Below are 56,200 nucleotides of genomic sequence, written 5' to 3'. Positions count from 1 at the left end.
GCCCACCCGCCGCAGCAGCAGGAAGGCGCAGAACGGGGCGAGGGTGTTGCCCGCGACGATGCCGGTGACGGCGAGCGGCGACGGGCCGATGGGGGCGTTGACCGCGAGCGCGCCCAGCGCGATCCCCGGCCAGACGGCGGGGCCGAGCAGCAGCAGACAGGCCAGCGCGATCCCGGTCGGTGGCCACAGCGGGGTGACCTGGTCGCGCACCAGCTCCTGCAACAGCCCGATCCTGGCGCCCGCGTAGTAGAGGGCGGCCACGGCCACGATCCGCAGAACCATGGCACCGTATCGCCGGATCCCCTCGTCGCGCGCCACAGCCGCCATCTGACTACGCCCGCGTCCGCGCGGTACGGCTGACACGCAGACGGGCCCGGGGACCCCGCCCGTACGGGGGAACGGCGCCGGGGAGCCTGGCGCGGGACGGGTGCCCGGGGTGGGGGCCGGGTGTCCGTCAAGGCTGTATTGACACCGTAATCCGGGGGTTCTAGCGTCCTGTCCACGGCGGTCCGGACCAATCAACTCATGTGTCATAACGGCCAGTTGGACCGAGTGCGGTCCAGTGTGGGCGCCGGCTGCCGGACCGCGCACCGCGGTGCGATCGGTCGGTTCGTCAAAATCAAGCAAGAATGTGGCGAACCTCGTGAACCACCCCTAAGCTCCCCCGGCACGGAGCACACACCACGTCCACGATGTGGACTCCCACCACATCAACGGGACGGCCAGGGGCCGCGTGCCCGCATTCGACTGGGACCGGAGGTGCCATGGGGCCCATCGTTCCACCCCTCGTTCCACCGTATGAGACCGTCGGGGACGGTCCGCACCATGTCATGGCGGTACACGGCTGGTTCTCGGACCGCTCCGCGTACGCCGCGATGCTGCCGCACGTCGACCGGCGGGCCTTCACCTACGTCCTGCCCGATCTGCGCGGCTACGGGGAGGCGCGCGACATCCCCGGCGCGTTCACCACCGAGGAGGCGGGGCGGGATCTGCTCGCCCTCGCCCACCACCTCGGCTGGGACCGCTTCTCGCTCATCGGACACTCGATGGGCGGTGCCGTCGTCCAGCGAGTGGTGGCGGCCGCTCCGCACCGCGTCCGCCGGCTGGTCGGGGTGGCGCCGGTGCCCGCGAGCGGGGTGCCGATGGAGGGCGAGCAGTGGGAGCTGTTCGCGGCGGCCGCCGAGCGTCCGGAGAACCGGCGGGCGATCATCGACATGACCACCGGCAACCGTCATCCGGCCGCCTGGCTGGACCTGATGGTGCGGCATTCGCTGCGGCGCAGCGACGCCAAGGCGTTCCGCGCCTGGCTGGACTCCTGGGCCCTGGAGGACTTCCACGAGGAGATCAGCGGCACCGTGGTGCCGGTCCGGGTGGTGGTCGGGGCGCACGACCCGGCGCTCACGGCCGAGGTGATGCGGCAGACCTGGCTGCGCTGGTACGCCGACGCCGAGTTGGTCGAGCTGCCCTGCGCCGGGCACTACCCGGCCGATGAGACCCCGCTGGAACTGGTCCGGGCCGTGGAGGACTTCATCGCCGCCGACGGCTAGCGGTCGGCACGGTGGCGCCGGGGGCGGTCGACGGCAGGGCCGTGGCCGCGTCCGGCGCGGGTGACAGTACGGTGGACGCCGCCGTGACGCCGGACGACGGGGCGGAGCGGGTCGAGGCCGAGGAAGAGGAGGGGGCCGAGGAAGCAGAGGGGGAAGAGGAAGCGGGGGCGCCGTGCTTCTTCGAGCCGTGCTTCGCCTCGTTCTCCTGGTACTTCTTCTCGGCCTGCCGGTACTTGGGCAGCAGATCGTTCACGATCTTGTCCACATAGCCGCGTGTCTCATCCATCTTCGGCATGCCCCCGGCCCTGAGCACCGCGTTCGGCCCCGCGTTGTACGCGGCCAGCGCGAGCCGGGTGGACCCCCGCCGGGTCGAGCCGCCGGGGACCTCCTTGACCACGGTGTAGAGATGGCACATGTAGCGCGCCTGTGAGGGGATGGCGTCCCGGGGCTCCCAGACGTCGGCCCTGCCGTCCCCGTCGCCGTCCCGGCCCCATTCCTTCCAGGTCTGCGGGGCGAACTGCGAAATGCCCTGGGCCTGTCCGGAGTCGGCGTCCACGCGCCAGCCGCTCTCCGCGTCGATCTGCGCCGCCAGCAGCGGAACACTCAGGGGTGAGCAGACCCGCGCCGCGACCTCCAGCACCGGACGCCGCGACTCGGGGATCACCGGCAGCTCGGGCTTCGAGGGCTCGGTGAGCTGTCGTACGACGAGGACCGCGGCGACGACCAGGGCGAGCCCGGCCACGAACGCCGCGACGAGCCGGGTGGTACGGCTCAGCATGCCGGACCCGGCAGGGAAGGGGTGCGCATAGGGGGACGGTAGCCGGAATCCGGTGCCGAGCCGTAATCGCCGGGTGACACTCGGCCGATGCGCAGATGGACCGCCGGTGGCCGCCGGCCGTGGCTCCGGCCCGGACCGGCCCGGGCCTCAGCCGCGCGGGTCCGGCCGCCGCCTCACCGCTGCCGGACCGGCTGACCCGCCGTGGCCGCCACCGGCACCCGGCCCGGCTCGTCCCCATCGGGGCGCCTCATCACATAGGCCGCGCCCGCACCCGCCCCGAAGAGGGCGAGCACCGAGACCGCGGTCCCGGCCCAGGTGGCGCCGAGCCACTGGCCGCCGATGTATCCGAGGGTCACGCTGTACGCGGCCCACGCCAGCCCGGCCACCGCCGACCAGGGCAGGAACTCCTTCACCCTGCGGTGGGCGGCGCCGGCGCCGAGGCTGACGACTGAGCGTCCGGCGGGCGCGAAGCGGGCTATCACGACCAGCGGACCGCCGCCCCGGATCAGAGCGGTGTCCAACTTCTCCTGCGCGTTGGTGAGTCGGCGCGAACGAGCAATGGCTCGATCCAGTCTGTCGCTGCCACGCCAGGCCAGCCGATAGGCGACCATATCGCCGAGGACGGAGGCGGTCGCGGCGCAGAGCACCAGGGCCAGCATCGCGGGGAAGTCGGCGGCGTCCGCCCGGCGCACCACACCGAACGCGTCGACGGTGGTCCCGGCGGCGGCGGTGGCCGCGGTGATGACGAGCACCCCGCTGGGCAGAACGGGCAGGAAGACGTCGAGCAGTACCGACAGCGCGATCACCGCGTAGATCCATGGGGTGTTGGTCAGCGACCCCAATTGTTCCAGCACCGTTCTTCTCCCGATCCCGTTCCCCCCGCTGCGTATGTCGCCGGGAAGCGGCAGACGCGGCCTGTACAGCCATACAGCGTACGCCTAGGACGGGTGAGGATAGCGGTACGGGGTGATGATGTTGTTCGAATCACGCCATGCGGGGCACATGACCCCGCATGACGTGATGCGGGACGAGTTCTGAACTGCTGTTCCGTTACACCGCGGTGGGCTGGCGCCGCGGCTCGGTCCGGTCGGACGTCGCGCGCGAGGAGCCGAAGAGGCGCTCCAGCGCCAGCGGGCCGGGGCCGGTGAAGACGAGGAGCAGCAGCGCCCAGCAGAACATCGCGGACGACTCGCCGCCGTTCTGGATGGGCCACAGCTTCTCGGGCTGGTGCTCCACGAAGTAGGCGTAGGCCATCGAGCCGGAGGCTATGAACGCCGCGCTGCGGGTGCCCAGTCCGAGCATCACCAGTCCGCCGCCGACGAGCTGGATCACCGCGGCGTACCAGCCGGGCCAGGTGCCCGCGTCGACGGTCTTGCCGGTGCCCATCATCCCGCCGAACCAGCCCAGCAGGGAGGCGGCGCCGTGGCAGAAGAAGAGCAGTCCGACGACGATGCGGAAAAGGGACAGAACGTACGGTCTGGCGCTGTCGAGCAGTTCGCCGAGAGAGCGCGGCGCGGTCGAGGGAGACATGGGGGACGGGCTCCTTGTTCCGGGGACGGGAGACAACGCGCCAGGTTAGGTTACCCTCACCATTTGTTGCAAGTTCAAGTTCCTGCCAATGCGGAGCCCTCGATCACTGGTTCATGGAGCCGTGACCTCGTGTCTCAGGAACGGATACGCGGGATTCAGGAACGGATACGCGAGACGGGGACAACTTCCTGCCAGGGGTCGCCCGATACGGTCACGCTCAGCACCGCACGCGCTATCGCGTCCGTATCGCACAGCGTGACCGAGTTCACCCCGGGGCGCGCCCCGGCGGCCGTCACCCAGTGGACGCCCTCGGTCGGCACACCGACCGCGAAACGACGCGGATGCGGCCGACCCTGTGCGTCTACGAGCCGGTACGGCGACGGGGTGATATCAATACCGGCTGTTTCATAGCCGTCCACCTCATGCGGACGGCACTGCCCGGTGTGCAGCAGCCACAGCAGCAACTCATCCGCCGTACGGCGCAGATCGGGCGCCGGCAGCCGGGCCTCGATCAGTGTCGTGGCCCTCACCGGCTCACCGGGCACCTCGGCGGACCGCCCCAGGAAACCTGCGCCATCGCTCCCGGCCGCGGGGGAGACCTCGAGACCCGGGCCCAGGACCTCCAGGACGCCCGCCTCGATCAGCGCGGCCATCTCCTCGATCCGGCGGCGCGGCGGGCCGATCGAGAGGAAGGCGTTCAGCGGGGTGTACCAGCCGTCGAGATGGGCGTCGCGCGAGGCACCGCTCAGCCCGCCGTGGTCGACGATCTGCCGCAGCTCGTTGCGGAGGTCGCGCAGGACGTCCAGGGCCGCCTTCACCGGCCCGGCCACATTGCCCTGCCGCGCCTGCGCCACGTCCTCGCGCAGATACGCCAGCAACCAGCGCCGGAAGTCGTCGCGCCCGGTGAAAACGCGCCCCCGGTGCGGCCGGGACACCGTCTCCCAGCACCAGCGCCGCCCGGCCGGGACACCGAATTCCGTGAGCACCGCCGCCTCTTCGGGACCGCCGTGCCCGGTGGCCAGGAACGCCTGCCGGAAGCGGGAGGCGGGGGCGGCCGGGGCCGGAGCCGGGTCCCGGGCCAGCAGCGCCTCGTAGTAGACGGTCTCGGCCTCCTTGGCCACCAGCGGCCATATCTCGCCCAGGAAGTCCGGCGGATCGCCCGCCTCCGCCCGCTTGCGGAACTGGGCGAGTACATCGGGGGTCAGCAGCAGCGGATCGTGACGGCCGTACGGGCCCTTCGCGTTGTCCCCGCGCGCCTGGTACGGGATACCGCGCCGGGACCCCGCGTACAGCCGGGGCTCCCGCCCCGAGGGCCGGTAGACCAGCCTGGGGCCGTCCGGACCGGGTGCCGGGACGAACCGGCCGCCACGGCCCTGCGTCAGCAGCGCCACATGGTCGAAGAAGTTCAGGCCGAGACCGCGCAGCAGCACCGGTTCGCCGGGGGCGACGGGCGACAGGTCGACGTCGGCCGGGTTGGCGGGCGGGTAGTAGCGCAGTCCGAACCGCCCGGCGTGGGCCGCGAACCGGGCCTCCGTCGCGTCGGCCGCCGTCGCCAGATGTCCCTGGGCCAGCACCACCGCGCGCAGCCCGGCCAGCCGGGTGCCGTCGTCGAGGGTGAGCAGCTGCCCGCCGTCCGCGCGGTCCTCCAGCCGTACGGCGCGGGCGGTGTGCACCCGGACCGTCACCGGCTCCGGTGCGCCCCGCACCACCTCCGCGAACACCCACTCCAGATAACGGCCGTACAGCGCGCGGCTGGGGTAGTCGTCCGGGCCGAGTCCGGGTGCGACGCCGCGCGCGGTGGCCCATTCGTACAGACTCGGCCCGGTCCGTACCGGTCCGTCGCACACCACGCTCGCGTCGGTGAACAGGGTCACCTGCGAGGCCACCGTGTTCATCAGCAGTTCGCCCGGCTGCGCGGTGCGCCACACCCGTCCGGGGCCGGGCGGGTACGGATCCACCACATGCACCGTCAGCCGGGCGCCGGGGGCCAGTTCCGGGGCCGAGGCGCACAGTCGCTCCAGCACGCTGGTGCCGCGCGGACCGGCTCCGACGACGGCTATGGCGTGGGGGTCTCCGGCCAAGGTGGTGTCTCCCGGGGCAGATGGACGCAGGGGGCGCGCGCCCATCATGCCGGTCGCCCCCGGAGAAACGAGCCGCTGGCCGGAACTGATCCCTCCGGTGTGGGGCGGATCACGCGCGTCACGGTGTGAGTCATCCCACCCGCCCGTTATGCGAGGTCAGCGCGCGGAGGACGGCCCTCCGGTCAGGGGCCGGTCCACTCCGTCTCCAACGCCGAGGTCAGCCGGGCCGGGCCGCCCGACGGCCCGCCGCGCGCCTGGTCCATCCGCAGCTCCGCGGTACGTCCGCGCAGGGTCAGGGTCATCAACTGGTTGCCGAACCATGGACCGCCGGTTTTGCGCCAGCTCAGCCGGGAGCGCGGCACCCGGCCGTGGCGGGCGAAGAGACGGCCGACCGCCCGCCCCGCACCGCTCCAGCCGAAGCGGAACCCGGCCCGGATCGAGGCGTGGATGCTGTTGTGCACCGGGGAGCAGGTCAGCTGGCGCACCTGGCTGCGCGGCCGTTCCGGCCAGCGCGACCAGTCCGGTTCGGCGATATAGGCGTGGTGGACATCGCCCGACAGCACACTGATCGTGGCCGGGGCCGACGGCGCGGCGCCCACCTGCGCGATGAGACCGGTCAGAGCGTCGAAGGACTCCGGGAACGCGCCCCAGTGCTCCAAGTCGCCCCGCTGCCGCAGGTCCTCGCCGATCCGGGCCCAGCGCGCACCGCGGCGGCCCGCGCACACCGAGGCGTTCCAGCTCTCGACGTCATGCACGAAATGGGGGAGCAGCCAGGGCAGCGAGCTGCCGATCAGCAGATGGTCACAGCCGGGCCCGGCGGCGGACCCCGCCCCGGTGCCCTCCAGCGCCTGTTCCCGGACCCAGGCGAGCTCCTCGTCGTGGAGCATCGCCCGCTCGTGCTCGCTCAGCACCCGGGCGCCCCGGGTGTCCACCATCAGCAGCCGCACCGGTCCGAAGTCCCGGCGGTAGCTCCAGCGCGTGTACACCGGGTCGGCGTCGGCGTGGGAGGCGAACTCCCGCAGCGCCTCCGTTCCGTCGGCCGCCCCGCTCACCGTCGCGTACAGCGGATCGGCGGCCAGTTCGGCGGGGGAGAGGTTGCCCAGGTGCTGATACACCCAGTACGACATCAGACCGCTGACGATCCGCTCCTGCCACCACGGGGTGGCGCGCATCCGTCTCAGCCACGCCTCGCTGGTGTTCCAGTCGTCTATGACGTCGTGGTCGTCGAAGATCATGCAGCTGGGGACGGTGGAGAGCAGCCAGCGCACCTCCGGGTCCAGCCACGATTCGTAGTAGAGCCAGGTGTACTCCTCGTAGTCCGCGACCTGCTCGCCCGGTGGCTCGGACAGCTCGCGGCGGGTGGCGATGCGGCCGCGGATCCCCTCGGAGGTCTCGTCCGCGTACACCTGGTCGCCCAGCAGCACCAGTACGTCGGGGCGCGGTGCGCCGGGGGTGCGCGCCAGAGTGGCGGCCAGCGTGTCCAGGGCGTCGGGCCCGATCGGGTCGTGTGAGGCGTCGGAGGGCGGTGCCGCCCAGCGGCAGGAGCCGAACGCGACGCGTACGGGCGCCTGGTCGCTCCCGGCGGTGGCGGGCGCGGGGGTGCGGATCGTGCTGTCCGGGAAGTCCGAACCGGGCAGCGGCCAGACCTGCTCGCCGTCCAGCAGCACTCGGTAGGCCGTCTCACCGCCCGGCCGCAGTCCGGTGACCTGGACCATGGCGTAGTGGTGCCCGGCGACCTGCCAGGTGGCGGCGGTGCCGCCGGCCCCGTCGGCACAGCGCACCTCGGCCTCACAGGGCCGGTCGGTCTCGACCCAGACCGTCGCGCTCGTACCGGTCTCCCAGTCGACCTGCCGCAGCAGTGGTCCCAGGCGCAGCCCGGCCATCCGGCCCTCCTCCGTCGTCGCCGTATGCGTACGGTACGGAACGACGGAGGAGGGTGTGGAGGTTCCGGCGTGTGTTTCGTGTCGCCGTCGCCGCGGTGGACGGGTCAGCAGCCGCCGAGGATCTCGTCGAGCTTGGACTTCTCGGCGTCGTCGACCGACAGCTTGTACTCGTGCTTCACCGAGACCCACATCCGGGCGTACACGCAGTGGTAGGACGCCTTCGGCGGGAGCCACTCGGCCGGGTCCTGGTCGCTCTTGGACTGGTTCACATTGTCCGTGACGGCCACGAGCTGTGAGTGGGTCAGGTCGTTGGCGAAGCCCTGGCGCTGGTCGTTGGTCCAGGAGTCCGCGCCGGAGGTCCATGCCTCGGCCAGCGGGACGACGTGGTCGATGTCCACGTCGGCCGGGTCGGTCCAGCTGCCGTCGTCGTAGGGGGACTTCCAGGTGCCGCTGGTGGCGGCGCAGCTGGAGTCGGTCTGGACATCGGTGCCGTCGCGCTTGAGGACTTCCTCGCGGGTGTTGCAGTTGCCGCTCTGGGTGATCCAGTGCGGGAACTTCTCGCGGCTGTAACCGTCCATCGACCCCTCCGTCTTCACCGTCAGCTCGCCCAGGTAGCCACGGGCGGTCTCGGCGCTCGGCGGTGCGGGGGGCTCGGCCTGGGCATTCGGCCCGTTCAGGACGAGAGTGCCCAACAGAGCCGCGAATCCACCGAAGACGGATATTCGACGCGCGTAGACGCTGCGCCGGGTGGAGTGGATGCGCATTGAGGACATGCGTACTCCCTTGATGTGGGGGGTCGTTGGCCGGTGCCCGGCCATCGTGTCGGCGCCGCATTGCCGTGGGGTTGGCGCCAGGTAACAGGGTGGCGACGCGACCATGTCAACGCAAGGGGCTTCTGGAATCGGGTGTGCCGCCCGTGCGTACCACCCGCGTGGTGAGCGGCCGTTCTCCGCCCGGTCACCCGGCCGCCGGAGATCGCCGGGGGGTCCCGTATCCTGGGGGCAGCAGAAGGGGAGTAGCTCCTCGCCGGACCGTCGACATACTGCCCGCCCCTCGAGGTGCGGGCCGGCGCCCGGAGCGTACGAGAGTGAGACCGCCGTCACATCGCACGGTGCGCTCGTCCGTACGCCAGCGAGACCTTCGGCCGCAGTGTCCGACACTGCCGTGCCGAAGCGATCCTTCCCCGGGGCCCCTCGGCGCGGCCCGACCCGATGAGGTAACCAGCCTGTGTTCAGCTTCACCGTCGCCGCCGTCGTCTTCGGCGTCGTCTTCCTCGCCGAGCTGCCCGACAAGACCGCCCTGGCCGGGCTGATGCTCGGCGCCCGCTACCGCGCGTCCTACGTCTTCGCCGGTGTCGCCGCCGCCTTCGCCCTCCACGTCGGCCTCGCCCTCGCGGCGGGCAGTGTGCTCACCCTGCTCCCGCAGCGGCTGCTCTCGGCCATCGTGGGGGTCCTCTTCCTCGGTGGCGCGGCGATGCTGCTCCTCAAGAAGGACGAGGACGAGGAGGAGATCCGCAAGCCGGTCGACCAGAGCTTCTGGAAGGTCTCCGGGGCGGGCTTCATGCTGATCCTGGTCGCGGAGTTCGGCGATCTGACGCAGATCATGACCGCCAACCTCGCCGCCCGCTACGACGATCCGCTCTCGGTCGGCGTCGGTGCCGTACTGGCGCTGTGGACGGTGGCGGGCCTGGGCATCCTGGGCGGCCGCACGCTGATGAAGTACGTACCGCTCCGGCTGATCACGAAGGTCGCGGCACTGGTGATGCTGGCGCTGGGCGGCTTCAGTGTCTACGAGGCGGTGTCGGGCTGACCCTGCGGGGCCGGGGGCCGGGGGCCGGGCGACGGGCTGGGGGGCCTTCTGCCCCGTCCCGTTACGCCCGGCCGGGTCCGGCGGGGGCTTCGGCTCCCGCCCCGGCCCGGTCGGGCTCGGTGGGGTGCGGCTCGCCCCGGTCCCGCGCTGGTCCGGCGCCGGTCCCAGGTCCCGTTCTCAGCGGTCAAGTCCGGGCCGGATCGGGGTCGCGATGGTTCGGTCGTCGGGTCAGGCCGGGAGGTGGAGCCGGAGGGTGCCGTCGGGGCGGGGCTCGACGCGGACCCGCTCCAGGTCCGGGACATGGGCGTCCGGGGCGTGGGCCGCGGCGCGCGGGCCGACACCGACCACTCGCATCCCGGCGGCCCGTCCGGCCGCGATGCCCACCTCGGAGTCCTCGAAGACCACGCAGTCCCCGGGTGCGAAGCCCAGTTCGGCGGCGCCCTTGAGGAAGCCCTCGGGGTCCGGCTTGCTCACGCCGACCCGCTCCGCGGTCACCCGCACCCCGGGTATCGGCAGTCCGGCCGCGTCCATCCGCGCCCGGGCGAGGCGTTCGTCGGCGGAGGTCACCAGGGCGTGCGGAAGACCGGACAGCGCGGCCATGAAGGCGGGGGCGCCGGGTATCGGTACGACACCGTCGAGATCGGTGCTCTCCCGCTCCAGCATCCACTGGTTGTCGGCCAGGTTCTGCGCTGCGGGCCGGTCCGGCAGCAGCACCGCCATGGTGGCGTGCGCCTGCCGTCCGTGGACGACCTTGAGCACGCTCTCCTCGTCGAGTCCCTGGTCGGCGGCCCACAGCCGCCAGTAGCGCTCGACGACGGCGTCCGAGTTCACCAGGGTGCCGTCCATGTCGAGGAGCAGGGCGCGGGCGGTGAGCGTGGCGGTGGCCATCATCGGCGGACTCCTCAGAAAGGGTGGACTCCCCTGGGGAAGGCGGACTCCCCGGAAAAGCGGACTCCCCGGAAAAGAAGACAAGTGGCTCCGCCCGCCGGTCAGGGAGTGCGGGCGGAACCACTTTGTTCCTCCACCATACAAATAGCTCCGCCCCGACGCCAGTCCCCCTGGTGATCCCCGTGCCGCCCGCCTGTCCCGGCGGGCGGCACGATCACGGCTCGTCGGTCCTGGACTCCAGGTCACGGCGGGTCCGCTCGCCGTAGGTCCCGTCCGGATCGCCCGCCACGTCATAGCGATCCTGGTAGCCGGAGACCGCGTCCTTGACCCCCTCGTCGTACTCGCCGTCGGCGGCGCCGAGGTACATCAGCAACTGCGTGAGTCTCTTCTGGAGCTCGCGGACCTCGTCCCCGCTGTCGCCCTCGCCCAGTACGGGCGGACCGGTCGGCTCCGGGGTCGTGGGCGGGGTGGAGTCCGCATCGCCCGGACCGGTCGGCTCCGGTTCCGCCCCGGTGGGCGTCGCGGAGGCGGAGGCGCGCGGCGGTGCGGGTGCGTCGTCGCCGCGCGGGCCGGAGCCGGAGCCGGAGTCCGGGTGCGGTGCGCCGGAGCCGTCCGCGGCGGAGGGTCCGGCGCGGTCGGGGGTGGCGGGCGCGGCGGGTCCGCCGGAGGCGTCGCCGCTTCCGGCTCCCCGGCCGTCACCGGGGTCGGCCGGGGTGCTCGGGCGGCTGGTCGCGAGCGCGTGCCGGCCCTTTCCGCCGCCGTCGTCCTCGCCGTCGCCGCCCAGCAGGCCGGTGCCGAGGACGAGCGCTCCGGCGACGGCCACGGCGGCGGCGCCCGCGAGCGCGATCACGACCGGCTTGCGGCGGCGGCCGGACGCGGCGGCGTCCCCGGGCGCGGTGTGCCCGGGTGTGGTGTCCGCGTCCGCCGCGGTCGCCTGTGTCCGGTCGGCGCCGGCGCCCGGCTCCGGCTCCGGTCCCGGCTTCGGCTCCGTCTCCGACGGGCCGGAACCGGAATCGGGCCGCGTCCGCCTCGTGATGTCGCCGGTGTCGCCGGTGTGGCCCGCCGCCGAGGTGGCGGCGGCCGCGCGCGCCGCGCAGGCGCACCCGGGGCGGCCGTTGGCACGCGACGGGGCCAAGCAGTGCGGGCAGGATTCTGCCGTCACGGGTCTTTCCCTCCCTGGATTGGCAGCGATTATGCGCATCCGACCGGCTTCCGTGCAGGTGTTCGTTCGATGGGTGGACAACTGCGTGGACCCGCTCGGCGGGCCGTATCGGGGCATAAAGGTGAGGATGGGGGCACGATGGGAACCCCAGCAGCCGAGGAGTCGCCATGGCGCAGGACGCCGGCCACCCGACTCCGGCGCCGGGCGCGCCGGGTCCCGTGGCACCCGCCCCCTGGGAGGGACGTCCACCGCGTACCGTCCTGGTGGCCATCGGCGCGCTGCTGCTGGGACTGCTGCTCGCGGCGCTCGACAGCACGATCGTCTCCACCGCGCTGCCGACGATCGTCGGCGACCTCGGCGGTCTGGAGCACCTGTCCTGGGTGGTCACCGCGTATCTGCTCGCCTCCACGGCCGCCACCCCGCTGTGGGGAAAGCTGGGTGACCAGTACGGACGGAAGCGGCTCTACCAGGGCGCCATCATCCTCTTCCTGATCGGCTCGGCGCTGTGCGGCCTCTCCCAGAACATGGGTGAGTTGATCGCCTTCCGCGCGCTCCAGGGACTGGGCGGCGGCGGGCTGATCGTGCTGTCGATGGCCATCGTCGGCGATATCGTCCCGCCCCGTGAACGCGGCCGGTACCAGGGCCTCTTCGGCGGGGTCTTCGGCACCACGAGTGTTCTCGGCCCGCTGCTCGGCGGACTGTTCGTCGACCAGCTCAGCTGGCGCTGGGTGTTCTACATCAACCTCCCGGTGGGCATCGTGGCCCTGCTCGTCATCGCCGCCGCGCTGCACATCCCGGCCCGCCGCACCCGGCACACCATCGACTATCTGGGCACCGCCCTGATCGCCGCGATGGCCGCCGCCCTGGTGCTGATGGCCTCGCTCGGCGGGGTCACCTTCGGCTGGGGCTCCTGGCAGATCGTCGGACTCGCGGTGGTCGGCGGGCTGCTGCTCGTCGTCTTCGTCCGGGCGGAGGCGCGGGCCGCGGAACCGGTGCTGCCGCTGAAGCTGTTCCGCAGCCGCACCTTCACCCTGTGCGCGGTCATCGGCTTCGTCGTGGGCTTCGCGATGTTCGGCAGCATGACCTATCTGCCGACCTTCCTCCAGGTCGTCCAGGGCGTCTCACCGACCGTCTCCGGTCTCCATATGCTCCCGATGGTCGTCGGCATGCTGATCGCCTCGACCCTCTCCGGACACCTGGTCAGCGTCACCGGCCGCTACAAGGTCTTCCCGATCCTGGGCACCGCCGTCACCGCCATCGGGCTGCTGCTCCTGCACCAGCTGCGGGAGACCAGCGGGGTGGTGGAGACCAGCGCGTACTTCTTCGTCTTCGGCACCGGTCTCGGCCTGGTCATGCAGGTGCTGGTGCTGATCGTGCAGAACTCGGTGGGTTACGAGGACCTGGGCGTGGCCACCTCCGGCAACACCTTCTTCCGCTCGATCGGCGCCTCCTTCGGCGTCTCCGTCTTCGGCACGATCTTCGCCAACAACCTCGGTCCGCACATCACCGAGGCGCTCGCCGGGCAGCGGCTTCCCGCGGGGATCGACATCGGCACCCTGACCGCGGATCCCCGGGCCATCGGACGGCTGCCGGACGAGCAGCGCTCGGCGGTGCTGCACGCGTACTCCGTCTCCATCACCGATGTCTTCCTCTACGCGGTGCCGGTCGTGCTGATCGCGTTCGTCCTCGCCTGGTACCTGCGCGAGGAGCCGCTGCGGGGGAGCGTCACCGCGCCGGACGTGAGCGAGGTCCTGGCCAGCAACCCGGTCGAGCGCTCCTCGCGCGACGAGTGCGCACGGGCGCTGTCGCTGCTGGGCAGCCGGGAGGGCCGCCGGCAGATCTACACCGACATCACCGAACGGGCCGGGCTCGACCTCAAACCGGCCGCGAGCTGGATGCTGCTGCGCATCAGCCACCAGGGGTCGGTCGAGCCCGCGATGCTGGCCGAGCGCGGCCCGATCCCGCTGCGGGTCATCACCGAGGCGTCGCGGCAGATCGAGGAGCGCGGGCTGGGGCGGCGGTATGGACTGGACCTGTCGCTGACGCCACGGGGGCGGGAGGTGGCGGACCGGCTGTACCGGGCCCGGGAGGCGTCGCTGGCCGAGCTGCTGGGCGACTGGTGGTCACCGACGCGGCCCACGGACCTGATGGAGCTGGTGGACGAGCTGTCGCGGGAGATGTGCGGTTCGGACGCGGAACGGCCGCGCAACGGCGGCGCGCGGGGTGGCCGGGGCGGCGGTGGCCAGTGGCAGGGGCCGGAGCCGCCGTGGGCGCGGTGAGTGCCGGATGAGGCGGCCCGCTCCGGACCCGCTCCCTCATTCCAGCTCCTTGGCCATCCACACCTCGGCATACGTGCCGTCGCCGAACGGCGCGACCTCCCGGTAGCCGTGCCGGGCGTACAGCGCCCGTGCCTCCACCAGGTCCAGCCGGGTGTCCAGCACGATCCGCCGGGCACCCAGTCCGCTCGCCGCCGCCTCCACGGCGGCGAGCAGCGCACCGCCCCCGCCGAGGCCCCGGCTGCCGGGGTCGATGTACACCCGTTTGAGCTCGACGGTGTGCGCGTCCCGCCGCCGCAGCCCGGCGCATCCGGCCGGTCCGCCCGCACCGTCGCGCCGGGCCACCAGGAACACCCCGTCCGGCGGGGCGAGGTCATCGCTGTCCATCTCCGACAGCGCGCGTTCGATCTCGGCGGCGGTGGCGTCCCGGCCCTCGTGCAACCGGTAGTAGCGATCGGCCACATCGACCAGGTACGCGCGCAACAGGCCGACCGCCACGGGGTCGTCGACGGGCAGCGCGGACACCGTCCAGGAGGCGGCCGGGCGGGGTGTGCGGAGCGGGGTGCCGGACATGCCGCGCATCCTCGCAGCGGCGGTCCCCGTGACGCGACTCAGTTTGAGGCCCGGCGCTCGGGCTACCCGCATAGGTAGGGCGCTCCCGGATCCGTCGGGGGCGACTGGCGGGAAGGCAGAAGCAGACCATGTCAACTGGCGCCATCATCACCGTGGTTGTCGTTGCGGTCGTCGTCGCGGCCGCGCTCGCCGTCCGGTTCGCGCGGGGCGGTGCGGGGCGCAGAGAGCGCGTACTGCGACGCCACTTCGGACCGGAATACGAACTCAGCGTGGCCGAGCACGCGGGCGACACCGCGGCCGCCCACCGGGACCTGGACGAACGGCTCGCACGCTACCGGGACCTGCGGACCGAACCGCTCTCCGGTGAGCTGCGCGAGCGGTACGTGGCCGAGTGGTCCGGTGCGCAGGAGCAGTTCATCGACTCGCCCGAGCGCACGGTGGCCATCGCCGACGAGCTCCTGGCGCGCCTCGCCCGGGACCGTGGCTACCCGTCCGACAGCTACGCGGAGCAGATCGCCGCGCTGTCCGTGCACCACGCGCACTGTGTGCAGGGCTACCGGCAGATCCACAACGCCGCGGCGCGGACACGTGAAGGACTGACGGACACCGAGGAGCTGCGGGAGGCCGTGGTGCACGCCCGGCCGTTCTTCGAGGACCTGGTGAAGCCGCCGCACCACGGCGACACGCACCAGGCCGCCACCCCCGCTCCGGCACCGACCGCACACCGCTCCGGCCGGGGCGGCCGGTGGGCGCTCGGCCTCGGTCAGACGAAGAAGGGCGGAGCCTGGTGACGGACCCGAGGACGGAACACCCGGTCGCGATGGAAGACCCGATCGCCCCGCACACCCCGGGGCACGACACCCAGCGCCTCAGGCGCGTCAACCGGATGAGCGGCGATCGCCACGAGACGCGGCGGCTGCGGACGGTGGGAAAGCAGGAGACCGCGCCCCGCGCGGAAGGCACGACGCCGAGCACCCCGGGCGGCCCCAGCTTCCCGGTGCTGCCGGTCAGTGAGCACGATGCGCTGGAGGAACGGCTGCGGCACGCGGTGAGCGGTTTCGTGGACTCCCCGCGCGGCGCGGTCGAGGAGGCGGACGCCCTCCTCGACGAACTGGCGGCCCGTATCACCGCCCTGCTCGCCGACCGCCGCGACACCCTCCGCTCCGCCTGGCACGCCGACGGCACGGACGCCACACAGACGGAGGAACTGCGGCTGGCCATGCGCGGCTACCGCAACGTCCTGGAGCGCCTGCTCACCGTCTGAACCCGCGATACCGCAGACCGCCCCGGCCTCCCCGGCCCGGGGCGGTCTGCATCGTCGACCGTGCGGATCAGCGGAACGAGCTGATGTTCTCGCTCACCCAGTCGTCGTAGGTCCGCAGCGGGCGGCCGATGATGTCCCGCACGGACGGCCGCTGGTCGGCTGTCCACCGGACGAGTTCGCCGAATCGGGCGCCGTACTCCTCGAGTGCGTACAGCGTCACGTCGATCGCACCCTCGGGCCAGCCACGGCGTCGCCAGACCGCCCGGCTCTCATCCGCCGTCAGGTCGACCGTGTCGATGTCGCGGCCGAGGGCGGTGGCGATGCTCCGTATCCGTGAACGGGTGCTCAGCGGGAGGCCCACGGCCTCGACGACCGTCCCGGTGTGGTCATCGCCGACCAGGGCAGCGGCCACGACGGCGGCGAGGTCCTCCTCGTGGATGAACGGGTAGTGGCCCTGGTCGAGGAAGGCCTCCCGGACCACCCCGTCGGCGCGCACGGTGTCCGGCCAGTCCGACCCCGTCGCCGGGTAGGTGCCCTCGATGACGGCACCCATCACAGCCGACGGCCGGATGTGCGTCCAGGCCATGCCCGAGCGCTCCACCGCCTTCTCGATCGCCAGCCAGAACCAGGTCTCCGGCGGATGGGCCGCTTCGTACTCGGGCCCGTGAGACGACAGCAGAACGACTTTGCCGACGCGGGCGTTCCGCGCCAGGGCGAGGGCGTCCCCCACCGTCGCCGGATGGGCACCGGCGAGGAAGACGGCCCCGACGCCGTCGAAGGCTCGGGCACACTCCAGCGGCCGGGTGACAGACCCTTCCACCACCTCGACCGTCTCGGGCCAGCCATCGCACTGGTCCGGCTCGGCCAGCACCCGCACACACCGCCCCATGGCGAGCAGTTGCCGGGCCAGACACCGGCCGACGATCCCGGTCGGGCTGTTGCCTTCATCCCTGCGCGGGCTGACGACCGTCAGCAGGCAGATGTCTTCGGCCGCCGACGTCTTCGCACTCCGCTCGAACCTGTCCACAACAAGACCTTTCAACCCGTGGGCGTAGATCTTGCACCGGGTTCGGTCAGAGGGTGAAGGGATCCTCGTCGAGCCTTTCCGACAAATGCTCCAGAGTGTCCTTGAGGCTTGTGGGTGCACCGCTCAGCCTTTCGCGCTGCTCGGCGATATGACCGATGAGGCGGAGAGTCCGCCCCGAGGAGATTCCGGGTGCGGCGGTGAACAAGGACCGGGCCACGTCTTCCGCGTCGCGCCAGGCATTGACGTCGAGCAGGCATTGCGCGAGTCGTGCAACGCGTTCGCTTGAGTAGCCAGTCGTGACATCGCGTCCGGGCTCTACGGACCGTAGGAGTCGCTCGATCGCCTTCTCCGCATCGCCTGCGATTTGAAGCGCGTGGCCCCACTGGCGATCGATCTCTCCATGAGTCACCCACCACGCCCATTCCGGCTCACCGACGGTGTCACCGTCCTCGATGAGCGAGCGGGCGCGTTCGAGCGATTCGTTCGCATCCGACGTACGTCCCGTATGGACCAGCGCCTTGGCCTCACGGATGCGGAACATGGCCTCGACGCGAGGGGACAGCCGTCCGCGGTGGAGAACCGACCGGGCGATGGACAGCGCCTCCTGGTTCCGTCCGCACCATTCACTCTGCATGGCCATGTTCTGCATGGTCAGCAGTGCGATGGAGCGGTCTCCCGAGAGATTCGCGAGGAACAGTGCCTCATGGTTGAAGCGCCGGGCGGCGTCTTCCCTTTCCGCGTCCCACAGTGCCCAGCCCGCGACTTCGGCGAGTTCCGCGGCGGCCGACTGGATGTCGCGCTCATACCGGGATTCGTAGTCTCCGTTCCCCAATCGATGATGTACGACCTTGAACGCGCGGGCCGCGGGTTCGGCGATGGACACTCCGTTGAGTTCATTGTCCAGGACGATCAGCCGACGGGACGTCTCCCGGATGGCCTCCGCGAAGTCGGCGCCACGCGCCTCGTTGAGTCTGAGGATCCGATCGGGGGAGGCTGTGGTTTCCGTCGAAGCCAGGGGCGCGGCCATGCGCGTCGCGATATCGACGAGTTCGCCATCTGTGCTGAGCAACTGGTCCAACCCCGCGACGAGTTGGACCGACGGCTGCTGTTTTCCGGAGAGCACGCGAGACAGATAGGCGTGGTCGTAGTTCAGCTTGCGGGCGACCGCCCGGACGCTCATGCCCCGATCGCGAAGCAGGTCACGGACTCTCTGGCTGAACTCCCCGCCGCTCATGGTGACCAGAGTACGGGCTGTCACCGCGCCGTCACCAGCCAGTCACCAACCGGGACGCCACCAGCGCGGTTGTCTGGACGTAGATCAGCCGACGCCGCACAGGAGCGCCAACGTGGAAGAGAACAAGTCCCCCGGCTTACGGGCGACATGGCCCGGCCAGAGCCTGACCGGCCTGACGGGTCCGAGGAACGTCCACACGGGCACTCCGTCGGAGTGCCCCGTCTGCCGGCTCGTTCTTCCGGCCGGGCAATCACCCGTGCGGTGTGATGTGTGCCGCGCTCTTCTGCGGCAGCAGGCGCATTGGAACGCCGTCGGGGAGCATTCCAAGGCGGTGGATTGCCTGGTGGCACTCCAGCGGCACCATGAGGGGCCGCTGCACAAGGACACGGACCGGTGAGGCGCCGCCCCGTGATGACGCTGCGCGTGTCCCGGGACGGCGGGAAGACCTACGGGCCGGTGCGTGTGGTCAGGTCCACCGAACCGCTGAATCCGGTGGAGACATCGGCGTGGCCGCCGTGCCGGTGCGCACGATGTGCGTCGGCGCGGCGGCCACGCTGATGGCCGATGTGCGCGGGCCCCGGGTCAGCCCTGCTTGGGGGCCGCCTGCTGGACGACGTCGAAGGACCAGAGGGTGGAGCCGGAGGCGGCGGGCTTCTGCTGGGGGGCGTCGTCGCCACCGCGCTGGTGGGCCGCCTTCATGGGGCCCTCCATCCACGCCTGGAAGGACTCCTCGTCGCGCCAGCGCGTGTAGACGAGGTACTGGTCGGTGCCCTCGACCGGGCGCAGGAGCTCGAACCACTCGAAGCCGTCGGAGTTCTCCACGGATCCGGCGCGCGAGGCGAAGCGCTTCTCCAGCACCTCGCGCTGTTCCTCGGGCACGGACAGCACATTGATCTTGACTACGCTCATGGCGCCATCCTGCCACTCAGCCGTGCAGCCGAAGTCCCTTGGTCACCTTGTCCACCGCGTTGCGCGGTCCGTACACCGCGAGGCCCACCAGGCGAAGGTCGTCGGCCTCCACCGCCCGTACCGCCGCGCGGTTGTCGTCCTCGTTGCCGGTGCTGAACAGCTCCTCGGTGTACACCGCGGTGGCCAGTCCGCGGGAGAGGGCGCGGGTACGGGTGCGGGTGAGGGCGGGGGAGTCGGCGGCGTAGACCAGGACCGGCTCACGGAACATCGGGAGGTAGGTGTTGCCCGAGGCGTCCTCGTACGCCTTGCCGACCATCTCGTCGGTGGCGTGGGCGAGCCCGCTGGAGAGGAAGGCGGTCACATTGAGCTTCTGCCAGTCGGCCAGGTCGTCCCGGACGACGACCGCGATCTTGGTGTCGTAACGCATGGGACGACCCTCCCCCGCGTCCCGGTATGTGGTCTTGAACGCTGGTGCGCGCCGGCAGGCTGCACAATGGACAGGTGAACCCAGGTGGCGAGCGGAACGGCGGCTCCGGCGACTGGGCCCGCTACTGGCGCGACCCGGACCGGCCGGTCGAAGCCATGCACGCGCACTTCTTCAGCCACCGGTTCCACCCCCACAGCCATGACGCGTACTCCTTCGCCGTCACCGAGGCCGGTGCCCAGCGCTTCCGCTGCCGGGGTGCGACGCGCACCAGCGGCGCGGGGATGGTGATGGCCTTCAACCCCGACGATCCGCACGACGGGGAGGCCGCCGCCGAGCTCGGCTACAAGTACCGGATCATGCACATCGGTCCGGACGTGGTGCGGGACGTGCTCTCCGACGTGGGAACGGTCGACGAGGACCGGGTTGCCCTGCCGCTCTTCGACGAACCCGTCCTGTCCGACCCGGTCCTGCGCCGCGCCCTGCTGGGGCTGCACACCGCTCTTGTCGGGGGCGCGGGCCCGCTGGTGCGTGATGAGTGGCTGACCGCCACCGTCAGCGCGATGGTGCGGCGCACCGCCACCCGGCCGGTGCGCGCCCGGACCCTTCCGGCGGGCGGGGCGCGGGCGGGGGCCGCCCGGCGTGCGCGGGCGCTGCTGGAGGAGGAGTACGCGCTGGAGATCCCGGCCGACCGGCTCGCGGCGGCGGCCGGATGCAGCCGGTTCGCGCTCTACCGGGCGTTCCGCGCCGAGTACGGCATGGCGCCCAGCGACTTCCAGCGGCAGCTGCGGCTGCGCCGCGCCCGAGGGCTGCTGGTCACCGGGTGCAGCGCGGCAGAGGCCGCCGCCGAGGCGGGGTTCGCCGACCAGAGCCACTTCCACCGCTGGTTCGTGCGTTGCTTCGGGGTGACCCCGGGGGCCTTCCAGCGGGCCGCGGGCCCGGCCCTCCGGCCCGCTTCCTGAGCTCCCCCGCCCGCTTTCCTGACAGGTGTTCGGACGGCGTCGAGCCGTGGTCGAACGCCGGTCGAACGACAGTCGGGCGAAGGAGGAGTGTTCCGCATCCACCGCAGTCGGCTCAGTAGGGTCTGTTCACGCCGGATCGATACACAAAGCGACTGGGGGACAGCGGAGCGTGGCGAATGCGGAGCGGAGTGGACCGGTCACCACCCCGGGGACCGGGCCTGGGCCCGGCGCCACGGGGGCGCGGACGGCCCGGACCGGCATGGCGCTGGGTGCCCTGTGGCTGCTGGCCGGACTGCTTGCCGTCCGCCAGGCCGCGGCGGTGCTGCGGCGGCCACCGGACCAGCGGCTGACCGACCTGGAGACCTGGATCGGCGACCGCGGCGTCCTTCATTTGAGTGGTTCGCTCTACGCGGGCGACGCGTTCACCGGCACCCCGTTCGCCGGGCTGGTGCTCAAACCGCTGACCCGCGCCGCCGAGCAGAGCCTCGGGGTCGCCTGGACCTTCGGCACCCTGCTGCTCGTCGTCGTCCTCGGCCTCGTCGCCGCCCGCGCCCTGCCCGGTCCGGTCTCCCGGCGCACCTCGCTGCTGGCCGCGCCGTGCGGCATCTGCCTGCTGGTGCTCTCGCTCCCGGTGCGCAACACCTTCACCCTCGGCCAGACCAGCATCATCCCGGTGCTGCTGGTCGTACTCACCGTGCTGCCCAGCACCTCGGGACGGCAGGCGGGGGTGCTCATCGGCGTGGCCGCGGCGCTCCAGCCCGCGCTGCTGCTGTTCGCCGTCCTGGCCTGGCTGGTCGGACGGCACCGGCCGGCCGTGCTCGCCGGGACGACGTTCGCCGTCTGCACCGCGCTGGCCGCGGCGGTGATGCCGCACGACTCCTGGACGTACTGGGCGCACCACATCGGCGGTGCCGGACTCGGTGCGTCCGCCGACAGCGTGGGCAATCAGTCCTTGCACGGACTGCTGCTGCGCGCCGGTGTGGCGGGCCCGGCCGAACTGGCGCTGCTCGCGCCCTTGGCCGTGACGGTCGCGGTGGTCGGTCTGCGGCGCGCGGTGCGCTACGCGCGGGACGGGCAGTTGCTGCTGGCCACCGCGATCACTGGCTGTGTGGCGCTGGCGGTCTCGCCAGCCTCCTGGCAGCACCAGCAACTGTGGATCCTGCTCGCCGTGGTCGGCCGGGTCGGCAGGCGCGCCGCGGACCGGCTGGTCTGGCCGGTGCTGGTGGTGCTGGCGATGTCGCTCAGCCGTACCGCGCTGCTGCCGGACATCGAGCTCCTCGGCCATATCGGTGACAACGCACCGCTGTTGGCCGCGCTCGCCGCCGCCTGCGGGGTGCCGTTCCTCTTCCGCTCCTCGCCGCTGTGGCACGATCCGGTCCCGACTCCGGCGGCGCGGCCGGCCAAGGGCCGGTACTCCTGGGTGCCGCTGCTGAGCCTGCCGCGGCGGCCGCTGTGCCGCCCCAACCTGGTGCTCGAACTGGTGCTGATCCGCATCGGCTACTTCGTGTACTCGTGGATCCGCGGCCACGCCCCCGATGAACGCGGCCCGGCCGAGGGGCACGGACACCAGGTGCTCGTGGTCGAGCGCCTGCTGCACCTCGACTTCGAGTACGGGTTCAACGCGTTGGTGGCCGACACCGCGTGGCTGCGGCACGGAATAAACTGGTACTACACCACCTTCCACTTCCTCGTCCCGCTGTCGCTCCTGGGCTGGCTGTATCTGTGCCGCCCGGCCGCCTACCGGTGGGCCCGCACCCCGCTGGCGTTCGCCACCGTGCTGGCACTGGCGGGCTTCTGGCTCTACCCGCTGGCCCCGCCACGGCTGATGGGGCTGGGCTACGTGGACACCGCACACGGTCCACAGGACTTGGCGCACCCGGACTTCGGTGCCCTGACCAAACTGTCCAACCAGTACGCCGCGATGCCCTCGCTGCACGTGGGGTGGTCGCTGTGGTGCGGTGTGGTGATCGCGATCGTGGCGCCCCGCCTCTGGGCGAAGGCGCTCGGCGCGCTGTATCCGCTGCTGACCACGGCCGTGATCGTCGGCACCGCGAACCACTACGTCCTGGACGCGGTCGGTGGCGCCGCCGTGGTGTCGGCCGGGTTCGGCCTCCAGTACCTGCTGCTCGGGGTGGGCAAGCACCCGCATGAGGAGGCGCCACCGCTGTCGGCGACGATGGGCGCCGCGGTCACCCGGGCCCGTGGGCTGGTACCGGGTCTGGTGAGACAGCGCAGCGGACGGCACGACGATGCCAGGAGCGTCGAGGAGCCCCAGTCCGCCGCGGACGAACCCCCAAAGGGGGGTAGTCCTCGCGTTGAGCGGCATGACCAGCGGGTCTAGCGTGGTGAAAAGGGGCGGAAAGGCGCGCAAGCAGGTGGGAGGGGGACCTGGGAATCGAAACGGGAATCGGGGATCCCGACCGAGGAGGGATCAAGGATGTTGCTGGTGAAGGCTGTGACCGCGGCGGTCGCCATAGGCGCCTCCATAACCATCGCCACACCCGCGGTCGCCGCGCCACCACACCCCTTTGTCTTCGTCCACGACAAGTTCCAGCCCGCCGCACAGGCGAAGAACGCCGGTGCGGTGACCTACGACAAGTCGGCGGTGCCGACGTCCGCGAGCGTGTTCATCGCGGAGGCGCGGGTGGGCGGCGAGGGCATGAAGTACCACGAGGGTGCGGACGGCCACCAGAACGGTCACCGCATGATGCACCACGGCACGTTCGTGTTCATCAGTCTGCGCGGTCTCGCGCCCGACCACCACTTCGGGATCCATGTCCATACGAAGCCGTGTGGCACCAAGCCCGACTCCTCGGGGCCGCACTACCAGAACAAGCAGGACCCGAAGCAGCCCTCGACCAACCCCACGTACGCCAACCCGCGCAACGAGGTGTGGCTGGACCTCACCACCAACAGGGCCGGCAAGGGCTGGTCCAAGTCGTGGGTGAAGTGGCACTTCAGGTCAGGTGAGGCGCGTTCCGTGGTGATCCACGAGCATGCCACCAGCACCCACCAGGGGAAGGCGGGGATGGCCGGGGACCGGCTGGCCTGTGTGAACGTCCCCTTCAAATGAGTCGCCGCTGAACGCTGTTGACGACGGCCTCGCACCAGGCGAGGCCGTCGTCGCCCGCTGGGTGACTCTTCGCCGAACGGGCGCCGATGCCGCAACCCCACAGTCTCTTCTCGACAGGTACCCGGGCAGGTAGTTCCACTCTTAGCGAGGGGCGCTGCCATGGCTCACAGTCCTGACGTGTCAGCAGAGATGCGGAGAGGGGGAGACAGTGCGGCCTGGAGAGAACGAGGCCACGGCCCCCTGCTGACACCTGATCTCCTCCCTCAGCAAGGAGAAGGCTGTGAACGCAACACCACAGAGACCTGTGCGCACGATCCTCATGGTTCTGGCATTTCTTGCGTCCGTTGCCGGGTTGGCCCTGGCCCCGGGGATGACGCAGAAGGCGCACGCCGCCGACTGTACAAAGCCCGAGGCATGCCTGCACCTGGTGAGCAACAGGACCGACGACGGCATGGTGCTCGATGTCGACAACAGTCAGACGGGCGAATGGACCAATCTATGGGCATGGAAGAGGAGTAGCGGCGCCAACCAGCTTTTCAACCTTCGTAGGTTCGACGACGGTTCCTTTCAGATCAGGACCAACCTGAACAACGGGATGTGCCTCGGAAGCGGGGACGGAGGCCCTCAGGCCGTACCGGTCGGTCTCGACCACCTCATCATGCTGAGGACGTGTGAAGATGTCGACTCGCAGAAGTTCTACTTTCAGCCGACTTCTCAAGGCCGCTTCCTGATCCGGAATCTGGCGGACGACGGAGCCAGCTGCCTGACGTCCCACGCCAGTCAGTGGAGCAACCCGATCATCGGTCTCACGCGGTGCAACGGGGACACGGACCGCCAGTGGTCCGTCCTGGACAATTCCTACTTCGCGGGCGGCGTGGAATCGCAGTACAACGATTCCCGCTACAAGCAGCTCGCCGCGGTGTACGGCTTCTCCAGATGCGCAACCGACAAGACGTACTGCTCTTGGAAGGCCGCACCCGGCGGCGGAACCATAAGCCAGGAATCTCCGATCTGCAAGACGCTCGACCTTTACAAGGATTCGGGTTCGCTTGCGAAATACGTGGAATCAGAACTGGCCCAGAATTCGAAGACGGTGGGGCACTCCGTGCGGAAGGAGGAGTCGCTCAGCGCCAAGCTCAGCGTCGGTGCCGGCCCGTTCTCGGCTGAGATCGAGAGCAAGTTCGGCCAGAGCTGGGACGAAAGCTTCTCTGAAACTTCAGGACACACATTCACGTTCTCCAAAGAAGGGGATGTGACGACCAGGGGGCCGTATCAGTACGTGTGGCTGGTGGAACGCCCGACCAAGGAGGAGTTGAAGGGCACGTATCGGTTCGCCCCGGGCACCTTCGCGGAATGGTCTTTCGACGGCACCATCACGACGACAGTGGGGGCAGCGCGCGACGGCGTGGCGGCTTCGAACTGGTCGGGTGGCTCGAGCTGGGTTCCGCCCGCCGCCTGTGGCGGCTTCCCGAAGGGGCAGATCCCTCTCGCGGGCAAGGCGAAATGCGTCGATGTGACGGGCGGGAACACGGCCAACGGCACCGAACTGCAGATCTATGGGTGCGGCGCGAATCAGCCGAACCAGGTGTGGACCAAGCAGAGCAACGGACTTGTGGTCGCCTACGGCAAGTGCATGGGCCTCAAGGGAGAGAGCACTGCCAACGGAACGCCCGTCGTCCTCACCGCATGCAACGGAAAAGCCGCGCAGAGGTGGCAGCCGTACAACGGGGGGATTCGCAACAGCGCATCCGAAAAGTGCCTCAGTACTCGCAACGCGGCACTGACGGACGGCACCAAGCTGACGATCTCCCCGTGCAACGGACAGGCCGGCCAGAAGTTCGCCCTCCCGAAGTGACCCGCAGGCTCAGGATTCCCTGAAGTCCCGAGCCCTGGCCCCATCGCCCTCCGGGCGGTGGGGCCAGGCCCTGTCCTGCCGGTCTTCGTGGGCCCGCGACGCCTGGCACCGCGCCTCGCCGCGTTGTCGGGATCATCCGAGTACGCCCAGTACGAGGACGACCCTCCGCCTTGCGATGCCCGGCACCAGACGCCGCGGCCTGATCCACGAAGACCGACAGGACAGGGCCTAGGCGTACGCGACCCGCAGCTCCTTGATGCCGTTGAGCCAGGCCGAACGCAGCCGCCGGGGGGCGCCGGTGAGCCGGATGTCCGGGACGGCGTCCGCGATGGCGTTGAAGATCAGCCGGATCTCCAGCTCCGCGAGGCTCTTGCCGAGGCAGAAGTGCGGTCCGCCGCCGCCGAAGCCGAGATGGGGGTTGGGGTCACGGGTGATGTCGAAGACCTCGGGTCGGTCGAAGACCTCCGGGTCGTTGTTGGCGGAGGAGTAGAACACCCCGACCCGCTGGCCCGCGCGGATCCGCTGACCGCCCAGTTCGGTGTCCCGGGTGGCGGTGCGCTGGAAGGACATCACGGGGGTGGCCCAGCGGACGATCTCGTCCGCGGCGCTGGCCGGGCGTTCGCGTTTGAAGAGTTCCCACTGGTCGGGGTGGGTGAGGAAGGCGTGCATCCCGTGGCTGATGGCGTTGCGGGTCGTCTCGTTCCCGGCCACGGCCAGCAGCAGTACGAAGAAGCCGAACTCATCGGACTGGAGGTTGCCCTCGTCCTCGGCGGCCACCAGCCTGCTGACGATGTCCTGGGCCGGACACTCCTTGCGGTCCACGGCCAGGTTCATCGCGTAGGAGATCAGCTCCATGGCCGACTCGGCGCCGATCTCCTCGGTGATGGCGAGTTCCGGATCGTCGTACGCCACCATCTTGTTGGACCAGTCGAAGATCTTGGAGCGGTCCCGCTGGGGGACGCCGATCAGTTCGGCGATGGCCTGGAGCGGCAGTTCGCAGGCGATGTCGGTGACGAAGTCCCCGGTGCCGCGGGTCCTCGCCTCCGCCACGATACGGACGGCGCGGTCGTGCAGGGCCCCCTCCAGCGCACGGATGGCGCGGGGGGTGAAACCGCGCTGCACGATCTGGCGGACCCGGGTGTGCTCGGGCGGATCCATATTGAGCATGATCAGCTTCTGGACGTCGATCTGCTCGCGCTGGATGCTCTCGTTGAAACGGATGATGGCGGTGTTCCGGTGCGAGGAGAAGATCTCGGGCCGGGTGGACACCTCCTTCACATCCACGTGCCGGGTGACCGCCCAGTACCCGTCGTCCTGGAAACCGGCGATACCGTGCGGCTGGGCGACCCACCAGACCGGGGCGGTGCGGCGCAGCAGGGCGAGCTCCGGGAGCGGTACCCGGTGCTGGTGGAGGTCGGGGTCGGTGAGATCGAAGCCCTCGGGGAGCGCGGGACACGACATCGGCCACTCCAGGTTCCAGACCCGATCACGGATCTGACGGCTCATCAGAAGTGTCCGCAACGTAGTAACGGGTTCTACAAGTGGCAAGAGATATGGCGGCCATTGTTGCCCTGAACGGCCCGACTCGGGCTCTGCACAACCCTTGCGCCGCCGGGGCGGGCGTCAGCAGACTGAGGGCACAACTAGAACACGTACTAGTTGCGGCGTGGATGAGGAGAGGACGAGACATGGCCGCGGAACCCGTCATCGTCGAAGCCGTACGCACGCCCATCGGCAAGCGCGGTGGCGCGCTCGCCAATCTCCACCCCGCCTATCTGCTCGGCGAGACCTACCGCGAACTCCTCGCCCGCACCGGCATCCAGCCCGACTGCGTCGAGCAGATCGTCGGCGGCACGGTGACGCACGCGGGGGAGCAGTCGATGAACCCCGCCCGCACCGCCTGGCTGGCGATGGGCCTGCCGTACGAGACCGCGGCGACCACGGTGGACTGTCAGTGCGGCTCCTCCCAGCAAGCGAACCACATGGTGGCCAACATGGTCGCCACCGGGGTCATCGACATCGGCATCGGCTGCGGTGTCGAGGCCATGTCCCGGGTGCCGCTGGGCAGCGGCTCCAAGCACGGTCCGGGCAAACCGTTCCCGGACGAGTGGAACGTGGACCTGCCCAACCAGTTCGAGGCGGCGGAGCGGATCGCCCGCCACCGCGGGCTGACCCGGGAGCGGGTGGACGCGCTCGGACTGCTCTCCCAGGAGCGGGCGGGGCAGGCGTGGGCCGAGGAGCGCTTCAAACACGAGACCTTCGCCGTCCAGGTGCCCACCACCGAGGAGGAGCAGGCGGCCGGACAGGGCATGTGGCGGCTGGTCGACCGGGACGAGGGGCTGCGCGACACCAGCATGGAGGCGCTGTCCCGGCTGAAGCCCATCATGCCGACCGCCGTGCACACCGCGGGCAACTCCTCGCAGATCTCCGACGGCGCGTGTGCGGTGATGTGGGCCTCCAAGCGGATGGCCCGCGCCCTCAAGCTGAGGCCGCGCGCCCGGATCGTGGCCCAGGCGCTGGTCGGCGCCGATCCGCACTTCCACCTCGACGGTCCGATCGACGCCACCCGTGCGGTGCTGGGCAAGGCGGGGATGTCGCTCAAGGACATCGACGTGGTGGAGATCAACGAGGCGTTCGCCTCCGTGGTGCTGTCCTGGGCGCAGGTCTTCGAACAGGACCTGGAGAAGGTGAACGTCAACGGTGGCGCGATCGCGCTGGGTCATCCGGTGGGTGCCACCGGAGCCCGTCTGATCACCACCGCGCTGCACGAGCTGGAGCGCGCCGACCGGGAGTTCGCGCTCATCACGATGTGCGCGGGCGGCGGACTCGCGACGGGGACCATCATCCAGCGGCTGTGAAACGGGCCCGGCCGCCGTCAGCGTTCCTCGAACACCGCCGTCGCGTCGAAGGCCGCCCGGCGGGTGGCGCGGCGCAGGGGCTTGAGGACGGTGCCGCCGAGGGCGAGGGTCAGCAGCACCGTCACCACCGCGCGCGGCAGGTCCCAGCCCAGTGAGGTGGCCAGGCAGTAGGCCACGAACCGGGCCAGGTTCTCGCCGACCGGGTCGCCCGGCACATAGCTGATCCCGGTGGCCATGCCCTGCATCAGCGTCCAGCCCTGGAGGTTCATCACCGTGCCGTAGAGCACCGACGCCACCGCCCCGTACACCGCGAGCAGCGCCAGTTCGGCGCGGCCGCGCAGCCGGGAGGGGCCGGGGAGAAGTCCCGCACCCATCGAGACCCAGCCCATCGCCAGCATCTGGAACGGCATCCACGGCCCCACCCCGCCGGTGAGCAGCGCGGACGCGAACATCGACACCGAGCCCAGCACAAAGCCGAACCCGGGCCCCAGGACCCGTCCGGACAGCACCATCAGGAAGAACATCGGCTCGATGCCGGCCGTGCCCGCGCCCAGCGGGCGCAGGGCCGCACCGGCCGCCGCCAGCACTCCGATCATCGCGATGGCCTTCGCGTCCAGACCGGTGTCGGCGATGGTCGCCACCACCACGGCGATCAGCAGTGGCAGCAGCGCGGCGAAGAGCCAGGGCGCGTCCGCGGCATGGGTGGTGACCCCGGAGTCGCCCGGTGCGAACAGCGGCCAGCCGAAGGCCGCCACGCCGACCGCGGAGACCAGTGCCAGCGCGGCCACCGAGCGTGGCCCCAGCCGGACCGGCCGCACCCGCCGGTCCACCGCCGCCGTCCCCGTGTCCGTCCCCGTTCCGGCGGTGCCGGGCGCGCTCACGGCGCCGTCTCCAGCGCCTCGCGCACCTGTGGCACGGTCAGCCACGGCAGCGGTGCCAGGACCTTCGCCACCTGCGGTGCGAACGCGGGGGAGGAGACGACGACCTCGGCCATCGGCCCGTCCGCCACCACCTCGCCCTCGGCCAGGATCACCACGCGGTGGGCGAGTTCGGCCGCGAGTTCCACGTCGTGCGTGGCCAGCACGGTGGCATGGCCGTCCGCGGTCAGCTCCCGCACCACCTCCACCAGCCGCGCCTTGGCCGCGTAGTCCAGGCCGCGGGTCGGCTCGTCGAGCAGGAGCAGCGGGGGCCGCGCGGTCAGGACGACCGACAGGGCGAGCGCCAGCCGCTGGCCCTCCGACAGATCGCGGGGATGGGTGGTGTCCGCCACGTCCGGCAGCAGCCGGGCGACCAGCGCGCGGCAGGTGCCCGGGGCCGCGTCCGCGTCCCGGTCGGCCGCCGCGCATTCGGCGGCGACCGTGTCGGCGTAGAGCAGATCGCGGGGTTCCTGCGGTACGAGGCCGACGTGGCGCAGGAGTTCGGCGGGCCGGGTGCGGTGCGGGACCACCCCGTCGTCCCCCGTGGCGCCGCCCACCCGGACGGATCCGGAGGCGGGCTGGTGCATCCCGACCAGACTCGCCAGCAGGGTGGACTTGCCCGCGCCGTTGCGGCCCATCAGCGCCACCGTCTCACCGGGCCGCACCACCAGACCGGCGCCGCGCAGCGCCTCGACCCGTCCGTGGCGCACCACCAGCCGGGACACCTCGGCCACCGGCGCGCCCGGCGCGGGCCGGGCCACCGCGCGCGGCGCGGCGTCCGCCAGCCGCTCCCGCAGCGGCCCGGCCTTGCGGCGCGCGTCGCGCACCGACAGTGGCACCGGTGACCATCCGGCGAGCCCGCCGAGGGCCACCACCGGCGGCTGGACGGGGGAGACCGGCATGATCTCGGCCGGTTCGCCGACCAGCGGGGCGGTACCGGCGGAGGGCAGCAGGATCACCTGGTCCGCGTACTGCACCACCCGCTCCAGGCGGTGTTCCGCCATCAGCACGGTGGTGCCGAGGTCGTGCACCAACCGTTGCAGTACGGCCAGCACCTCCTCGGCGGCGGCCGGGTCCAGCGCCGAGGTGGGCTCGTCCAGGACCAGCACCCGGGGGTGGGTGGTGAGCACCGAACCAATGGCCACGCGCTGCCGCTGGCCGCCGGAGAGGGAGGCGATGGGACGGTCGCGCAGCTCGGCGAGGCCCAGCAGGTCGAGCGTCTCCTCGACCCGGCGCCGCATGGTGTCCGGCGGGACGCCCAGCGACTCCATGCCGTAGGCGAGTTCGTCCTCGACGGTGTCGGTCACGAAGTGGGCCATCGGATCCTGTCCCACCGTGCCCACCACATCGGCCAGTTCGCGCGGCTTGTGGGTACGGGTGTCCCGGCCCGCGACGGTCACCCGGCCGCGCAGGGTGCCACCGGTGAAGTGCGGCACCAGACCGGAGACGGCGCCCAGCAGTGTGGACTTGCCCGATCCGGAGGGGCCGACCAGCAGACACAGCTCCCCCTCGGGAACGGTCAGGTCCACCCCGCTCAGGGCGGGCCGGGCCGCGCCCTCGTAAGCGACGGACACCTGCTCGAAGCGGATCACTGGGTGGCCTCCTCGCAGTCTGTGCCGGATCGTCCGCCGGGGCGCTGCCCGGGTACCGCACCCCGCGGTCCCCCTGCCCGCGCCACCTGGTCACCGGGGGCCGGTCGCGGTGCGGGGCGCGGGGGTGCCGGGGCGGCGAACGCGGGGAGCAGCCCGAGCAGCACCCCCGCCGCGGGCCACAGCGGCAGGGTCGGTGCGGTGAGCGGGACGGCCGGCGGTTGCAGCGCCTGCGGCGCGTACGAGGCGGCCCAGACCATCACCGCCGCCACCGCCGCGCCCGAGCCGGACACCAGCCACGCCCGTACGCCCCAGCGGTCCGGCCGGTAGCGGGTGCGCACCGAGCGGCGGCCGCCCAGCCACAGTCCGCCGAGCGCCGCGGCCACTCCGGCGAGCAGCAACGGCAGTCCGTAGCCCCCGCCTTCGGCCGTCAGCAGTCCGTAGGTCCCGCAGCACACCCCGAGCAGTCCGCCCAGGGTCAGTGCCGTGGTGACCCGGCGCACGGCCGGAGGGACCTGCGCGGTGCGGCCGTAGCCGCGCGCGTCCATCGCCGCCGCCAGGGCCACCGACCGTTCCAGCGCGCCCTCCAGGACCGGGAGCCCGACCTGGAGCAGGGCGCGGAACCCCCGGTCGGGGCGGCCGCGCAGCCGGCGGGCAGCGCGCAGCCGCTGGACGTCGGAGACGAGTTGGGGCGCGAAGGTCATCGCCACCACGATCGCCACCCCGGCCTCGTAGAGCGCGCCGGGCAGGGACTTCAGCAGCCGGGCCGGACTGGCCAGGGCGTTCGCCGCGCCGACGCAGATCAGCAGGGTGGCCAGTTTGAGGCCGTCGTACAGGGCGAACACCAGCCCCTCGGCGGTGACCCGGCCACCGAGCCGTACCCCGCGCGCCCACTCCGGCAGCGGGACCTCGGGGAGGGTGAAGAGCACCCGGGTGCCGGGGATCGGTGAGCCCAGGAACACCGCGAAGAACAGCCGGATCGCCAGCACCAGCAGTCCCAGCTTGAGGAACGCGCCGTAGGAACGGGCCCAGGGCGCGTCGCTGCGGCGTGCCGCGACCACATAGCCCGCGACCGCGACCAGCAGTCCGAGCAGCAGCGGATTGGTGGTGCGGGACGCGGCCGTGGCCAGCCCCAGCGCCCACAGCCACCAGGCGCCCGCGTGCAGCGCGCCGCCGCGGGTGGCGACGGGCGCGCGCAGCCGGGCGGTCGGCCGCGCGGGCGGTCCGGCCGTGGTGCGGGGCGGCGTGGTGCTCATACGCGGCGGCGTCGCGCCTGCCAGACGGCCGCGGCCCCGAGGACGACGACCGCGGCGATCCCGCCGATCAGCCCGGCCGACGGACCGCCGTCGTCACTCCTGCCCGCACTCTTGTCCGCGCCGTCGCCGTCGTCGACCGCCCCGGTGCCCGGCTCCGCACCGTTCTTCCCGGTCTTCTCGCCGCAGCCCGAGGAGGGGTATCCGGCGATGGCGCACAGCAGCGCCGCGGAGTTGTAGCGCAGTGGCTTCGCCACGGCGGCCAGCGCCTCCCCGGCGGTGGCCCGTTCGTCGACCCGGGCGCAGTGCGTACGGGTCTTCTTCGGGGTGTCACCGCCGGACGCGTCCGCGGCCGTGCCGAAGTCGATGACCACCGCGACCCGTTTGTCGCCGTCCCTGGCGGGGGTGCCGGCGCAGATCGTGCCGAAGCCGGCGGTGCCGCGCGGCTGGACGGCGTTCGCGGAGTCCTCGCTGACGGCGAAGCGGAAGCCGATCGTCTCGCCGTCGCCGGGCCGTGCCACCGACGGGCCCTGCGTGGCGTACGTCCAGCTCTTCGCACCGGACCCGCGCTCCCAGAACGACCAGTACCGGTACCCGGCCCCGGCCTGCGCCGGAGCCGCCCCGAGCGCCACCAGCAGACCTGCCAGGACGGCCACCACGACGCGCGGGAGGGCGTGGGCCGCGCCCCGCGCGGCCCACGGGCGGCCCGCGCTCGGGGCGGCGAACGGCGGTATCCGCATCAGACCCGCTGCTTCTTCCGGCCGCTGAGCAGGAAGCCGATGCCCATACCGGCCACCGCGCAGACGCCCACGACCCACCAGACGCCGTTGCCGCCGTCGTCCTTCTCGTCCTCGCTCTTCGCGGACGCCTCCGGGCCGGACGCGGCCTGCGGCTTCGGTCCGGTGGCGTTGAGCTGCCGGACCACATCGGTGCCGCTGAAGTCGCGCGGGTCACCCCCGGCGGCGTGGGCCGCGAGCACCAGCTTGCCGAGCGCGCCCGGGTTGCCCTTGGCCCAGGCCACCGCCCCGCCGTCCTTGCTCTGGAGCCAGGCCAGCGGCTTGGCGGCGGAGGCGCGGTGGCCGCCCGCGGAGAGCGCCACGATCGCGTCGGCGGTGGCACCGAAGTCCGGCTGGTCCTTGGCGCCGGGCATCGAGGACATCAGGTGGCCACCGTGTCCGGCCATGGCCTTCGCGAGGTACGCCGCGGCGCCCTCGGCGGCCTGCTCCGGGGTGCGGTCCTCGGCGTCCCCACCGCAAGCGAGGGGCTCGGGCTCACCGCCCTTGCCCTTGCCCTCGGTGTCGGGGACGAGCCCGCTGCCGCGCACGGCCAGCGCCGCGCTCGCGGTGGCCAGGTCGTTGACGGCCGGGCCGCCCTTGCCCTTCTGGTACGTGAACGCCCCGCGCTCGCCGGCCTTGGCGTCACAGCCGAGCTGGAGGCCGATCAGCGCGTCGTAGGGGGTCTTGCCGCTCTCCGCGGAGGTGACCTCGGCGGGGTCCACGCTGGTGGCGGCGAAGGCGCCGACCGCGGCGGAGGTGGAGTTGGCGTCGCTGGGGGCGCCGGGGTTCATACCCCAGCCGCCGTCCTCGTTCTGGTTGTGCTTCAGCCAGCCGATGCCCTTCTCGACGGCCTCGGCGCGTCCGCCCACCGCGGCCAGCGCCTGTACGGCGGCGGCGGTGGCGTCGCCGAACTCACCCTTCTTCGGGTCGCACGCCTTGTTGGTGTCCGCCCGGTACGCGGCGAAGCCGCCGTCCTCGCACTGCTGCCCGGCCAGCCAGTCCACCGCCGACTTCGCCGGGGTGACGTCCACCGCGTCCTGCGCGAGCAGCGCGAGCGACTGCCGCCACACCCCGTCGAACTTGGGGTCCGCCGTCCCGTACAGCCCTTCGGGCAGCTTGGCGCCGGACGCCTTCGGGGAGGGCTTGCCATCGGCGAGCGCGGCGGGGGCGGCGGCCGCGCACAGGGCGGCGGAGACGGCCAGAGCCGCGACGCTGCGGCGTACGATCATGGCTGTGGTGCCTCTCGGTGAGTGTCGCCGCGACGGGCGAGGTGGGGGACGACGGCGTACGCGCTGCCGGGCACGGCCGTCCGCCACGCGCGGACACTCCGCGACGCGTCGGCACCGGGCTCAGCTCCGCATACCTCGACGGTGCCGCCGCCGGTGGTCCGGCGGCGGGAGCCTGCGGTGCGTCCGGCCAGGTACTCCGGCTGGGCACGGCGCGCGCGGGAAGCGGCGCCGCACGGTCACGGTTGCGGGTCAGCGCCGGATTCCCACCGGCTTCCCCCGAACGGACGCGCATGAAGTTTTCCCGCATACCTTAACCGCCCGGTCGGCCCCCCTTTCCCCGGGCTGTCCGGAATCCGGATCTCCGGTCCGGTCCGTCCGCGCGCGGGCCCGCGCGCGAACGGTTCAGGCCACGACCCAGGCGGGCGAGACCGCGCCGCCGAGGGTGGCGACCACGGTGGCGACGGCGAGCGCCCAGCACGGTTTGTCGCTGTCCGGCCGGCCGCGGGTGGCCAGCACCATGACCGAGTGACCGGCCATTCCCCCGGCGACGATGCCGAGGAGGAGCAGATCGGTCAGATTGCTCCAGGTCGTCTCCCAGGAGCCGAGCCGGACCGCGGCCGCGACGGCGGTGGACAGGGTGGCGATGCCCAGCATCACCGCCCCGGCCTGGGCCGGATGGTCGTGCACATGGGGCCGGGGGCCCTGCTTCGCGGCGTGGTCGGCCACCCGGCGGGACCCCGCGCACCAGGCCACGGCGATCAGTACGACCTCGGTGACCAGGACGGCCACGGCCAGCACTTCCGCTGCCGGGGGCATGTGCGTTCTCCTCTGTCGTCGGGGCGGTCGAGGGTGCGGAAACGAGCCTTTCCGGCTTCGATCCGGGGGCACAGGGAATTGAGCAACATCTGAGGAGGAACCGGATGTTCTGGCCGGATCCCATCGGAGGCGGGCAACTCCTGGCCGAAGTGCGGGTGTTGACCCGGTGGGCGGACCCGCCGGTTCTCATACGGCCCGGTAGCCGACCGGGTCGGTGCCGGGGACGGGTTCGGCGCGGCCCCGGATGACCAGATGGCGCAGATGGGCCTCGACCTCGGAGACGGCGATGTTGCGGGAGGTGTACGGGATCTCGGCCCAGGGGCGGTTCCACTCCATGACCTCGGCGAGCTGCCACGGGGTGCGCGGCGTGCTGAGCAGGGTGAGCAGACCCGCCAGACGCTCTTCGTGGTGGTCGAGGAGGGCGCGCACCCGGGCCGGGGCGTCGGTGAAGGGGTGCTGGTGGGCGGGGAGCACCTCGGCCGGTTCCAGGGCGGCGACGCGCCTCAGTGAGATGAGGTAGTCGCCCAGGGGGTCGGTGACCGTGGTGTCGTCGGGATCCTCGTAGAGACCGATGTGCGGACTGATCCCGGGCAGCAGGTGGTCACCGGAGAACAGCCGCCCGTGGCCCGGGGCGCCCGCGGGGTGCCGCTCCTCCAGGTGCAGACAGACATGGCCCGGGGTGTGGCCCGGGGTCCACACGGCGCGCAGCCGGCGGCCGGGCAGGTCGAGGAGGGCGCCGGGAGTGATCTCGCGGTCCGGCAGGGCGGCCCGCTCGCCGGGGAAGGTGGTGGCGCGGCCGGAGGAACGGGTGGCGCGCAGCGGGGCGAGGTGGTCCTCGGGGGCACCGGCCGCGGCGAGCTTCGTGGCGAGGTAGTCCAGCCAGCGGGCGGGTTCGGCGTCGCGGGTGCGGCGTACCACCGTGGCGTCGGCCGGATGCATGGCGATCCAGGCGCCGGACGCCTCCCGGACCCGGGCGGAGAGCCCGTGGTGGTCGGGGTGGTGGTGGGTGATCAGCACACCGTGCAGCTCGGTGACGGAGGCGCCGCACGCGGACAGTCCTGCGGTGAGGGTGTCCCAGGCGGTCGGATCGTCCCAGCCGGTGTCGATGAGGACCGGTCCGCGGTCGGTGTCCAGGAGGTGGACCAGGGTGTGGCCGAGGGGGTTGTCGGGGATGGGCACCGCGATGCTGTGGACCCCGCCGCCGTGGTCGGTGACCCGCACCGGTCCGGTCGTCCGCGCCGTCATGAGCGTCCCCCCCGTCGTCGTCCATTGCCCACTATAACGAGAACTGGTTTCAGTTCTGATGCCCGAACTGGGTCCCCCAGCAACGCCGTTGGCAGGCCGCGTGCGAGCCGCTTCCATGCCGTCGTTAGTGGTCGTTGTTGGCCGTCATTGGTCACTCTCGGACGGCCCACAGACGGCCCAGAGTGCGGCCCCGGAGACTGGGACAACTTCCCTGTCTCCGGGGCCAGACCGCTCGGACTGAGCAGACGTCATGATGGGCGGCGCGGATTACATCGGCGCCTTCCCGACCGCCAGCAGGTGGGAACTGGCGGCCAGGAGTTCCGGGTACGGCTCGGCCATGCGGGCGGCTGTCAGTGCGGAGGCGAACATGTCGTCCGTGGGGCCTTCCCCGGGCTGCTGCTCGACCGCTTTGAGGAGCGACCACGCTGGGCCCTCGACCCCGAACACCTCCACGTCGGTCAGCCCGGCCGCGCGCAGTTCGTCGGCGAGCTCTTCGGCGCGGTGGAAGTAGGCCAGGGTGAAGCCTTTGCCGTCGTGCACAGCGGTGCTAAGAATCTTGGAGATGGCCGCCTGCAAGCGGTCCGTGTGCAGGTGCGCGTAGGTGACGTGCTCGAAGAGGGACGCGTACCGGTTGATCGCGGCTGCGGCGACGAGCCCCCCGGGCTTCACCACACGCTGCGCCTCTGAGAGGGCAGTGCGCCGGTCGTCCGGGTCGGGCAGGTGGTAGAGCGGGCCGAGTAGCTGTACCACGTCGTAGCTCGCGTCTTCCGCAGCCAGCGCACGCGCGTCGCCCACCGTCGCGGGGCAGATCGTCGCCGCCTGCTCGACGTGCCGGGCGACGGGATCGATCAGCTCGACCTTGTAGCCGTCTTCTGTGAGCCACCGTGCGTGGACGCCCGTCCCGCCCCCCACGTCGAGGACGCGCGCCGGTGCCGGGGGGAGGAAGCGGCGCAGGAGCTCCTGCGTGCGGAGGAGTTCGAGCCGCCCGTCTGCCGACATGGTCAGCCGGGTGTCCTCGTCAATGACCTCTGAGTAGAAGTGTTCGATCTCCGGTGCTAGGGCGACCTCTGGTTTCGACATGAGGGCAGTATCCTGTGTACCGGTGGACCAGTCCAGTCCGATCTGACAAGGGGAGCCATGGCGCTGCTGAAGTACGAGGAAATCGCGGAATCCCTGCGGTCCCGGATCGCAGCGGGAGAGTTCGAGCCGGGCGAGACCGTCCCGTCGGGGCGGGATCTGGCCGAGCAGTGGTCGGTCTCACGGGCCACTGTGATCAAAGCCATGGATGTGCTGCGGAACGACGGCGTCGTGCAGGCCAAGCAGGGGACGGGGTTCGTCGTCACCGAGACGCCTGTGGCGCGTCCGGCGGGCGGGCGTCAGGCTGGGTCGGCGCGCGTGAGCGGCGGCATGCCGTTTCTGCGCATCGGAGCCCCGGACTGGGCGGTGCCCCCGGCGCATGTGGCCGAGGCGCTGCGTTTGGGTGCTGAGGTGGAAGCGCTCCGGCGGATTCGCGTGCTGCAACTCCCTGACGGCAGTCCCCACAGCTACGTCACGGCCTGGTTCCCGCCGGAGGTGGCCGATGGGGCGCCCCGCCTGGCCCAGACTGCCCCGATCGCTGAGGGGACGACGCGCTACGTGCGCCGCCAGACCGGCCGGTTCTCTGTGGAGGGGGCGGATGTCACCACGGTGCGTCTGGCGACGGAAGTCGAGGCGGAGCACCTGGACTTGTCGGAGCCGACGGCGGTGGCCGTCGTGCTGCACACGGCGCACGACCAGGAGGGGCGCCCGCTGGTCTGCGAGGAGGGGGTCACGCCGGGCACCCTCTACGAGCGGGAGGACACCTACCCGATGTAGTCGTCGCACGCATCACGAGGGCTGGACCGGTCCGCCGGTCCAGCTTTTTTTGGTGCCTGGGAAACACCTCTACCTGCATGGATGTTCTGATCGCCCGTCAACTCGCTTTCCTGTGGGTTGACTGGACCGGTCCACCGGTCCAGTCTATGGATGTGGCCGCAAGCCAGCCCGGACCTCTCGGGGACGGGGTGGCTGCGCCATGCCAACAGGAGCCCCGCATTGGACGGGGGGAGGCGACCCGGCGCCTTGTCATTGACCGGAGGGCTTAGACCGAAAGGTCATGTCTCCATACGCCTACAACGAGGTCATGGCGCGCTACCTGATACGGGCGCGGCCCGCCTCGAAGGAGACCTGTCCACGTCCGCTTCCACGCAAGGAGGCACCGTGCACAGCCAACGAAGTAGATGGGCGCCGCCGTGATCGACCGGCACGGCGGCGCCAGTGCGTCACCCCGGTTCGCGGCGTCTTCCGCCGACGAACAAGCCGGTCCCCCTTCTTCCTGCCATCGCAGCGGCTAGCGCTGCGGCCGGTTGCCTCCTCCGTCCGTCCGGGCCGCCGCGTGCGGGTCGTACGGGCGGGGCTGAGGGGAGCCGGACCTGCCGGACTCCGGGCGGCGGGGCGGCGCCGGTGTTGCAGCACCGGCGCCGCTGTTCGGGCCGTTCAACCCTGAGAGGAAATACGACCCATGAATCACATCGGTGCACTTCAGGCGGTTGTTACCGCCGACCTGTCCGACCGTGAGCCGACCGGCGCTGAGCTGGACGCCATCGACTTTGAGATGCCGCTCATCGCGGCTGAGGTCGAGTTGCTGGACGTGCAGATCATGACGCTTGACCGGCCGGTGTCGGAGCTGGACGCGCGCCGTATCCGCCGGGCCCGTCGTCGGGTGCTGGCCGCCCGCCGGGAGTTGTCGAACCGCACGGTCGACCTGAGCACGTCGGGGGTGGGGGCGTGAGCGAGTCGACCACGCACGCCAACCCGGGCCCGCTGCCCGAGGATGTCGCTGATCTGCTGCGTGCTGTCCTCGAAGCGCTCCGCATCTCGGACCCGGCCACGGTCGGTGACACCGACCGGTTCCGCGAAGTCCTCGACAACCGGGCCATGGACGTCGTGGTCGCGATCGAGGGCGTTCTCTCCGACCCCACCGGCTGGGCCATCGGATGGATCACCCCCTACCTCCGCAAGCAGCTCGCCAAGAACCCGCCGACCGGCTACCGCGCGGCCGGCGACCCGCGCAGCGCGGAGCCGAGCAGGGAGGTCGAGCGGTGAACCGCAAAGCCAAGACCCTGCTCGTCCTCGCTCTGGTGGGCGTGGTCGGGATGGCGTTCCGGGTGTCGTGGAACGCGCTGCGGGACGTGGCTATGGCCATCGGTGCCGACCCGACCGCCGCGACGCTATATGCGTACGTTGTCGACGGGCTCATGGCCCTGGCGCTCATCGCCCGACTGGTGCTGACAGCCGAGTCGGACCGGAAGTTCGCGTTGCGGGTGCTGGCCGCCTACACCACCGCCTCGCTGGTGCTGAACTACGTGCACGGCCTGGTCCCCGAGCTGCATGGTGGTTCGGTCGACCCCGGTCGACTGGCCGACCTGGGCAAGGTCGGTTGGCTGCTGGTGCTGCTGGCTACCTCACTGCCGGTCGGGTCGATCTACTTCGGGTCGGATCTGGTCGCCAAGGTGCTCCACCACCGACCCGAGCTGACCGCAAATGCGGGGAAAACGACAGAGATCGATAGCAATCGGTCTATGTCTGACCTGGGGGAGTCGGCCGACGAGCTTCCCGCCCCGGTCGCCGACCCGATGCCCCTTCCGGCACCGGCGCCGGTCGAGCTGCCCGCCCCCGACTGGTCGGCCCCGGCCGGTGCGTCGGTGGCGGCTGAGTCGGGCCGTTCGCGTCGGGCGACCGGTCGGGTACCGGAGTCGGCCCGGCCCGTCCGACGGAAGCGCACCCCCGCCGAACTGCTCGATGAGGCCCGAGAGGCAACCGCCGAGTGGAAAGACGCCGAACTGACCGCCGAGCGCATCCGCAAGGAGGTCCACACCTCTGCGGAGAAGGCGCGCGGTCTGCGGGATGCGCTCCGTGCCGAGCGGGCCGAGTCGCTCGCCACCGCGCATGAGGCGGTGGCGGCATGACCACGCCCCTGCCCTATCGCCCGCCCGGTGACCCGGGCCCCGACCCGCTCACCCCGGCCCCCTACAGCCCCGTCCAGCAGCCGCTGAGCGGGGCTGTCGAACTGGCCGCCGAGCGCGGGCCCGTGGTCTACGTGCCCGGTGCTCACGGCGGTTTCGTGGCCGTCCGCCGCGAGGATCTCCCCACCATCCACACCCCCGACCCCGGGCCCGTCCCGGCCCCGTCCGGGGTGGACCCGCAGGCTCAGCGGGTGGCCGCCAAGGGCGTGTTCGCCGCCGGGGCCGGAGTGGGCACGTACTTCGCCGCCGGGGCCGCCGCGATCGTGGTGGATTCCCTCGTCAAAGTCCTCCTCGCCGGGGGTGTCGCGGCTGGTGCGGCCCTGGCCACCGGCCGCCGCAAGGGCGGCGACACCTACATCACCAACCACCACGTGGCCAACCGCTGGTTCGGCCGCTCCCACACCACCATCCGCAACCGCTGACCAGGCCAGGAGTTGACATGAGCGACACCGAGACCTTCGAGACCATCCGGTACACCGCCGACGTCGTAGCCATCACCCCCGACCGTCACGTCCTGCTGATCGAGCGCCGCTGGGACCCCTACGAGGGTGCCTGGGCGCTGCCTGGTGGCCATGTCGACTCAGGGGAGACGAGCCGCGCAGCAGCGGCCCGCGAACTGGTCGAGGAAACCGGCGTGCACGTCAGCCCCGCCGACCTGCGCCAGATCGCCGTCTTCGACCGCCCCGACCGCGACCCTCGCGGCAGGTACATCACCGCCGTCTACCTCGCTGTCGTCCCAACCGATACCCCGATTGCTGCTGGGGACGACGCCCGTACTGCCCGCTGGTGGCCGCTCGACAGCCTGCCGGAGCTGGCCTTCGACCACGCCGAAATCCTCAGCGTGGCCGCGGGAACAGCCCCCCGAGGACACAGCTAGCCCGTCCAGGACCCGCAAGCCGAAGTCATCCTGACCAGGAAGGACACCCACCCCTATGAGGGACGTTCCCCGCTCCTACACCCGGGCCGAGAAGAGCGAGCGCGCGTGGCTGGTGCTGCGCGGCGCCAAGCAGGCTCTCGCCGACAACGTCGATCCGCGCCTCGACGCCCGGATCGAGCGCATCGACGACCGCGCGGAGGACCGCGGGCTCCGGGAAGCCCGTGCCCTGCTCCAGCAGGACGAGAAGGCCAAGAACACACTCGCCGCCGCCAAGGCCGCCGAGAAAGCCGCCCCCCGGGGCGACCGGGCCGCCGCCCGCGCTGCCCGCAAGGAGGCGGAGAAGCGGGCCCGCGCCACCGAGCAGGCGATCCGACGCGCGGGTCTGTGACTTCGCCCCGGGGTGGCCGTCACCCGGCCAAGGACACCGGCCGCCCCGGGCCCACCAACCCGCATTGAAGCTCAGGCAGGAGGAACCCCATCATGACTCAGGCCCCCGATCTGGGAAGCCTGCACGACCTGGACGCCCACCGTGCGGCCAAGGAACCCGCCGCGCCCGCTCCCGTGACGCTGGTCAAGCCCGTCCCGGACTCGGGGGAGGCTGTGCCGGCCGAATTGGCCCCCGCGGGTGAAGCGGTGGACCGGCCGGACAACCCCCTCGCGGACTGGCTGACCGTGCCGGATGCTCCGGTGCTGCCGGTCTGGGCCCGCTCACGCGCCTCCGTGGTCGCGAACGTGGCCGCGCTGGGGCGCCTGACGTGGTGGCACACCCGCTACCACGGGGTGCGCACCCCCAAGTACCTGATGAAGGCGGTCCTGTTGGCCGCGCGCGGGTTCTTCCGCGCCTGTGTGGGCCTGTGGCCGACCCTGTCCGCGCAGGACCACAGTGCGGCCGTGAAGGCGCTCAAAGCCCAGTCCAAAGCACGCCCGGAGGACGTAGAGCTCGCGACACGGCTCCAGCTGGCGCACGCGGAGCGGACGCGGACGCGCCGTTGGCGGTTCGGGGCCGCGGCCGTCGCGGTGACCACCGCCGTGGTCGGCGTCGCGCTGGCGCCGCCGCTGGCTCAGGCCGGGCTCACCGCGGCCGTCATGACCCCGCTGGCCTACCTGGGGCGGGGGAAGGAGACGCGGCTGCTGGACCAGGCAGCGCCGCCGGTGCGGGTGGACATGTCCGCCCAGCAGCTCAATGACGCGCTCCGGGCCGCTGGCCTCCTCAAAAGCGGCAAGGAAGGCCAGGACGCGCCCAAGGTCACTTGCACGATGGGCCCGGTCCGCGATGGCCGCGGCTGGGCCGTGATCTTCGACCTGCCCCGCGGCGGCGGCAAGACCGCCTCCGACGTGCTGGCCAAACGCGAAGTCATCGCCCAGGAACTCGGGGTGGACGAGATCCAGGTCATCATGTCCCGCGTGCGGGCCGCCAAGGGCGGCAACGCGGGCCGGGTGAGCATGTGGGTCGCGGACGATGACCCCTACCTCGGCACCCCCAACCCCTCGCCGCTGGAGAAGGCCGAACGGTTCTCGATCTGGGAGCCGGTCCCCTTCGGCCAGGACGCCCGCGGCACCCGCGTGGCCATCCCGGTCATGTGGCAGTCCATGTTCTTCGGTGGCCTGCCCCGCCGCGGCAAGACCTTCTCCCAGCGGCTCCTGACCGCCGCCGGACTCCTCGACGCCTACGTGCGGCACTACGTCGCCGACGGCAAGGGCGGCGCGGACTGGATGCCCATGAAGGCCGTCGCCCACCGCCTGGTGATGGGCGCCGAGGACGACGCCATCGAGGCGCTGAAAGCCATGCTCGCCGAGCTGCTGGCCGAGATGGAACGGCGATTCGCGCTGCTGCGGGACCTGCCCACCTCGGTGTGCCCGGAAGGCAAACTGACTCCGGAGATCGTGGCCAAGTACAACCTCCCGGTCATCTTCGTCACCATCGACGAGCTACAGGAGTACTTCACCGCGATGGAGCGCGAGGACCGGGAGCAGGTCATCAACGACCTGTGCCGCATCGCCCGCCGCGGTCCGGCCGCCGGGTTCGTCTCCAATTTCGCCTCCCAGCGCCCGGACGCGGAGTCGGTGCCGCCGAAACTGCGGGAGATCATCACCATCCGCTACTCGACCCAGGTCGTGGACCGCACCAGCAGTGACATGGTCCTCGGCAAGGGCAAAGCCGCCCAAGGGGCGGACGCCTCGGTGCTGTCGGAGGAGCACAAGGGCGTCGGAGTGCTGGTCACCGGCCCGGCCTCCTACGTCACCGTCCGCGCGGACTACCTCGACGGGCCCAGCTTCGCCGCGCTGTGCCGCAAGGGCCGCGCGCTGCGGGAGACGGCAGGGCAGCTCACCGGCGACGCTGCCGGAGACGTCACCGCCGCCGCGGACGCCGCCGGGGTCACCGTCCCGGCGATCGTCTCCGACGTGCTGGAGGTCATGCGGCACTCCCCGCGCATGTTCACCACCGACCTGCTGGCCGCACTGGTCAACCTCGATGAGGACACCTACGGCGACTTCAACGCCGAACGCCTTGCCACCGAGCTGGACACCGCGGGCGTGAAGCGCACCAGCAAGCAAGTCAAGATCTCGGGCGCCAACGGTGCCGGGTACCAGCGGCGCGACATCGAAGACGCCGTGCCCGCCGAAATCCTCCTCAGCACCACCGAGTAAAGGGGTCCCCCTCTACCCAACCTGCGGCCCAGCCCCCTCCCGCACCCCGGTTCGGCCGATCATCACCGGCCGCCGGGGTAGCGGGGGCCCTTTACCCCGGTCAAGGGGGCGGTAAAGGGCCCTGACCTGCACGGTAACGGGGGTAAAGGGGGACGTCTGGCCTCCCGCCACACCCCTCTACAGCCACGAAAACGACGAGCGGCCCCCTCTCACGCCAATGAAGCGGGGCCGCCCTCGTCCAGGACCCATCACAGGACTGGAGACCTCCAGCATGACCCATGACGCACGATCCGCGCTGCTGCGCGCAGCGCTGGACGCCGCCGAACGCGGCTGGCACGTCTTCCCGCTCCGCCCCGGCACCAAGCGCCCGGCCCTGCACGGCGAGGCATCGTGCCCCCGGACAGGCACGTGCACGGCCGGTCACCGCAAGTGGGAGCAGCGCGCCACCACCGACCCCGACCGTATCCGCGCCGCATGGTCACGCGCGGCGTTCAATGTCGGCATCGCGACCGGCCCGTCCGGGCTGGTCGTGGTCGACCTCGACATGCCCAAGGACAAGAGCAGTTCGGACGCGCCTTGCGGCGCGACGACCTTTGCGGCGCTCTGCGAGCGCGCCGGGCACCCCGTCCCTACCACCTACCGGACGCGGACCGCGAGCGGCGGGGAACACCTGTACTTCACCGCGCCGGATGGCGTCAGGCTGACCAACACGGCAGGCAGCCTCGCTCCGTTGGTCGACACGCGGGCACGGGGCGGCTACGTCGTCGCGGCGGGCAGCGTCACCCCGGCGGGACCGTACGAGGTTCTGTGCGGCTCTGTGGCGGCCCCTCTGCCTTCCTGGCTCCAAACCATCCTCCACCCGACCCCCAAGCCCCCACAGACCCCCCTGAGGGGCGTAATTGGGCAATCTCGTCGATATGCGGATGTAGCTCTCGCCAACGAAGCGCGGAACGTGGCCCGTGCGGCGGACGGCACCCGCAACTCCACCCTGCTGCGCGCCGCCCGCGCTCTGGGACGGCTGATCGCATCCGGCGACCTCACCCGCGACCGGGTTGAGGATGCTCTTAGAGGGGCAGCGGCGGCCAACGCCACGCAGTCGCAGCGCTACTACGACGACGTGATCCGGCGCGGACTGGACTGGTCCATCGCCCACAACCCCACCCGAGGCAGGGCCGCATGACCAACCCCGCCTCCCCTAAGAGCACCACCAGCACCCCGACCGGCCCGCGCCCCGCCAAACCGGCCCCGGCCCCAGACGGCCGTAGGGCGCCGAGGAACGTCGCCCGTCAGGGCGTCCCTTCTGCCCTTCGTTCTGACCAGCAGCAGCGAGACGGCCGGTACCCGATCGCGTGGCTGCACATCACCGCACCGCGCGGCGCGGTCCCCACTTCCCACTCGTGGTGCGCGTGCGGCCACGACCGCAGCGCGATCGGCCGCCCCCGGGTGCTGGCTCTGATCGCCGACCACGAAGCCCACAAGGACACCTGCCCGCTCCGCGCTCCGCAGGAAGGGAGGACCGCCGCATGACAGCCGCCGAAGAACTGCCTGCCCCCACCAACCCGATGGCCGTCGCGCGCCGTCTCCTCCCCGACTGGCAGACCGAGGACGGGCACCTGCTGTGCCGACGCTGGCGCGGTTCCTGGATGCGGTGGACCGGTACCTGCTGGCGCGAGCTGGACGAGCAGCAGGTGAAGAAGTCCATGTACGAGCGACTGGAGCACGCCACCTACCAGGCAGGCACCGACAAGGACGGGCAGCCCGAAATCCGCGACTGGGCACCCACCAAACCGAAGATCGGCAACCTGCTGGACGCGCTGGGAGCCATCACCCTGCTGCCCACGGACATGGACGCCCCCACCTGGACCAACGAGCAGGGGACCGACAGGGACGACGGTCGCATCGTGGCGTGCGAGAACGGGTTGCTGCGTATCCGGGACCGCGCGCTGCTGCCGCACAGTCCCGACTTCTTCAACCTCGTCTCGGTCCCCTTCGCCTACGACCCGCACGCCAGCGCGCCCACCTGGGAACGCTTCCTGCGGCAGATCTGGCCCGACGACCCCGAGGCCGTCCGAGCAGTGCAGGAGTGGTTTGGCTACGTCCTGTCCGGCCGCACCGACCAACAGAAGATCCTGCTCATGGTCGGGCCGTCGCGTTCGGGCAAGGGCACCATCGCCCGGGTGCTGAAAGAGCTGGTCGGCAAGGACAACTTGGCCGGGCCCACCCTCGCCGGACTGGGCACGAACTTCGGTCTGTCCACCCTGATCGGCAAGCCACTTGGCGTCATCTCCGATGCCCGGCTGTCCGGCAACGACAACAGCCAGGTGGTGGAGCGACTCCTGACCATCTCGGGTGAAGACACCATCGACATCGACCGCAAGTACCGCGAACCGTGGACGGGCAAGCTGCCCACCCGGCTCATGGTCCTGTCCAACGAGCTGCCGCACTTCGGCGACTCCTCCGGGGTCATCGCCCGCCGCTTCATCCTGCTCAGCATGACGGTGTCGTGGCTGGGCAAGGAAGACCCCACCCTCATGGACAAACTCGCCGCGGAGATGCCCGGCATCCTCAACTGGGCCCTTGACGGACTTGCCCGACTGGAGTCCACAGGTCGCATCACAGAGCCGTCGTCCAGCCGCGAGGCAGTCACCACCATGCAGGACACCGCCTCGCCCACCAGCGCATTCGTCCGCGAGCGCTGCGCCACCGGACCGACGTGCAGCGTGCCCGTCGACACACTGTGGGTGGTCTGGCGCGAGTGGGCCGAGGACAACGGCGTGAAGGCCATCGGCACCAAGCAGATGCTCGGCCGCAACCTGCTGTCCGTCGTCCCCCAGCTTCACCGGACCCGCCCCCGCGACCCGTACGGCCGACAGGTGGCCACCTACAACGGGATCACCCTCAAGTCAGATCCACATCTTCCTGAGTCGTGACTCATCGCGACTCAGAAGCCCACCATCCCGCTCTGAGTCGCGATGAGTCACGACTCAGAGCAATGTGGGTCCAACATGCGGAGGACGCGATGAGTTCCACCACCACCGCCCAGACTGACCCCCGCGCCACGCTGCGGGTCGGACTCCCGGACCGCTACCTCACCCCCGACGACATCGCCGAGATGTTCGACGTCCCGAAAGAGACCGTCTACGCCTGGCGGAGGAAGCGCGTCGGCCCGCCCGGATTCCGCGTCGGCAAACACATCCGCTATCACCCCGCCGCTGTTCAGCGCTGGCAGGACGAACGCATGGCCGCCGAAGCCGCTGCCTGACACCAGAGCAAGACCTTCCACACCGCAGGGGCAGGGCCAGATGGCCCTGCCCCTGCGGTGTGCTGCCCAGAGAAGGGATCGCCGCCGCATGGCAGGCCACATCCAAGACCGCTGGTACAAGACCGAGCCCCGCCCCAACGGGAAGCCCGCCAAGGTCAAGACGGACCGCCACGGGAAGGGCATGCGCTACCGCGCCCGGTACATCGGACCGGACGGCACCGAGAAGTCCAAGTCATTCCGCGACGGACAGAAGCGGCTGGCTGACGATTGGCTTACACACATCGAGGCCGACATGTCGCGCGGCCAGTACATCGACCCGAAAGCCGGACGCACCACCTTCCAGCAGTACGCCGAACGCTGGGTCGCCGCGCAGACCACCGACGTCGTCACGCGGACGGGTACGGAGTCGCGGTTGCGGCTGCACGCCTACCCGTACCTCGGGTCCCGTCCGCTCGGATCGTTCCAGCCCGAGCACATCCGAGCCTGGTTGCGTGCACTGGAGGATGCGGGGCTGGCCGCGTCGTATCGAAGGGTGATCTTCGCCAACGCATCGGCGGTCTTCACGGCCGCCGTGGACGACCGGCTCATCGGGAAGCACCCTTGCCGGGCCGCATCGGTCAAGGCGCCGGCCGCGACCCCGAGCCGAGTTCGGCCGTGGACCGCTGAGCGGGTGTTCGCCGTGCAAGCCGCGCTCCCCGAGCACTACCGCGCGATGGTCGACGTCGGGGGCGGCTGCGGGCTGCGGCAGGGGGAGATCTTCGGGCTTCCCGTGGACGAGGTGGGTTTCCTCACCGGTTGGGTGCACGTGGGCTACCAGGTGAAGCTGGTCGGCGGTCATGCCGTCTTCGCACCACCTAAGCGGGGCAAGGTGCGAGACGTCCCCCTGCCCGAGCAGGTGGGGCACGCGCTCGCAGCGCACATGGAGCGTTTCCCGCCGGAGGAGGTCACCTTGCCGTGGCTCACCCCGGACGGACCGAAGGTGACGAAGAAGCTGCTGTTCACGACGAGGGAAGGCAAGGCGGTCGCGCGCCACTACTTCAACGTGTCCGCGTGGAAACCGGCGCTGGTGGCCGCTGGAGCGCTCCCCGTGCCCGAACCGGGCCAGCGGGTGCAGGAGTCCAGAGAGGACGGCATGCACGCGCTGAGGCACTTCTACGCGTCCGTGCTGCTGGACGCCGGGGAGAACATCAAGGCATTGAGTCGCTATCTGGGGCATGCGGACCCGGGCTTCACCCTCCGGGTCTACACGCACCTGATGCTGAGCAGTGAGAGCCGCACCCGGAAGGCGGTCGACGGCATGTACCGGGCGGCCGATGGAGGGCAGGACGGCCCAGAGGCGGCCCAAGCGGCTTAGGGACGGCGCCTACCAGCAGAAAGCCGCTGGTGGGCGCCCACTTGGGCCCATGGCTGGATTAGTTTAACGAGAACTGGTATCAGTTCTGATGCATCGTCAGATCGAGTGGGCATCGTCAGACCGGGTCGGATCGGTTCCGCGGGAGGCAGCAGCGATGGGCGACCTCATCGAGCACGGACAGCTCTTCATCGGCGGGACGCCGGTCGACCCGGCGGGCACCGAGACCATCGAGGTGGTCTCGCCGCATACCGAACGGGTCATCGGGCGGGTGCCGCACGCGTCGCGGGCGGATGTGGACCGGGCGGTGGCCGCGGCGCGCACCGCCTTCGACGAGGGGCCGTGGCCCCGGATGAGCCTCGACGAGCGGATCGCGGTGGTCACCCGGATCAAGGACGCCATCGCGGTGCGCCACGAGGAACTGGCCCGGATCATCAGCTCCCAGAACGGCTCCCCCTACTCCTGGAGCGTGCTGGCCCAGGCGCTCGGCGCGATGATGGTGTGGGACTCCGCGATCACCGTGGCGCGCGGCGCCGTGCAGGAGGAGCGGCGGGACGGCTGTCTGGGACCGCTGCTGGTGCGGCGCGAACCGGTCGGGGTGGTGGCGGCCGTGGTGCCGTGGAACGTCCCGCAGTTCGTGGCGGCGGCGAAACTGGCCCCGGCGCTGCTCGCCGGGTGCGCGGTCGTCCTCAAGCCCTCGCCGGAGACCCCGCTGGACTCCTACGTCCTGGCGGAGATCCTCACCGAGGCGGGGGTGCCCGAGGGAGTGGTCTCGATCCTCCCCGCGGACCGCGAGGTCAGTGAGTACCTGGTCGGGCATCCGGGCGTGGACAAGGTGTCGTTCACCGGATCGGTGGCGGCGGGCAAGCGGGTGATGGAGGTGGCCTCGCGCCATCTGACCCGGGTGACCCTGGAGCTGGGCGGCAAGTCGGCGGCGGTGATCCTGCCGGACGCCGATCTTGCGGAGGCGGTCGCCGGGATCGTCCCCAACGCCTGGATGAACAACGGCCAGGCGTGTGTGGCCCAGACCCGCATCCTCGCCCCGCGCGCCCACTACGACGAGATCGCCGAACGCCTCACCGCGGCCGCCTCCGCCCTGGCCGTCGGTGATCCACTGGACCCCGCCACCCAGATCGGCCCGCTGGTCACCCGGCGGCAGCGGCAGCGCTCGCTGGACTACATCGCGCTCGGACAGCGCGAGGGCGCCAAGGTGCTGACCGGCGGCGGCCGTCCGGCCGGGCAGGAGACCGGCTGGTACGTGGAGCCGACCCTCTTCGGCGACGTCACCAATTCCATGCGGATCGCCCGCGAGGAGATCTTCGGCCCGGTGATCTGTCTGCTGCCGTACGGGGACGAGGAGGAGGCGGCCCGGATCGCCGATGACTCGGACTACGGGCTGTCGGGCAGTGTGTGGACGGCCGACCCCGGCCGCGGGGTGGCGTTCGCCCGGCGGATCCGCACCGGCACCTACTCCGTCAACACCTTCAGCCTGGACATGCTGGGCCCGTTCGGCGGCTACAAGAACTCCGGTCTGGGGCGGGAGTTCGGGCCGGAGGGCTATGCCGCCTATCTGGAGCACAAGATGATCCACCTGCCGCAGGGCTGGGACGGGGAGCCGGTCTGATGGGCGACCGCTGGCGGATCGAGGTGGACCGCGGGGTCTGCATCGGCTCCGGACTGTGTGCGAGCACCGCGCCCGACGGCTTCCGGCTGGACACGGCACGGCAGTCGCATCCGGTGGCGGCGGAGGCCGACGCGTCCGAGGCGGTGCTCGCGGCGGCCGAGGGCTGTCCCGTCGAGGCCATCGCCATCCGGCTGCTGCGCGACGGCGGTGAACAGGTCTTCCCTCCGGACGAGTAGCGCGGACGAGCAGCCCGGACGAGTGGCCGCGCGGGGAGTGCGCGGGCCGGACCCACCGGGATCCGGCCCGTTGCCGTGGCCGGGATCCTCAGACCCAGCCCTCGGCGTGCGAGATACGGATGGCGTCCACGCGGTTGCGCGCCCCGGTCTTCCGCGTGATGGCGGCCAGGTAGTTGCGGATCGTCCCGTTGGACAGATGGAGGGTCCGGGCGATCTCGGCGATCGAGGCGCCGTCGGCGGCGAGCGAGAGGACCCCCAGTTCGCGCTGGGTCAGCGGGATCTCGGCCGCCTGGAGGAAGCCGTAGCCGAGCGAGTCGTCGACGAACCGCTCCTTGTTGGCCACGTGGCGGATGCCGTCCAGCAGCCGCTGCGGCGGGGCGTTCTTGTTGATGTAGCCGAGGGCCTGGGCCTCATGGGCGCGCCGCAGCGGCCCCGGGCGCCCCGCGCTGGCCAGGACCAGCAGTTCGCATGCGCCGTGCTCACCGGAGGCCGCGCCGAGGATCTTCGGCACCTCGCCCTTGCGCGAGGCCGCTCCGGAACCGGCGCAGTCGGTGTCCACCACACAGACATGAGGCTGTAAGGACCGCGCTCTGCAACGCGCGTCACGCCAGCCCGACGCGGCGACGTCGATGTCTGGTTCGGCCCGTATCAATGCCGCCAGCGCGGATCGAAGCAGGCAGGACTCATGCACCAGAAGTACCCGGATCACGGACTTCTCCACCCCCAGTGAAGTGTGCTCTCGTCGCGCGCCGTTGTCGCTCTGTCGCGCGCCGTTCATGAATACCGGGATTGCCTGGGTCGTGAACGCAGGTTTTGCGCCAACGGGGAGCGTGCGGGCGCACAAACAACCGCCCTGGAGCTCGCCAGGGCGCGAAAGACTGGGCGTGCGCCCCTGGCGCGCGGTGGCGAAAGCGGAGCGAGGGTGTGCGGAAGTGCTCTGACGTGCTATGCGAGGCAGATGGGGGGAGTGGGGATGGATCAGCGGGACGACGGAGTGGGGGCCGTGAGGTCGATCAGACGGCACACCGTTTCGATGTCGATCTTCACCTGGGCGATCGAGGCCCGTCCGGACAGCCAGGTGATCAGCGCCGAGTGCCAGGTGTGCTCGATGACGCGGACCGCGGAGAGCTGCTCGGGTGTCGGCGGCCCCTCAAGTCCCATCGCGTCCAGGATGATTGCGGTGGTCAGCCGGGAGACCGTGTCCACTTCCGGGCTCACCGAACGGTCGGCGAAGGTGAGCGCCCGCACCATGGCGTCCGCCAGATGGGGTTCGCGCTGGAGCGCCCGGAAGGCGCGCATCAGCGTCTGGGCGACCCGGGCCGCCGCGTCCTGATCGGTCGGGGGGCGCTTGCGCAGTGCCTCGTGCATGTGCTGGAGCTGATCCTGCATGGTCGCGACCAGCAGATGGACCTTGGAGGGGAAGTAGCGGTAGAGGGTGCCGAGCGCGACGCTGGAGTTTTCGGCCACCTCGCGCATCTGGACCGCATCGAAGCCGCCGCGGCTGGCCAGCCGGGCACTGGCGTGCAGGATGCGGCGGCGGCGCGCCTCCTGCCGCTCGGTCAGCTGCAGAGGGGCCGGCTTGACTTCTGCGGTCATATGTCCCACTTCGGTGTGTTGCGTCTGCGGGTCGGGGCCACCGGACCCGAGCATGATGGCAGGCCCGGCCCGGGACTGCGAGCCACCGGAACCCTCACTGGAACTCGTTCTAGGCTAGCGCGGTGAGCGGTTGTCGTACCGGTGTCCGTGCAGTTGGGGCAGGTTGCTGCCGCCCGGGTGGTGTCCGTCGCGCGCGGGCCGTCCGGGTGTGCCGCGCCGTGCTCGGCCGGGCCGGGGCGCCTCCCGTGGACCCCTCCCAGGGGCGGGGTATTTGCCCTGCTCGCGGTGGTATCGACCGGACCGCTGGACTGACGGCCCGTACCCTCGGTTACCGAGTGGTAGGAATCACCTGTTCCGGCTCTGGTGGAGTCGCGGGAGCCAGGTATCTTCGAGACTTCTCGGGCGATCCGATAGTGAAACTTGTTCTAGATAATCGGAAGCGGCTACGCTCCCGCTGAACTGCACCTAGGAGGGGGCGCGAGTGACCGCAGAGGCCGCGCAGGAGATCGGGCCCGACCCGCTTCGAGCGGATCCCCGCACCGCCACCGACCGGCCGCTGCGCATCGCGCTGCTCAGCTACAAGGGCAACCCCTTCTGCGGTGGCCAGGGCGTCTACGTCCGCCATCTCTCCCGGGAACTGGCCCGGCTCGGCCACACCGTCGAGGTCATCGGCGCCCAGCCCTACCCCGTGGTGGACACCCAGGAGGGTGTGACCCTCACCGAGCTGCCGAGCCTGGACCTCTACCGCCAGCCCGATCCGTTCCGCACCCCGGCGCTCGCCGAGTACCGCGACTGGATCGACGCCCTGGAGGTCTCCACCATGTGGACCGGCGGCTTCCCCGAGCCGCTGACCTTCAGCCTGCGCGCCCGCCGCCATCTGGCCGCCCGCCGCGGCCACTTCGACGTCGTCCACGACAACCAGACCCTCGGCTACGGACTGCTGGGTCTGGAGCGGATCGGCGTCCCCCTGGTGACCACCATCCACCACCCCATCACCGTGGACCGTCAGCTGGAACTGGACGCCGCCGAGGGCTGGAAGCGCCGCGTCTCGGTGCGCCGCTGGTACGGCTTCACCCGGATGCAGAAGCGGGTGGCCCGGCGGCTGCCGTCGGTGCTCACCGTCTCCGGCACCTCCCGCCGCGAGATCGTCGAGCACCTCGGGGTGAGCCCGGGCCGGGTCCATGTGGTGCACATCGGCGCCGACACCGAGCTGTTCTCGCCCGACCCGGCGGTCCCGGTGGTCCCCGGGCGCATCGTCACCACCTCCAGCGCGGACGTTCCGCTCAAGGGGCTGGTCCACCTGGTCGAGGCCCTCGCCAAGGTCCGCACCGAGCAGCCCGAAGCACATCTGGTCGTCGTCGGCAAACGCCCCGAGCGGGGACCGGTGGCCGCCGCCATGGCCCGCTACGGACTCGAGGGCGCCGTGGAGTTCGTCAAGGGCATCAGCGACGCCGAACTGGTGGACCTGGTGCGCGGTGCCCAGGTCGCCTGTGTGCCCTCGCTCTACGAGGGGTTCTCGCTGCCCGCGGCCGAGGCCATGGCCACCGGCACCCCGCTGGTCGCCACCACCGGCGGCGCGATCCCCGAGGTCGCGGGAGCCGACGGGGAGACCTGTCTGGCCGTACCGCCGGGTGACGCGGGAGCGCTCGCCGCCTCCCTGGTGCGGCTGCTGGCCGACGCCGACCTCAGGCTCCGGCTCGGCGCGGCCGGACGTGAGCGGGTGCTGCGCCGGTTCACCTGGGAACAGGCCGCCCGCGGCACCGCCGAGCACTACCGCGCGGCCATCGGCGCGCGCACCTCCGCCGCCCGCGCCCGGCGCTGACCCCCGCGACTCACCAGCCGACGCCGACCACCCCAAGCCGTGACCCCCGTAAGCCCGTGAACCCGCCGGACGAAAGCAGACCCCCGTGCTGACCGTCGATTTCTCCCGCTTCCCGCTCGCCCCAGGCGACCGAGTCCTCGACCTGGGCTGTGGCGCAGGACGGCACGCCTTCGAGTGTTACCGGCGCGGTGCGAGGGTTGTCGCGCTGGACCGCAACGCCGATGAGATACGCGAGGTCGCCAAGTGGTTCGCCGCCATGAAGGAGGCCGGAGAGGCCCCGGCCGGCGCCACCGCGACCGCCATGGAGGGTGACGCGCTCGCCCTGCCGTTCCCCGACGACAGCTTCGACGTCGTCATCATCTCCGAGGTCATGGAGCACATCCCGGACGACAAGGGGGTCCTCGCCGAGATGGTGCGGGTGCTGCGCCCCGGCGGCCGGATCGCCGTGACCGTCCCGCGCTACGGCCCCGAGAAGGTGTGCTGGGCGCTGTCGGACGCGTACCACGAGGTCGAGGGCGGCCATATCCGTATCTACCGCGCCGACCAGCTCCTGGAGCGGATGCGCGAGGCCGGGCTGCGGCCGTACGGCACCCACCACGCCCACGCGCTGCACAGCCCCTACTGGTGGCTCAAGTGCGCCTTCGGCGTGGACAACGACAAGGCGCTGCCGGTGCGGGCGTACCACAAGCTGCTGGTGTGGGACATCATGAAGAAGCCGCTGGCCACCCGGGCCGCCGAACGCGCGCTGAACCCGCTCATCGGCAAGAGCTTCGTGGCGTACGCGACCAAGCCGCACACCCCCGGCGACGCCGGCACCCCCGTCGAGGGGGCGTGATGGCCCACGGTTCCCGATCCGGCGGCCCGCGTCCCGGCCCCCGGACCGAACGGCTCGCGCTGCCCGGTGTGCTGACCGCCGAGGAGACGCTGCACACCGTCCGCGCCATCGCCGACGTACAGCGCGCCGACGGCGCCATACCGTGGTTCCGCGGCCACCACCTCGACCCGTGGGACCACATCGAGGCCGCGATGGCCCTGGACGTGGCGGGTGAGCACGGCCGCGCCGAGGCCGCCTACCGGTGGCTCGCCGACCACCAGAACACGGACGGCTCCTGGTACGCCGCCTACCCCGACACCCCCGACGGCGTGGCCGCCACCGAGCCCACCGACCGCGGCCGGGAGAGCAACTTCTGCGCCTACGTGGCCGTCGGCGTCTGGCACCACTACCTGGCCACCGGCGACGATGTGTTCCTCGACCGGATGTGGCCCACCGTCTTCCGCGCCGTCGAGTTCGTGCTCGGCCTCCAGCAGAGCGGCGGCCAGATCGGCTGGCGCCGGAACGAGGACGGCAGCGCGGACACCGACGCCCTGCTGACCGGCTCCTCCTCCGTCTACCAGGCACTGCGCTGCGCCCTGGCCTTCGCAGAACACCGCGAGGAATCCCAGCCGGACTGGGAACTCTCGGCCGGGATGCTGGGCCACGCCATACGCCACCACCCCGAACGGTTCCTGGACAAGAACCGCTACTCGATGGACTGGTACTACCCGGTCCTCGGCGGCGCCCTCACCGGCGCGGCGGCCAAGGAGCGCATCGAGGGCGACTGGGACCGCTTCGTGGTGCCCGGGCTCGGTGTGCGCTGTGTGCACCCCAACCCCTGGATCACCGGCGGCGAGAGCTGTGAACTCGCGCTCGCCCTGTGGGCGATGGGCGAGTCCGACCGTGCGGTGGACATCCTGCGGTGGATCCAGCCCCGGCTGCGCGCCGAGGACGGGATGTACTGGACCGGCTACGTCTTCGAGGACGACGCCGTCTGGCCCGAGGAGCGCACCACCTGGACCGCCGGGTCCCTGGTGCTGGCCGTGGCGGCGCTGGGCGGGGACGAGGCGACGACGGCCGTGTTCGGCGGGGAGTCACTGCCCAGGGGGCTGGACTCCGACTGCTGCCGCTAGGTCATGCCGTAGCCGGCGGCGCGGGCGCCGGGGCTCGTCAGGGGAGCCCCGGCCGCGTCGCGTCGGTCGCCCGCGGGGGGACGGCCGCGGCGGTCAGCCGCGGCGCATACGTGCGGCCAGGGTGTGCCCGATGAACAGGTAGACCAGGGCCGGGAGACCGTAGTTGAGGACGGTCCGCAGCCAGTCGGTGTCCATGGTGAACAGGTCGTGCGACCAGCCTGCCAGCCACTGGGCGGCATCATGGACGACGTCGACGAGATCGTTGGCTCGGTTGGCGTCGAGGAGGGCGAACAGGATCCACAGGCCGAGTATCACCGCGGTGATGTCCGCGACGACCGCCAGGACGGTCGCGGCCTGATTGCTTCTGGAGCGGTAGCTTCGCGACATGCGGAGTCGGATTGCCGCTCCGGCCGGAGTCAAACCCCACCCGCGCCCGGCCGTCCCTGATACGGCACGGATCAGGGACGGCGGCGGGTCCGGGAGGGGCCGAGGAGGTCCCGTCACACGTCACGCCGGCAGGACCGAAGGCGCGGTCACAGGCTCAGCATCTCCAGGGGTGCGGTGTGAGTGACCTCGGCGATCCGCTCGGCGCTCAGTCCGAGGCGGTGGAAGGCGCTTCGATTCCATGCCAGCCATGCCTCGATATCCATCTGTGACGGCTGGCCGAGGTCGGAGCTGTAGACAACCCTGGGCAGGCCGGTCAGCACATCGGCGAAGTCCGTCCAGTCCTGGTATTCAAGGAGATGGGTGAGGGCGGTCTGTTCGGTCCATACCTGCTCGGCATCGGTCAGCTCGATAAGGTCCTTGCAGGTCAGACCGGTCATGGGATTGGCCG

54 protein-coding genes (2 of these 54 cut by a window edge) are annotated in these 56,200 nt (G+C 71.3%); 27 read left to right on the top strand and 27 right to left on the bottom strand.

Translation table 11 applies throughout. The features are described from left to right. On the bottom strand, positions 1–282 hold the start of the coding sequence (locus AC07FT_RS01785) for an MASE1 domain-containing protein (RefSeq protein WP_479173141.1). The gene continues 684 nt to the left of window position 1, outside the view; only the first 282 of its 966 coding nucleotides appear in the window; its start codon is at positions 280–282; its stop codon lies off the left edge, out of view. A 482-nt stretch (positions 283–764) separates the two neighbouring features. On the opposite strand from AC07FT_RS01785, the gene AC07FT_RS01780 reads away from it, so the two are divergent. After that, on the top strand, positions 765–1,547 hold the full coding sequence (locus tag AC07FT_RS01780; protein WP_471195080.1) for an alpha/beta fold hydrolase: 783 nt from the start codon (positions 765–767) through the stop codon (positions 1,545–1,547). On the opposite strand, the gene AC07FT_RS01775 is transcribed toward AC07FT_RS01780, so the two are convergent. The 6 genes from AC07FT_RS01775 to AC07FT_RS01750 form a co-directional block, all read right to left on the bottom strand. Then, positions 1,528–2,325, bottom strand: a complete 798-nt coding sequence (locus tag AC07FT_RS01775; RefSeq protein WP_479173139.1) for a lytic transglycosylase domain-containing protein — start codon at positions 2,323–2,325, stop codon at positions 1,528–1,530. The two genes, AC07FT_RS01780 and AC07FT_RS01775, sit on opposite strands and share 20 nt — an antisense overlap. Before the next feature lie 173 nt (positions 2,326–2,498). After that, positions 2,499–3,179 carry a DedA family protein gene (locus AC07FT_RS01770; RefSeq protein ID WP_479173137.1) on the bottom strand — a complete coding sequence of 227 codons (681 nt, stop codon included), beginning with the start codon at positions 3,177–3,179 and terminating at the stop codon, positions 2,499–2,501. 196 nt (positions 3,180–3,375) lie between these two features. After that, entirely contained in the window at positions 3,376–3,855 is a 480-nt protein-coding gene (locus AC07FT_RS01765; RefSeq protein ID WP_479173135.1) for a DoxX family protein, read from the bottom strand. A gap of 155 nt (positions 3,856–4,010) precedes the next feature. After that, positions 4,011–5,981, bottom strand: a complete 1,971-nt coding sequence (locus AC07FT_RS01760; RefSeq protein ID WP_479173375.1) for an FAD/NAD(P)-binding protein — start codon at positions 5,979–5,981, stop codon at positions 4,011–4,013. A gap of 137 nt (positions 5,982–6,118) precedes the next feature. Beyond that, positions 6,119–7,819 carry an alkaline phosphatase D family protein gene (locus AC07FT_RS01755; protein ID WP_479173133.1) on the bottom strand — a complete coding sequence of 567 codons (1,701 nt, stop codon included), beginning with the start codon at positions 7,817–7,819 and terminating at the stop codon, positions 6,119–6,121. Positions 7,820–7,923: 104 nt separating this feature from the next. Then, positions 7,924–8,592, bottom strand: coding sequence for an HNH endonuclease family protein (locus tag AC07FT_RS01750; protein ID WP_471195094.1), 669 nt, complete (start codon positions 8,590–8,592; stop codon positions 7,924–7,926). Between the two features lie 454 nt (positions 8,593–9,046). On the opposite strand from AC07FT_RS01750, the gene AC07FT_RS01745 reads away from it, so the two are divergent. Further along, entirely contained in the window at positions 9,047–9,628 is a 582-nt protein-coding gene (locus tag AC07FT_RS01745) for a TMEM165/GDT1 family protein (RefSeq protein ID WP_479173131.1), read from the top strand. 228 nt (positions 9,629–9,856) lie between these two features. On the opposite strand, the gene AC07FT_RS01740 is transcribed toward AC07FT_RS01745, so the two are convergent. Both AC07FT_RS01740 and AC07FT_RS01735 read right to left on the bottom strand, forming a co-directional pair. Beyond that, positions 9,857–10,519: an HAD-IA family hydrolase gene (locus tag AC07FT_RS01740; protein ID WP_479173129.1), complete on the bottom strand. Its 663-nt coding sequence runs from the start codon at positions 10,517–10,519 to the stop codon at positions 9,857–9,859. 211 nt (positions 10,520–10,730) lie between these two features. Next, positions 10,731–11,678 (bottom strand): peptidoglycan-binding domain-containing protein, encoded by a 948-nt coding sequence (locus AC07FT_RS01735; RefSeq protein ID WP_479173127.1) that lies wholly within the window; start codon positions 11,676–11,678, stop codon positions 10,731–10,733. A 167-nt stretch (positions 11,679–11,845) separates the two neighbouring features. Between AC07FT_RS01735 and AC07FT_RS01730 the strand changes: the two genes are divergently transcribed. Continuing rightward, positions 11,846–13,957, top strand: a complete 2,112-nt coding sequence (locus AC07FT_RS01730; protein WP_479173125.1) for a DHA2 family efflux MFS transporter permease subunit — start codon at positions 11,846–11,848, stop codon at positions 13,955–13,957. A gap of 36 nt (positions 13,958–13,993) precedes the next feature. Here the strand turns inward: AC07FT_RS01730 and AC07FT_RS01725 are convergent, their stop codons facing one another. Then, positions 13,994–14,527 (bottom strand): GNAT family N-acetyltransferase, encoded by a 534-nt coding sequence (locus AC07FT_RS01725; protein ID WP_479173123.1) that lies wholly within the window; start codon positions 14,525–14,527, stop codon positions 13,994–13,996. Positions 14,528–14,655: 128 nt separating this feature from the next. Between AC07FT_RS01725 and AC07FT_RS01720 the strand changes: the two genes are divergently transcribed. Together AC07FT_RS01720 and AC07FT_RS01715 are read left to right on the top strand one after the other, a co-directional pair. After that, entirely contained in the window at positions 14,656–15,318 is a 663-nt protein-coding gene (locus AC07FT_RS01720; RefSeq protein WP_479173121.1) for a hypothetical protein, read from the top strand. Then, entirely contained in the window at positions 15,315–15,791 is a 477-nt protein-coding gene (locus AC07FT_RS01715) for a hypothetical protein (protein ID WP_479173119.1), read from the top strand. The genes AC07FT_RS01720 and AC07FT_RS01715 overlap by 4 nt, the downstream gene beginning before the upstream one ends. A gap of 67 nt (positions 15,792–15,858) precedes the next feature. On the opposite strand, the gene AC07FT_RS01710 is transcribed toward AC07FT_RS01715, so the two are convergent. From AC07FT_RS01710 to AC07FT_RS01695, 4 genes are all read right to left on the bottom strand, one after another. Beyond that, positions 15,859–16,818: an SDR family oxidoreductase gene (locus AC07FT_RS01710; protein WP_479173117.1), complete on the bottom strand. Its 960-nt coding sequence runs from the start codon at positions 16,816–16,818 to the stop codon at positions 15,859–15,861. 46 nt (positions 16,819–16,864) lie between these two features. Further along, on the bottom strand, positions 16,865–18,052 hold the full coding sequence (locus AC07FT_RS01705) for a helix-turn-helix domain-containing protein (protein WP_479173115.1): 1,188 nt from the start codon (positions 18,050–18,052) through the stop codon (positions 16,865–16,867). 582 nt (positions 18,053–18,634) lie between these two features. Continuing rightward, a complete protein-coding gene (locus AC07FT_RS01700; RefSeq protein WP_432035315.1) occupies positions 18,635–18,961 on the bottom strand; it encodes an antibiotic biosynthesis monooxygenase family protein in 327 nt (108 codons plus the stop codon). Positions 18,962–18,977: 16 nt separating this feature from the next. Further along, positions 18,978–19,388, bottom strand: a complete 411-nt coding sequence (locus AC07FT_RS01695; protein WP_479173112.1) for a DUF2000 family protein — start codon at positions 19,386–19,388, stop codon at positions 18,978–18,980. 155 nt (positions 19,389–19,543) lie between these two features. Between AC07FT_RS01695 and AC07FT_RS01690 the strand changes: the two genes are divergently transcribed. The 4 genes from AC07FT_RS01690 (at position 19,544) to AC07FT_RS01675 (ending at position 25,275) form a co-directional block, all read left to right on the top strand. Then, on the top strand, positions 19,544–20,347 hold the full coding sequence (locus tag AC07FT_RS01690; RefSeq protein WP_479173373.1) for an AraC family transcriptional regulator: 804 nt from the start codon (positions 19,544–19,546) through the stop codon (positions 20,345–20,347). A gap of 259 nt (positions 20,348–20,606) precedes the next feature. Continuing rightward, positions 20,607–22,688: a bifunctional glycosyltransferase 87/phosphatase PAP2 family protein gene (locus AC07FT_RS01685; protein ID WP_479173110.1), complete on the top strand. Its 2,082-nt coding sequence runs from the start codon at positions 20,607–20,609 to the stop codon at positions 22,686–22,688. Positions 22,689–22,784: 96 nt separating this feature from the next. Further along, positions 22,785–23,420 carry a superoxide dismutase family protein gene (locus tag AC07FT_RS01680; protein WP_479173108.1) on the top strand — a complete coding sequence of 212 codons (636 nt, stop codon included), beginning with the start codon at positions 22,785–22,787 and terminating at the stop codon, positions 23,418–23,420. 280 nt (positions 23,421–23,700) lie between these two features. After that, positions 23,701–25,275, top strand: a complete 1,575-nt coding sequence (locus tag AC07FT_RS01675; RefSeq protein WP_479173107.1) for an RICIN domain-containing protein — start codon at positions 23,701–23,703, stop codon at positions 25,273–25,275. A 228-nt stretch (positions 25,276–25,503) separates the two neighbouring features. Here the strand turns inward: AC07FT_RS01675 and AC07FT_RS01670 are convergent, their stop codons facing one another. Continuing rightward, on the bottom strand, positions 25,504–26,736 hold the full coding sequence (locus AC07FT_RS01670) for a cytochrome P450 (protein WP_479173371.1): 1,233 nt from the start codon (positions 26,734–26,736) through the stop codon (positions 25,504–25,506). A gap of 227 nt (positions 26,737–26,963) precedes the next feature. Between AC07FT_RS01670 and AC07FT_RS01665 the strand changes: the two genes are divergently transcribed. Continuing rightward, complete coding sequence (locus AC07FT_RS01665; RefSeq protein ID WP_471195135.1) at positions 26,964–28,133, top strand: steroid 3-ketoacyl-CoA thiolase; 1,170 nt, start codon at positions 26,964–26,966, stop codon at positions 28,131–28,133. A gap of 17 nt (positions 28,134–28,150) precedes the next feature. Here AC07FT_RS01665 and AC07FT_RS01660 read toward each other — a convergent pair whose 3' ends face one another. The 8 genes from AC07FT_RS01660 to AC07FT_RS01625 form a co-directional block, all read right to left on the bottom strand. Then, a complete protein-coding gene (locus tag AC07FT_RS01660; protein ID WP_479173105.1) occupies positions 28,151–29,014 on the bottom strand; it encodes an ECF transporter S component in 864 nt (287 codons plus the stop codon). Continuing rightward, positions 29,011–30,642, bottom strand: coding sequence for an ABC transporter ATP-binding protein (locus AC07FT_RS01655; RefSeq protein WP_479173103.1), 1,632 nt, complete (start codon positions 30,640–30,642; stop codon positions 29,011–29,013). The genes AC07FT_RS01660 and AC07FT_RS01655 overlap by 4 nt, the downstream gene beginning before the upstream one ends. Further along, positions 30,639–31,895 (bottom strand): energy-coupling factor transporter transmembrane component T, encoded by a 1,257-nt coding sequence (locus tag AC07FT_RS01650; RefSeq protein WP_479173101.1) that lies wholly within the window; start codon positions 31,893–31,895, stop codon positions 30,639–30,641. The genes AC07FT_RS01655 and AC07FT_RS01650 overlap by 4 nt, the downstream gene beginning before the upstream one ends. After that, positions 31,892–32,632 (bottom strand): SCO2322 family protein, encoded by a 741-nt coding sequence (locus tag AC07FT_RS01645; protein ID WP_479173099.1) that lies wholly within the window; start codon positions 32,630–32,632, stop codon positions 31,892–31,894. Before AC07FT_RS01645 ends, AC07FT_RS01650 begins: the two co-directional genes overlap by 4 nt. Next, positions 32,632–33,897, bottom strand: coding sequence for a prenyltransferase/squalene oxidase repeat-containing protein (locus tag AC07FT_RS01640; protein ID WP_479173097.1), 1,266 nt, complete (start codon positions 33,895–33,897; stop codon positions 32,632–32,634). Before AC07FT_RS01640 ends, AC07FT_RS01645 begins: the two co-directional genes overlap by 1 nt. Positions 33,898–34,299: 402 nt before the next feature. After that, on the bottom strand, positions 34,300–34,713 hold the full coding sequence (locus tag AC07FT_RS01635; protein WP_479173095.1) for a hypothetical protein: 414 nt from the start codon (positions 34,711–34,713) through the stop codon (positions 34,300–34,302). Between the two features lie 186 nt (positions 34,714–34,899). Beyond that, complete coding sequence (locus AC07FT_RS01630; protein WP_479173093.1) at positions 34,900–35,958, bottom strand: MBL fold metallo-hydrolase; 1,059 nt, start codon at positions 35,956–35,958, stop codon at positions 34,900–34,902. Between the two features lie 267 nt (positions 35,959–36,225). Beyond that, entirely contained in the window at positions 36,226–37,038 is an 813-nt protein-coding gene (locus AC07FT_RS01625) for a class I SAM-dependent methyltransferase (RefSeq protein ID WP_479173091.1), read from the bottom strand. A 57-nt stretch (positions 37,039–37,095) separates the two neighbouring features. Between AC07FT_RS01625 and AC07FT_RS01620 the strand changes: the two genes are divergently transcribed. From AC07FT_RS01620 to AC07FT_RS01555, 14 genes are all read left to right on the top strand, one after another. Continuing rightward, entirely contained in the window at positions 37,096–37,812 is a 717-nt protein-coding gene (locus tag AC07FT_RS01620) for a GntR family transcriptional regulator (protein ID WP_479173090.1), read from the top strand. Positions 37,813–38,497: 685 nt separating this feature from the next. Next, positions 38,498–38,767, top strand: a complete 270-nt coding sequence (locus AC07FT_RS01615; RefSeq protein WP_479173088.1) for a DUF6284 family protein — start codon at positions 38,498–38,500, stop codon at positions 38,765–38,767. Continuing rightward, positions 38,764–39,081 (top strand): hypothetical protein, encoded by a 318-nt coding sequence (locus AC07FT_RS01610; RefSeq protein ID WP_479173086.1) that lies wholly within the window; start codon positions 38,764–38,766, stop codon positions 39,079–39,081. The genes AC07FT_RS01615 and AC07FT_RS01610 overlap by 4 nt, the downstream gene beginning before the upstream one ends. Then, positions 39,078–39,944: a DUF2637 domain-containing protein gene (locus AC07FT_RS01605; protein ID WP_479173084.1), complete on the top strand. Its 867-nt coding sequence runs from the start codon at positions 39,078–39,080 to the stop codon at positions 39,942–39,944. Before AC07FT_RS01610 ends, AC07FT_RS01605 begins: the two co-directional genes overlap by 4 nt. Further along, positions 39,941–40,423, top strand: a complete 483-nt coding sequence (locus AC07FT_RS01600; RefSeq protein WP_479173082.1) for a hypothetical protein — start codon at positions 39,941–39,943, stop codon at positions 40,421–40,423. Before AC07FT_RS01605 ends, AC07FT_RS01600 begins: the two co-directional genes overlap by 4 nt. 17 nt (positions 40,424–40,440) lie before the next feature. Continuing rightward, complete coding sequence (locus tag AC07FT_RS01595; protein ID WP_479173080.1) at positions 40,441–40,878, top strand: NUDIX domain-containing protein; 438 nt, start codon at positions 40,441–40,443, stop codon at positions 40,876–40,878. Between the two features lie 55 nt (positions 40,879–40,933). Further along, positions 40,934–41,266, top strand: coding sequence for a hypothetical protein (locus AC07FT_RS01590; protein ID WP_479173078.1), 333 nt, complete (start codon positions 40,934–40,936; stop codon positions 41,264–41,266). A 92-nt stretch (positions 41,267–41,358) separates the two neighbouring features. Next, a complete protein-coding gene (locus AC07FT_RS01585) occupies positions 41,359–43,527 on the top strand; it encodes an FtsK/SpoIIIE domain-containing protein (protein WP_479173076.1) in 2,169 nt (722 codons plus the stop codon). 271 nt (positions 43,528–43,798) lie between these two features. Then, the gene (locus AC07FT_RS01580) at positions 43,799–44,707 is read left to right on the top strand and encodes a bifunctional DNA primase/polymerase (protein WP_479173075.1); all 909 of its coding nucleotides are present in this window, start codon (positions 43,799–43,801) and stop codon (positions 44,705–44,707) included. Between the two features lie 343 nt (positions 44,708–45,050). Continuing rightward, entirely contained in the window at positions 45,051–46,457 is a 1,407-nt protein-coding gene (locus AC07FT_RS01575) for a DNA primase family protein (protein WP_479173073.1), read from the top strand. Between the two features lie 89 nt (positions 46,458–46,546). Further along, complete coding sequence (locus tag AC07FT_RS01570) at positions 46,547–46,789, top strand: helix-turn-helix domain-containing protein (protein ID WP_479173071.1); 243 nt, start codon at positions 46,547–46,549, stop codon at positions 46,787–46,789. 88 nt (positions 46,790–46,877) lie between these two features. Then, the gene (locus AC07FT_RS01565; protein WP_479173369.1) at positions 46,878–48,143 is read left to right on the top strand and encodes a tyrosine-type recombinase/integrase; all 1,266 of its coding nucleotides are present in this window, start codon (positions 46,878–46,880) and stop codon (positions 48,141–48,143) included. A gap of 154 nt (positions 48,144–48,297) precedes the next feature. After that, a complete protein-coding gene (locus AC07FT_RS01560) occupies positions 48,298–49,764 on the top strand; it encodes an aldehyde dehydrogenase (protein ID WP_479173070.1) in 1,467 nt (488 codons plus the stop codon). Further along, positions 49,764–50,000 (top strand): ferredoxin, encoded by a 237-nt coding sequence (locus AC07FT_RS01555; protein WP_431773256.1) that lies wholly within the window; start codon positions 49,764–49,766, stop codon positions 49,998–50,000. Before AC07FT_RS01560 ends, AC07FT_RS01555 begins: the two co-directional genes overlap by 1 nt. Positions 50,001–50,088: 88 nt before the next feature. Here AC07FT_RS01555 and AC07FT_RS01550 read toward each other — a convergent pair whose 3' ends face one another. Both AC07FT_RS01550 and AC07FT_RS01545 read right to left on the bottom strand, forming a co-directional pair. Next, on the bottom strand, positions 50,089–50,709 hold the full coding sequence (locus AC07FT_RS01550; RefSeq protein WP_432010579.1) for a response regulator transcription factor: 621 nt from the start codon (positions 50,707–50,709) through the stop codon (positions 50,089–50,091). Between the two features lie 269 nt (positions 50,710–50,978). Next, positions 50,979–51,596, bottom strand: a complete 618-nt coding sequence (locus AC07FT_RS01545) for a TetR family transcriptional regulator (RefSeq protein WP_254751679.1) — start codon at positions 51,594–51,596, stop codon at positions 50,979–50,981. Between the two features lie 481 nt (positions 51,597–52,077). On the opposite strand from AC07FT_RS01545, the gene AC07FT_RS01540 reads away from it, so the two are divergent. The 3 genes from AC07FT_RS01540 (at position 52,078) to AC07FT_RS01530 (ending at position 55,365) form a co-directional block, all read left to right on the top strand. Continuing rightward, a complete protein-coding gene (locus AC07FT_RS01540; protein ID WP_479173067.1) occupies positions 52,078–53,418 on the top strand; it encodes a glycosyltransferase family 4 protein in 1,341 nt (446 codons plus the stop codon). Positions 53,419–53,503: 85 nt separating this feature from the next. Continuing rightward, positions 53,504–54,253, top strand: a complete 750-nt coding sequence (locus tag AC07FT_RS01535) for a class I SAM-dependent methyltransferase (protein ID WP_479173065.1) — start codon at positions 53,504–53,506, stop codon at positions 54,251–54,253. Next, positions 54,253–55,365: a prenyltransferase/squalene oxidase repeat-containing protein gene (locus AC07FT_RS01530; protein WP_479173063.1), complete on the top strand. Its 1,113-nt coding sequence runs from the start codon at positions 54,253–54,255 to the stop codon at positions 55,363–55,365. Before AC07FT_RS01535 ends, AC07FT_RS01530 begins: the two co-directional genes overlap by 1 nt. A gap of 93 nt (positions 55,366–55,458) precedes the next feature. Here the strand turns inward: AC07FT_RS01530 and AC07FT_RS01525 are convergent, their stop codons facing one another. Beyond that, positions 55,459–55,752, bottom strand: coding sequence for a hypothetical protein (locus tag AC07FT_RS01525; protein WP_254751687.1), 294 nt, complete (start codon positions 55,750–55,752; stop codon positions 55,459–55,461). A 146-nt stretch (positions 55,753–55,898) separates the two neighbouring features. Continuing rightward, on the bottom strand, positions 55,899–56,200 hold the 3' portion of the coding sequence (locus AC07FT_RS01520) for a DUF6282 family protein (RefSeq protein WP_479173061.1). The gene runs 589 nt beyond the window's last position; only the last 302 of its 891 coding nucleotides appear in the window; the start codon falls outside the window, past its right edge — the gene reads right to left on this strand; the stop codon is at positions 55,899–55,901.

The organism is Streptomyces sp. NPDC045899, from assembly GCF_056431485.1.
This window is presented reverse-complemented; position numbering and strand designations above follow the sequence as displayed.

Coding starts and splice junctions, on each gene's coding strand:
- AC07FT_RS01780 (WP_471195080.1), top strand. CDS start 765: ATGGGGCCCATCGTTCCACCCCTCGTTCCACCGTATGAGACCGTCGGG.
- AC07FT_RS01775 (WP_479173139.1), bottom strand. CDS start 2,325: ATGCTGAGCCGTACCACCCGGCTCGTCGCGGCGTTCGTGGCCGGGCTC.
- AC07FT_RS01765 (WP_479173135.1), bottom strand. CDS start 3,855: ATGTCTCCCTCGACCGCGCCGCGCTCTCTCGGCGAACTGCTCGACAGC.
- AC07FT_RS01760 (WP_479173375.1), bottom strand. CDS start 5,981: ATGGGCGCGCGCCCCCTGCGTCCATCTGCCCCGGGAGACACCACCTTG.
- AC07FT_RS01755 (WP_479173133.1), bottom strand. CDS start 7,819: ATGGCCGGGCTGCGCCTGGGACCACTGCTGCGGCAGGTCGACTGGGAG.
- AC07FT_RS01750 (WP_471195094.1), bottom strand. CDS start 8,592: ATGTCCTCAATGCGCATCCACTCCACCCGGCGCAGCGTCTACGCGCGT.
- AC07FT_RS01740 (WP_479173129.1), bottom strand. CDS start 10,519: ATGATGGCCACCGCCACGCTCACCGCCCGCGCCCTGCTCCTCGACATG.
- AC07FT_RS01730 (WP_479173125.1), top strand. CDS start 11,846: ATGGCGCAGGACGCCGGCCACCCGACTCCGGCGCCGGGCGCGCCGGGT.
- AC07FT_RS01725 (WP_479173123.1), bottom strand. CDS start 14,527: ATGTCCGGCACCCCGCTCCGCACACCCCGCCCGGCCGCCTCCTGGACG.
- AC07FT_RS01720 (WP_479173121.1), top strand. CDS start 14,656: ATGTCAACTGGCGCCATCATCACCGTGGTTGTCGTTGCGGTCGTCGTC.
- AC07FT_RS01705 (WP_479173115.1), bottom strand. CDS start 18,052: ATGAGCGGCGGGGAGTTCAGCCAGAGAGTCCGTGACCTGCTTCGCGAT.
- AC07FT_RS01700 (WP_432035315.1), bottom strand. CDS start 18,961: ATGAGCGTAGTCAAGATCAATGTGCTGTCCGTGCCCGAGGAACAGCGC.
- AC07FT_RS01695 (WP_479173112.1), bottom strand. CDS start 19,388: ATGCGTTACGACACCAAGATCGCGGTCGTCGTCCGGGACGACCTGGCC.
- AC07FT_RS01690 (WP_479173373.1), top strand. CDS start 19,544: ATGCACGCGCACTTCTTCAGCCACCGGTTCCACCCCCACAGCCATGAC.
- AC07FT_RS01685 (WP_479173110.1), top strand. CDS start 20,607: ATGGCGCTGGGTGCCCTGTGGCTGCTGGCCGGACTGCTTGCCGTCCGC.
- AC07FT_RS01680 (WP_479173108.1), top strand. CDS start 22,785: ATGTTGCTGGTGAAGGCTGTGACCGCGGCGGTCGCCATAGGCGCCTCC.
- AC07FT_RS01670 (WP_479173371.1), bottom strand. CDS start 26,736: ATGTCGTGTCCCGCGCTCCCCGAGGGCTTCGATCTCACCGACCCCGAC.
- AC07FT_RS01665 (WP_471195135.1), top strand. CDS start 26,964: ATGGCCGCGGAACCCGTCATCGTCGAAGCCGTACGCACGCCCATCGGC.
- AC07FT_RS01650 (WP_479173101.1), bottom strand. CDS start 31,895: ATGAGCACCACGCCGCCCCGCACCACGGCCGGACCGCCCGCGCGGCCG.
- AC07FT_RS01645 (WP_479173099.1), bottom strand. CDS start 32,632: ATGCGGATACCGCCGTTCGCCGCCCCGAGCGCGGGCCGCCCGTGGGCC.
- AC07FT_RS01640 (WP_479173097.1), bottom strand. CDS start 33,897: ATGATCGTACGCCGCAGCGTCGCGGCTCTGGCCGTCTCCGCCGCCCTG.
- AC07FT_RS01635 (WP_479173095.1), bottom strand. CDS start 34,713: ATGCCCCCGGCAGCGGAAGTGCTGGCCGTGGCCGTCCTGGTCACCGAG.
- AC07FT_RS01630 (WP_479173093.1), bottom strand. CDS start 35,958: ATGACGGCGCGGACGACCGGACCGGTGCGGGTCACCGACCACGGCGGC.
- AC07FT_RS01625 (WP_479173091.1), bottom strand. CDS start 37,038: ATGTCGAAACCAGAGGTCGCCCTAGCACCGGAGATCGAACACTTCTAC.
- AC07FT_RS01620 (WP_479173090.1), top strand. CDS start 37,096: ATGGCGCTGCTGAAGTACGAGGAAATCGCGGAATCCCTGCGGTCCCGG.
- AC07FT_RS01615 (WP_479173088.1), top strand. CDS start 38,498: ATGAATCACATCGGTGCACTTCAGGCGGTTGTTACCGCCGACCTGTCC.
- AC07FT_RS01600 (WP_479173082.1), top strand. CDS start 39,941: ATGACCACGCCCCTGCCCTATCGCCCGCCCGGTGACCCGGGCCCCGAC.
- AC07FT_RS01595 (WP_479173080.1), top strand. CDS start 40,441: ATGAGCGACACCGAGACCTTCGAGACCATCCGGTACACCGCCGACGTC.
- AC07FT_RS01590 (WP_479173078.1), top strand. CDS start 40,934: ATGAGGGACGTTCCCCGCTCCTACACCCGGGCCGAGAAGAGCGAGCGC.
- AC07FT_RS01585 (WP_479173076.1), top strand. CDS start 41,359: ATGACTCAGGCCCCCGATCTGGGAAGCCTGCACGACCTGGACGCCCAC.
- AC07FT_RS01580 (WP_479173075.1), top strand. CDS start 43,799: ATGACCCATGACGCACGATCCGCGCTGCTGCGCGCAGCGCTGGACGCC.
- AC07FT_RS01575 (WP_479173073.1), top strand. CDS start 45,051: ATGACAGCCGCCGAAGAACTGCCTGCCCCCACCAACCCGATGGCCGTC.
- AC07FT_RS01570 (WP_479173071.1), top strand. CDS start 46,547: ATGAGTTCCACCACCACCGCCCAGACTGACCCCCGCGCCACGCTGCGG.
- AC07FT_RS01565 (WP_479173369.1), top strand. CDS start 46,878: ATGGCAGGCCACATCCAAGACCGCTGGTACAAGACCGAGCCCCGCCCC.
- AC07FT_RS01560 (WP_479173070.1), top strand. CDS start 48,298: ATGGGCGACCTCATCGAGCACGGACAGCTCTTCATCGGCGGGACGCCG.
- AC07FT_RS01555 (WP_431773256.1), top strand. CDS start 49,764: ATGGGCGACCGCTGGCGGATCGAGGTGGACCGCGGGGTCTGCATCGGC.
- AC07FT_RS01545 (WP_254751679.1), bottom strand. CDS start 51,596: ATGACCGCAGAAGTCAAGCCGGCCCCTCTGCAGCTGACCGAGCGGCAG.
- AC07FT_RS01530 (WP_479173063.1), top strand. CDS start 54,253: ATGGCCCACGGTTCCCGATCCGGCGGCCCGCGTCCCGGCCCCCGGACC.
- AC07FT_RS01525 (WP_254751687.1), bottom strand. CDS start 55,752: ATGTCGCGAAGCTACCGCTCCAGAAGCAATCAGGCCGCGACCGTCCTG.